This window comes from Burkholderia sp. CCA53, assembly GCF_001685525.1.
GTDB lineage: Bacteria > Pseudomonadota > Gammaproteobacteria > Burkholderiales > Burkholderiaceae > Burkholderia > Burkholderia multivorans.
In genome coordinates this window covers 2,297,229-2,353,736 of the sequence record NZ_BDDJ01000002.1, presented here as the reverse complement: position 1 = coordinate 2,353,736, position 56,508 = coordinate 2,297,229, and the positions used below count along the sequence as shown (strand labels likewise).

The window sequence follows — 56,508 nt, the reverse complement described above, 5'->3', positions numbered from 1 at the left end:
CGCGAGCGGCAATACGCTGAGCCGCGCGGGCGCGATCCAGTCGGCAACGACGCAAATCGGCGACGGCGTGGCAGCAGGTGCCGGCCAGAACCAGATCGCCGTCGGCGTCGGCATGATCCACCGCTTCTGATGTCGCGCGGCGCGTCAGCGCCGCTGCGGCCAAGCGGTACGCAGTACGGAAAAACCGGCCTTCGGGCCTAATGCCGTTCAGTTAAGCAACTGAACGGCATTTTTGTTTTGGGGAAGGAGTGGTTGTAAACGCTGCTCTGAGATGTTAACTTTTGGCGCGATGCTGACCGACCACCTGACCTTCATGCTCGATGCCGAACCTACCGACCTGAGCCGGTTGGCGGAGCATCTTCCCCATGCATGGATCGAACAGGCCATCGAAGCGACAGGCACGGCGAGCATTCGTCGCCGTCGCTTGCCGGCTGAACAGGTGGTCTGGCTGGTGATCGCGCTGGCGATCTATCGTCATTGGTCAGTCAGCGAAGTGGTGGACAGTCTGGAACTGGTGCTGCCCAACGAGACCACGTTCGTCAGCAAGAGCGCCGTCACCCAGGCCCGGCAGCGCTTAGGCCACGCCCCGATAGCTTGGCTGTTCGAGCAAACCGCGCAAGCATGGTGCAAGCAGGATGGTGCGCGCCATGCCTTCAAAGGGCTTAGCTTGTGGGCCATGGATGGCACCACGCTACGCACGCCGGACAGTGCCGCGAATCGGGAGCATTTCGGGTCCCAAAGCTACGCGAGCGGCAAGGTGGCCAGCTACCCGCAGGTGCGGGCCGTCACGCTGACCTCGATCCCGACGCATCTGGTAGCAAACATTGCGTTTGGCCGCTACGACACCAACGAGATGATCTACGCCAAGAATCTGCTGGCGCAGATTCCCGACCATTCGCTCACGGTCTTCGACAAAGGCTTCCTGGCAGCCGAGATCCTGTGCGGCCTGAGCTCGGGCGAACGCAATCGCCACTTCCTGATTCCGGCAAAGTCCAATACGCGTTGGGAGGTACTGTCGGGCAAACCGGACGATGCATTGGTGCGCATGCGCGTCTCGCCTCAGGCTCGGCAGAAATGCCCCGATCTGCCGGAGTGGTGGACGGCGCGTGCAGTGCGCATTCAAGATGCACAGGGGCGGGAACGTGTACTACTGACGTCGTTGACCGATCGGCGCCGCTTCAAGTTGGCCGATCTGGTTGCTTGCTACGAGCGGCGCTGGCAGATCGAGACCAGCTATCGCGAACTGAAGCAGTCCATGCTCGGTAGCGAACTGACCCTACGTAGCCGAACCGTCGACGGCATCTACCAAGAGATCTGGGGTGCGCTGATCGCTTACAACCTGATTCGCCGCGAAATGGCTTGCGCCGCCTTCGAGGCCAAGTGCGAACCGACCGAACTGAGCTTCGTTCGCTCGTTCCATCTCATCCAGCACGAGATGATGTGGGCTGCACGCACGCCTGCCTTCGCCAAGCTGCCCGCCGTGCTCAAGCGACTTCGCGAACACCTCAAGCTGCTCATCAATGTAAAACGGCCTGATCGCAAATGCGATCGGGCCGTCAAGTCCCGTCCTGCTCGTTATGCCGTCCGGTTCCTCAGAAAGAACCTTAACTGAACGGCATTAGGCCTTCGGGCCGGTTTTTCCATTGGTATCGGCACATCGCGCGCGACGCGCGCTCACCGCTCCATCGGCGACTTCAGCGGATCGTGCTCGCCGGTCAGTGCGAACACGACGAGCTGCGCCGGCTCGCTCTCGCTCGCATTGCGCGACACCTGGTGGCGCGCGCCCGGCGGCTCGTACCAGCCTTCGCCGGCGCGATAGCGCCGCAGCGGGCCGTCGTTGACTTGCGACAACACTTCGCCTTTCGACACGACCGCGAAGACCGAGCCGAGATGCCGATGCGGTTCGGATGCCTGACCGGGCGCATAGTCGACGATTGCGACGACCGCGAGCTTGCCCGGCGCTTCGGGCACGGTCTGTCGCATGATCGCGTGCGCGGCGTCGCCGGTCTCGTGTGCGTGCGTCGGCACGACCGACACGGCGCCGAGCGCGAGCACCGCGCCGACGAGCGCGCGGCGCAAGGAGGTGCGGGTCGTCATCGTGCGCACCTCACTCGGGCATCTTGCGGAACGCGATCGCAAAGCGATTCCACGCGTTGATCGTCGCGATCAGCAGCGACAGGTCGAACAGCTCCTCGTCGCTGAAGTGCGGCTTCACCGATTCCCACACCGCATCGGGCACGTGGTCCTCGGCGATCAGCGTCAGCGCCTCGGTCCATTCGAGCGCGGCGCGCTCGCGTGCGGTGAAGAACGGCGTTTCGCGCCAGGCGACGACGGTCGCGAGGCGGCGATCGGTTTCGCCGCCTTTGCGCGCGTCGGTCGTATGCATGTCGACGCAGAACGCGCAGCCGTTGATCTGCGACGCGCGCAGGCGGACGAGCTCCGCGAGCGGCTTTTCGATCGAGCTTTTCGCGAGGAAGTCCTCGGCGTTGCGCATCACCTTGATCGCATTCGGGCTGGCGGCATAGAAGTTCAGACGCGGTTGCATCGCAGGTCCTCTTTCGGTTGGAGCGCACGGTGGCGCGACGGACCTACTTTACGAGCCCTACTGGCCTGCTTGAATGGCCAATTTCCGGAAATATCAGGTGACCACCGGCGTGCGCCGGCTGGCGACGCCTTCGTCGAGCATCGCGGCGAGCCGCGTGAGCGTCGCGTCGATGCGTACCGCGTCGATGCCGCCATACCCGAACAGGAGCCCCGCGCGCACCGGCACGTCGACGTGAAACATCGAGATGCCGTACAGCCCGATGTCCTGCGTGCGCGCCGCGCCGATCAGCGCCGCTTCGTCGACGCCCGGCTTCAGCAGCGCGGCGAGGTGGATGCCGGCGCTCGGCACGATCGCGTCGAACCACGGCGCGAGCGCGCCGCGCAGATGCGCCACCACCATCTTGCGGCGCGCGTCGTAGTGCTTCTGCACGCGGCGCAGGTGCCGCGCAAAATCGCCGTCGAGCATGAAGCGCGCGAGCGCCGCCTGCGTCAGCGTGCACGTATGCCAGTCGACGATCTGCTTCGCCTTGCAGAGCGCGCCGCGCAGCGCGCGCGGCGGAATCGCATAGCCGATCCGCAGGTCCGGGAAGATCGTCTTCGAGAACGTGCCGACGTAGGCGACGAGCCCCGTGCGATCGAGGCTCTTCAGCGATTCGACGGGCCGCCCCTCGAAGCGGAATTCGCCGTCGTAGTCGTCCTCGATGATCACCGCGCGCCGACGCTGCGCCCATTCGAGCAGCGCGATGCGCCGCTCCAGCGACATCGGCATCCCGAGCGGGAACTGGTGCGAGGGTGTGACGTAGACGAGCCGCGCCTCGTCGGGCAGCCGCTCGGTCACGAGCCCGTGCGCGTCGACGGGCACGCCGATCACCGTTGCACCGACCGACGCGAACGCGGCGCGGGCCGGCGGGTAGCCGGGATCTTCGACCGCGACGATGTCGCCGGGCCGCACGACGACGCGGGCAAGCAGATCGAGCGCCTGCTGCGCGCCCTGCGTGACGATCACGTCGTCCCAGTTGCAGACCACCGCGCGCCGGAAGCCGACGTAGCGCGCGATCGCGCCGCGCAGCTGCGCATCGCCGGCCGGATCGTGATATTGGCCGCGCACGCGCGCCTGCTGGCGCAGCGCGTGATGCAGACAGCGTCGCCACGTGTCGAACGGGAACAGCGTCTTGTCGGTCACGCCGCCGCGGAAGTCGTCGCGCGGCGTGTCGGCCGGCATCGGCAGCGCGTCGGGCAGATCGTTCCACCATGCGCGCGCATCGACCGCGTCGGCGCGCGGCGTGTCGCGCACGAGCGACGGCCCCGGCGCGCCCGCCGCATGCGGGACGCGCGCGAGCCCGTCGGCGACGAACGTGCCGTCGCCTGCGCGCGTGTGCAGATAGCCTTCGGCGACGAGCCGTTCGAACGCATCGAGCGTCGTCTTGCGCGACACGCCGAGCTGCTTCGCGAGATCGCGCGTCGACGGCAGCCGTGCGCCGCCTTCGAGCCGCCCGTCGACGATCGCGGTGCGCAGCTGGCGGTAGATCTGGCCGGTCAGGTCGTGTCGGCCTTCGATGCGGATGGCGATGTCCATCGCAGTGGTTACCTCGATTTGGTCGTTTTGTGATCGATCGGCATACCGCGAGTATGCATCGGACAGGACGCCGATCGCGACCGTCGCCGCGCGCGGCACGGAGGCAAAGATGAAACCCTGCGGACGGCAGGGTCGAACGGCCGTTTACTAGACGACCGGTCTAATCAGCGGCTATGATCCGAGCTCCTGAACCGGACGAGCCGAACCGTGCGACATGCGGCGCGCCGGATGACGGGACGCGAGCGGCACGCAGACGTGCGCACGCGGGAAGGGCGGAGCGGCAAAGCGACGCGCTGCCGGCGGCGCACGCCGTGGCGCGACAGGCGCACAATCGGGCTGATGCGGCAACGCAGTCGCCACCGATGCGCGCCGACACCGCGTGTCGCGCGTGGCTTGTAGACGACTGGTCTAATACAGCGACCGGTTTTGTGTATCGCTGCCGCACGTTGCCGCACGAGCGCGGACTAACGGGCACGCACCGCGCGCATGCGGCACCGCGCGTCGTGCGCCGGCATGCCCGATGCGCGACACGGCTGCCGCCCGCGCGGCCTGTTCCCGTCAATTTCATAGGAGTGTCCGATCATGAAGATTCTGGTTGTCCTGACCTCGCACGACACGCTTGGCGACACCGGCAAGAAAACCGGCTTCTGGCTCGAGGAACTGGCCGCGCCGTACTACGCGTTCAAGGATGCGGGGATCGAGCTGACGCTCGCGTCGCCGAAGGGCGGCCAGCCGCCGCTCGACCCGAAGAGCAGCGATCCGTCCGCGCAGACCGATGCGACGCGCCGTTTCGATGCCGATCCGGCCGCCAAGGCCGAACTCGCGGCGACGCGCAAGCTGGCCGACGTGTCGATCGACGACTACGACGCGGTGTTCTACCCCGGCGGCCATGGCCCGCTGTGGGATCTCGCCGAGGATCTGCATTCGATCGGCCTGATCGAACGCACGCTCGCGGCCGGCAAGCCGGCGGCGCTCGTCTGTCATGCGCCGGGCGTGCTGCGCCACGTGAAGGACCCGAAAACCGGTGAGTCGGTCGTGCGCGGCAAGCGCGTGACCGGCTTCACGAACAGCGAGGAGGCGGCCGTCGAGCTGACCGAAGTCGTGCCGTTCCTCGTCGAGGACATGCTGAAGACCAACGGTGCGCAGTTCGAGCGCGGCGCCGATTGGGCGCCGCATGTCGTCGCCGACGGGCTGCTGATCACCGGGCAGAACCCGGCGTCGTCGGCGCCCGCGGCCGAAGCGCTGCTCGCCGCGCTGAGCCGGCGCTGAACGCGCCGCTGGCCAGGCGCCGTCGCGTCGCGCAAGCGGCGCGGCGGCATCCGTTTCGCGCCGTCGTGCAGCCGCACGACGGCTCAACCCGCCGTTTCGCAGGACCAAGCAAAAGGAGTCGTGGATGTCTGCCTTGTTCGAACCGTTCAAACTGAAGGATGTCACGTTGCGCAACCGGATCGCGGTGCCGCCGATGTGTCAGTACGTCGCCGAGGACGGCGTCGTCAACGACTGGCATCACGTGCACCTGGCCGGCATCGCCCGCGGCGGCGCGGGCCTCGTGATCGCCGAGGCGACGGCCGTGTCGCCGGAAGGCCGCATCACGCCGGGCTGCGCCGGACTCTGGACCGATGCGCAGGCCGAAGCGTTCGCGCCGTCGGTCGCGGCGATCAAGGCCGCGGGCGCGGTGCCCGGCATCCAGATCGCGCATGCGGGCCGCAAGGCGAGCGCGAACCGTCCGTGGGAAGGCGACGACCATATCCCCGAAGGCGATCCGCGCGGCTGGCAGACCATCGCGCCGTCGTCCGTGCCGTTCGGCGCGCATCTGCCGAAGGTGCCGCGCGAGATGACGCGCGACGACATCGCGCGCGTGCAGGCCGATTTCGTCGCGGCGGCCAGGCGTGCGCGCGACATCGGCTTCGAATGGCTCGAACTGCATTTCGCGCACGGCTATCTCGGCCAGAGCTTCTTCTCCGTGCACTCGAACCGGCGCACCGACGAATACGGCGGCTCGGCCGAGAATCGCGGCCGCTTCCTCGTCGAGACGCTGGCCGCGGTCCGCAAGGTCTGGCCCGAGCATCTGCCGCTGACCGCGCGTTTCGGCGTGATCGAATACGACGGCCGCGACGAGGAGACGCTCGCCGAATCGATCGCGCTCACGCAGCGACTGAAGCAGGAAGGGCTCGACATGCTGAGCGTGTCGGTCGGCTTCTCGACGCCCGATGCGCAGATTCCGTGGGGCCCGGCGTTCCTCGCGCCGGTCGCCGAGCGCGTGCGCCGCGAAGCGGGGCTGCCGGTGTCGTCCGCGTGGGGCATCGACACGCCGCAACTGGCAAACCGCGTCGTCGCCGACGAGCAGCTCGATCTCGTGATGGTCGGCCGCGCGCATCTGGCCGACCCGCACTGGCCGTACTATGCGGCCAGGCAACTCGGCGTCGAGCGTCCGTCGTGGACGCTGCCCGCGCCGTATGCACACTGGCTCGAGCGCTATCGCGTCGCCGAGAAGGCAGCGTAAGCCCGCGTCGCGCCGCGCGCATGCGCGGCATCGATGGATAGAATGGCGGTTCGCGCAGTGAGGTTGCTGCGCGAACCGCCATTTTTTCTTTCGACAGAGGTGCGATGGGCACTCACGTTTCGTCGTCCCGCGATGCGGCCGCGCGGCCGCGCGCGCAACAGATCGCGCGCGCCGTGCTGTATGCGGCGCTTCTCGCGCTTGCGCTGTGGGTGATCCGCGCATTCATTCCGGCGATCGCCTGGGCCTGCGTGATCGCGATCGCGATGTGGCCGCTGCTGCAGCGAATCGAGGCGAATGCGCTGCTGCGCAACCGGCCGACGCTGGTCGCGACGATCGTCACGGCGGCCGTGTCGCTGCTGGTCGTGCTGCCGGTCGCGATCGCGCTCACGCAGGCGATCGTGCAGGCGCACGACCTGCGCGAATGGTTCCAGTCGATCCGCGACAACGGCATTCCGCTGCCGGACGTCGTGAACCGGCTGCCGTACGGCGCCGCGCAGATCACGCAATGGTGGCAAACCAACCTCGGCCATCCGCTGCATGCGGCCACCGCGATGCACGGCGCGAGCGGCGAGAAGGTGCTCGCGTTCGGGCGGCAGTTCGGCACGCGCGTCGCGCATGCGGTATTCGAATTCGGCTTCATGCTCGTCACGCTGTTCGTGATCGTGCGCGCCGGACACCGGCTGGCCGGCGAACTGCTGCAGGGCGCGCAGCGCGCGTTCGGCCACGACGGCGCGCATCTGATCGAGCGGATGGTCGCCGCGGTGCAGGGCACGGTCACGGGCCTCGTCGTCGTGGGGCTCGGCGAAGGCGCGCTGCTCGGCGTTGCCTATGCACTCGCCGGCGTCCCGCATGCGGCGCTGCTCGGCGTCGTCACCGCCGTCGCCGCGATGCTGCCGTTCTGCGCGCCCCTCGTGTTCTGCGGCGCCGCGCTGTGGCTGTTCGTGCAGGGCGCGACCGCGTGGGCGGTCGTGATCGCCGTGCTCGGCTTCGTCGTCGTGTTCGTTGCCGAACACTTCGTGCGGCCGGTGCTGATCGGCAACTCGGCACGGCTGCCGTTCCTGCTCGTGCTGTTCGGCATTCTCGGCGGCGCCGAAACGTTCGGCCTCATCGGCCTGTTCGTCGGCCCCGCGCTGATGACGGTGCTGACCGTGCTGTGGGCCGAATGGCGCGCGTAAGCGTTGCATCCGGCACGCCGCGCACACCGAATTCGACATTTCTTTGCGATCCGAACCCCAAAGGTCGAGTAGCATGGGGCTTTCGGTCGCGCCGGCAGGCGCAGCAGAACTCTTCCCAGCATGCGATTGATCCGGATGTCCCGTCCCGCTGCAACGCTTTCTTTGGCCGCCGGCTGCCTGATGCTGCACGGCTGCGCGTGGTTCGATGCATGGCTGCCGTTCTCGTATTCGCGTATGCCGGTGCCGAAGGCCGCGTCGCGGCACGGCGCGACGCGCGACACGGTCGTCCACGCCGGCGGCAATCCGCGCAGCGTGTGGATGGTGCGCAACGGCAGCGGCGTTTGCTACAACTATCTGCTCGAACACGGCGACGAGCGCCGGCCGTACTTCGTCGTGTTCGACCGCGCCGGCGCGGTCACGCACCACGGCTTCGACACCTGCATGAACGCCGACCGCAGCGGCCGGCTGCAGGCGCGCAACGGCGGCGCGTAGCGCGGCAGCCGCCGGCGCGCTAGGCGATCGTGTCGACGACGCCGCCGTCGACGCGCAGCGCCGCGCCCGTCGTCGCCGATGCCTGCGGCGAACACACGTAGACGACCATGTTCGCGACTTCCTCGGGCGTCGCGGGCCGCTGAATGATCGAACTCGCGCGATGCTCGCGGACGAAGTCGACCGCGACGTCGTCGACGCTGCGACCGGTCTGATCGGCCGTCTCCTGCAGCATCGTGCGCACGCCTTCCGACAGCGTCGGCCCCGGCAGCACCGAATTGACGGTCACGCGCGTGCCGGCCGCGAGCTTCGCGAGGCCGCGCGCGATCGACAGCTGGGCCGTCTTCGAGAAGCCGTAATGAATCATGTCGACGGGAATGTTCAGTCCCGACTCCGACGACACGAACACGACGCGGCCCCAGTCGCGTTCGAGCATCCCTTTCAGATAGTGCCGCGCGAGCCGCACGCCCGACATCACGTTCATCTCGAAGTAGTGCGTCCATTCGGCATCGTCGATGTCGAAGAACGGCTTCAGCCCGTAGATGCCCGCGTTGTTGACGAGGATGTCGGCGTTCGGCGTGTGCTGCGCGATGCGCGCGGCGCCGGCGGCGCCGGACAGGTCGGCGGCGACGCCGTCGATATCCGCGCCGGGCGCGGCCGTGCGCAGGTGGGCGATCGCCGATTGGACCGACGCGTCGCTGCGCCCGTTGACGACGACGCGTGCGCCTGCGCGCGCGAGTCCTTCGGCGACGGCGAGTCCGATGCCGGCGGTCGAAGCGGTGACGACCGCGGTCTTGCCTTTCAGATCGATGTGCATGAGCGTACCGGAAGAAGAGGGAACGGAGCCGCCGGCGCATGCCGCAGCGGCCGGAGTTCCAAGCTTAGGCGAAACCGCGCGCGCCGGCAGCGAAGCGATGCGCGCCGCTTGCGCGGTGCGACGCAGTCTTGTACGGTGTGCATTCGTCATTCGCTCCGGGAGCCCGTCGCGTGCGCCGTACCGTCCGCTCGTCCACGATGCCGTCGCCGTTCTGGCGCGACGCCGCGCTGCCGTTCATCGAAGCGCGCACCGTCGACGACGGGCGCGAACTCTGCTACGTGAAGCACACGCACGACACGTTCTCGATCGGCGCGATCGTCGGCGGCACGAGCACGTACGTGAACGGCACGACGAACCAGCACGTCGGGCGCGGCGTGCTCGTCATCATCGATCCGGAACAGGTGCATGCGTGCAATCCGTACGGGCCCGACAACTGGGCGTACCGGATGGTGTACGTCGACGTGCCGTGGCTCGCGCGGCTCCAGCATTCGCTCGGCCGCGACGCGAACACGGATTTCCACGGTTTTTCGTCGAAATGGACGCAGCGGCGCGATCTGTTCGCGCAGTTCGGTCGTTTCTACCGCACGCTCGTCGCGCCCGGCGTCGACGCGCTCGCGAAGGAGAGCGCGGCGGTGACATTCTTCACGCGGCTGCACGGCGCGCTCGACCGCGCGGTGCCCGACGCGCGGCGCGGGGACGACAACGCGAAGCTCGCGCGGGCGGCCGACTACATCGCCGCGCACTGCCGGCAGCCGCTGACGCTCGACGCGATCTGCGCAGCGGCCGATCTGTCGCCGTCGTATCTGATCCGCGCGTTCGGCGCGCGCTACGGCATGACGCCGCATGCGTTCCTGATCGACCGTCGCGTGCAATACGGGCGTGCGGAACTGCGCCGCGGTCGTCCGATCGCCGACGTCGCACTCGACGCCGGTTTCGCCGATCAGGCGCATTTCCAGCGAGCATTCCGTCGGATCGCGGCCGCGACGCCCGGCCAGTATCGCGGCGCGGCCCGCTGAAGCGCCGCGCGCGCCGCGTGGCGAGGCGTCGCGATTACACGTCGAGCAGATACAACGCGCTTCCCGCCAGCAGCAACGCCATCAGCCGATTGAATACGCGCATCCGGCGCGCGCTCGCGAGCCGCTGCCGCAGCGATGCGCCCGCATACGCCCAGCAGCCGATCGACGCGAAACAGATCACGAGATACAGCGCGGCGAATTGCCAGACCTGCGCGCGATCGCCGTTGGCCGCATACGCGCCCATTGCCGCGACGCACGCGAGCCACGCTTTCGGATTGAGCCACTGCATCGCCGCGCCCGACGCCGCGGACGGCCCCGTGACTTTCGTATCGGCCGGCAGCCGGCCGTCGTCGAGTGCGAGGCGCCATGCCATGTAGAGCAGGAACGCGATACCGGACCAGCGTGTCGCGCTCGTCAGCGCGGGCCAGCGCTCGAGCGCCGCGTGCAGGCCGAGGCCGGTCAGCAGAAACAGCGCGACGAAACCGAGCGTCGCGCCGGCCGCATAGCGCAGCCCCGCGCGCAGCCCGTGACGCGCGCCCGCGCCGAGCGCGACGATGTTGACCGGACCGGGCGTGATCGACGAAGCCAGCGCGAACGCGGCCATCGAAACCAGCATGCTCATCGAATCTCTCCATGCGAATGTCGGAACTCGCATCGAGAGTAAGCATGCGGCGCGCGCGCGTATTGAAGAAAACTGCCGTCGGCGCGTCGCGCGAACTCAGTGCGCCGCGCGCGACGGGCGCGCGTGCGGCAGCGTCGCCGACGCCGGGTGGCCGGATGGGTCGTGCGCGCGCGCCGGTGTGTCGGCGGAAGGTTGCGCGCACACCGAGAAGCCGAACGTATTGACGCCGTCGGCGCACGTGACGAACACGCTGCCGCCGTGCATTTCGGCGACGGCCTTCACGATCGACAGCCCGAGCCCGTGATTTTCCATGCTGTTCGCACGCGCTTCCTCGAGCCGGTAGAAACGCTCGAACACATGCGCGCGCCGCGCGGGATCGATCGGCTCGCCGGGGTTCGCGACCGATACGTCGACGAGCGCGTCGCGCGGCGCGATCGTCACGTGCAGCGTCGCGCCCGGCGCCGAATGCTGGATCGCGTTGATCAGCAGGTTCGTCATCGCGCGCCGGAACAGCGACGGATCGACGGCCGCACGCGCGTCGCCGTGCAGTTCGGCGCGCAGTTGCGCTTCGTCGAGCGGGATTTCGAGGAAGTCGAGCATCCGCTGCACCTCGTGCGCGAGCGACACGTATTTCAGATCGGTCGCGCGTTCGCCGCGGTCGCTGCGCGACAGGAACAGCATGTCGTTGATGATCACGCGCAAGCGCTCGAATTCCTCGAGATTCGACTGCAGCGTCTGGCGCAGCCGGTCGGCGGAACGGTCCCGGCTCGTCAGCGCGACCTGCGTCTGGCCGATCAGAATGCTGACCGGCGTGCGCAGCTCGTGAGCGACGTCCGCGTTGAATGCTTCGAGCCGCTCGTAGGTCTGCTGGATGCGCTCGAGCGCGCCGTTGAACGAGGCGGCCAGTTCGCGCAGCTCGGCCGGCAGCGCGTCGGTCTGCAGTCGCTGCCGGCGGTTCGCGACGCTGACGGCCGCCGCGTCCTGCGACAGCCGGTCGAGAGGCGCGAGCCCGAAGCGCGCGACCGCGCGGCTCAGCATCAGCGTGAGGACGGTCGCGGTCGCGATCAGCGCGGCGAGCGTCCAGCCGAAGCGGCGCAGCATCCGCTGCGTGCGCTCGCACGAGCTCGCGACGATCAGCTTCAGCGTCGGTCGCGCGCCGCTACCGGCCACCGTGACGGTTTTCGTCATGACGTCGTAGCTGCTGTCGTTGAGCGCGTAGCGCTGGAACGCGCCGAGCGGTGCGCCGACCGGCACGCCGTCGACGGGGCGGCCGAAGCGGAAGTCCGGATTCGGCGTGTCGACCTGATAGCGCGTCGAGCCGTCGGGCGGCTCGAGGTCGGCCAGCTTCTCCTTCATCAGCCGGCCGCGTTCGGGCGTGAGCGCATGCGACACGATCATTTCGGCGACCTTCGCGCGCGTGTCGAGCGTCGCGCGCAGCTCGGCGAACAGCTGGCGCTCCATCATCACGAACAACCCGCAGCCGACGAGCGTAAACACGAGCAGCGACACGATGCCGAACATCGTCGACAGCCGCAGCGCGATCGAGCGTTTCATGTGCGCTTCTCCGCGTCGCCGCCGTCGTCGCGCGCTTCGAGGACGTAGCCCATGCCGCGAATCGTATGCAGCAGCTTGTCCGGGAACGGACCGTCGAGCTTCGCACGCAGCCGCTTGATCGCGGTTTCGACGACGTTCGCGTTGCTGTCGAAATTGACGTCCCAGACGAGCTCGGCGATCGTCGTCTTCGACAGCACCTCGCCGCTGCGCCGCGCGAGCACGCCGAGCAGCTGGAATTCCTGCGCGGTCAGATCGAGCCGCGTGCCGTCGCGCGTCGCGCGGCGGCCGATCAGGTCGACACGCAGATCGCCGATCGAGATCAGCGTCGATTCCTGCACGCGCGCGCGACGCGTCAATGCGCGCAGCCGCTCGATCAGTTCGAGGAACGAGAACGGCTTGGTCAGATAGTCGTCGGCGCCGCCGCGCAGCCCGCGTACGCGGTCGTCGACGCGGTCGCGCGCGGTCAGCATGATGACGGGCGTCTGCTTCTGCGCGCGCAAGGCGCGCAGCACGCCGAAGCCGTCGAGCTTCGGCAGCATCACGTCGAGCACGACCACGTCGTAGTCGAACTCGACCGCCTTCCAGGCACCGTCCTCGCCGTCGAGCGCGGTATCGACGACCCAGCCTTCCTCGGTCAGTCCGCTCTTCAGATATTCGACGACTTTCGGTTCGTCTTCGATGATCAGTACTTTCATGTTCGGATCCGTTATCGCGTGACCGCTGACGGGCGCGTGCCGGCGGCGTCCGCGGCCGCCATGTCGGAGGAGGTAGCGGCCGCGCCGTTCCAGCCGCCGCCGAGCGCCTTCGCGAGAAAGACCACGAGCGCCGCGCGCTGCCCCTGGATCTGCACGGCTTGCCGCTCGCTCGTCAGCAACTGCTGTTCGGCCGTCAGCACGTCGATGAAGGGCGCGAGCCCGCCCGCGTAGCGGTCCTGCGCGAGCGACACGAGCCGGCGCGCGTCGTCGACGGCGGCGGACGCCTGCTGCGCCGCGTCGGCCAGCACCGACAGTCCGGTCACCGCATTTTGCACCTCCTCGAACGCGGTGAGCACCGTCTGCCGATAGTTGGCCTGCGCGGCGACGTAGCCGGCCTGCGCGAAATCGACGCCGGCCCTCAGCTTGCCGCCCGCGAACAGCGATTCGCTCGCCGACGCGCCGATCGACCACAGCAGCGCCGGCACCGTGAACAGACCGGAGAAGCGCGTCGCGTCCCAGCCGATGTCGGGCGACAGCGCGATGCGCGGAAAGTACGCGGCGCGCGCGATGCCGATCTGCGCGTTGGCGGCGGCCATCGCGCGCTCGGCCGACGCGACGTCCGGGCGCCGCTCCAGCAGATCGCTCGGGATGCCGGTCGGCAGCGCGGGCGCATTGATCGGCACCACGCGCGGCGGCAGCGAGAACGCAGGCGCCGGTGTGCCGACGAGCGTCGCGATCGCGGTTTCGACCTGCGCGCGCTGCCGTACCAGCAACTGCGCCTGCGTGCGCGTCGCGTCGAGCTGCGCGCGCTGCTGCAGCAGGTCGAGGCCCGACACCGCACCGAGATCGTGGCGCGCGCTCACATAGTCGAGCGCCTTCTGCTGCAGCGCGATCGAGCGCTGCACGACGTCGATCTCCGCGTCGAGCTCGCGCAGCGCGAAATAGCTCGACGCGAGATCGGCGCTCAGCACGACGCGCGCGTTCGCGAAATCGTCGCGCGCCTGGTCGGTATTCGCCTCGGCGGCCTCGACCGTGCGCCGCACGCGGCCGAACAGGTCGAGCTCGTAGCTGACGCTCGCGCCGATCTGGATGTCGTTCTGCACCGTCGATACGTTCTGCGTCGCGTAGTTCGTCTGCGGCCTATCGGCCGAGATGCGAAAGCGCTGGCCGCTCGCGTTCAGCGAGACGGCCGGATATTGCGCGGACGCGACCGACGCGAGCGTGGCCTTCGCCTGGTCGTAGCGCGCGGCGACGGCCTTCAGGTTCTGGTTGTTGCGCTGCGCCTCGGCTTCGAGCGCGTCGAGCTGCGGATCGCCGAATGCGGTCCACCACGTCGCGTCGAGCGGCGCGCGCGCCGGCGCGGCCGGATGCCAGTACGCGTCGGCCGGATCGACGTGCCACGCGGCCGGCGTGTCGACCGCGGGCCGCCGGTAGTCGGGGCCGACCGTGCAGCCGGCGAGGGCGGCTGCCGCCGCGATCGCGCAGGCGGCGACGGCACGGCGCGGGCCGGTCGCGATCACGATCCGGCTCCTGCGGCGGCCGACGCCGGTTGCGCGGTCGGCGTCGACACGACGACCGTATCGCCGTTCGCGAGCGCGTCGCCCGGGTTCGCGACGAGGCGGTCGTCCGGCGTGAGCGCGCCGTCGACTTCGAGCGTCTGGCCGATCGTGCGCACGACCGTCACGGGCTTCAGATGCACGCGGCCGTTCGCGTCGACGCTCGCGACCGTCGGTCCTTCCGCGCGGAACAGCAGCGTGCTGGCCGGAATCTGCAGGCGGCCGACCGGCGTCATCGGCAGCGTGGCCTGCACGTAGGCGCCCGGCAGCAGCCGCTCGTCCAAGTTCGGCAGCGTGATCTCGACCTGCAGCGAGCGCGTCGCGACGTCGATCGCCTGCGCGGTGCGCGTGATCGTGCCGTCGAACGTGCGCCCAGGCAGCTCGGCCTGCGACACGCTCACGTGCTGGCCGACCTTCACCTGCTGCGCGTACGCCTGCGGCACCTGCACGTACAGGCGCAGCCGGTCGGCCTGCACGACCGTAAACAGCGCGCGCCCGGCGTTGCCGGAGCTGACGAGATCGCCGACGTCGACGTTGCGCTGCGTGACGACGCCGTCGATCGGCGCGACGATGCGCTGGAAGCCCTTCAGCTCGGTGAGCCGGCGCACGTTCGCGTCGGCCGCCGCGAGATTCGCGGTGCCTTGATTGAACGCGCCCTGACGGTCGTCGAGTTCCTGCTGCGACACCGCATCGCGTTCGCGCAACTGCTGCGCGCGCTCGAACGACGTCTTTGCGAGCGCGAGCGCCGCCTGTGCCTGCCGCCGTTGCGCGCCGGCCTGCGCGAGTTCCTGATCGAGCTCCGGCGTATCGAGTTCGGCGAGCAGCTGCCCTTGCTTCACGTGCGTGCCGATGTCGGCGTGCCAGCGCAGCACGTAGCCGCTCGCGCGCGCGTAGATCGGCGCCTCGACGTAGCCGCGCAGCGTGCCGGGCAGCGTCAGGCGGCCGCCGCTTGCCGCATCGACAGGATGGACGACGGTCACGTATTGCCGCGTGTTCTGCTCGGCGACGGCGTCGAGCCGGCCGCGGTTCAGCACGTTGACGACGATCGTGCGCGCGGCGCCCGCGGCGAGCAGCACGCCGATCACGATCAGCACGATCCGCGCGCGTCGCGACACGGCCGTGCGGGACGGCAGGTGCATCCCGTGGTCGTCCACCTGGATGCCGACGCTGCTGTGATGTTTCTCTTCCATGAATTCAACCGGTCAGGATGCGAGAGGTTAGGGTGCCGTGCGGCGTTCGCGCCGGCGCGCGAGCCGCGCATGCACGCCGCCGAACACGAGCGGCACGAACAGCAGCGTCGATACGGTCGCGAACAGCAGTCCGCCGATCACCGCGCGGCCGAGCGGCGCGTTCTGTTCCGCGCCTTCGCCGAGCCCGAGCGCCATCGGCACCATTCCGATGATCATGGCGAGCGCGGTCATGAGCACGGGGCGGATCCGCGTGGCGCCGGCCTCGAGCGCGGCCGCCAGCGGCGGTGCGCCGGCCGCGAGCCGCTGCCGCGCGAACGACACGACCAGAATGCTGTTGGCCGTGGCGACGCCGACCGTCATGATCGCGCCCGTCAGCGCAGGCACGCTCAGGTGCGTGCCGGTGATGAACAGCATCCACGCGATGCCCGCGAGCGCGGCCGGCATCGCGCTGACGATGATGAGCGGGTCGAGCCACGACTGGAAATTGACGACGATCAGCAGATAGACGAGCACGATCGCCATCGCGACGCCGGCGCCGAGCCCGAGATACGAGCTGCGCATCGTCTCGATCTGGCCGCGCATCGTCAGGTCGGTGCCGCGCGGCAGCGTGGCGCGCGTGTCCGACACGATGCGCGCGATGTCGCTCGCGACCGAACCGAGATCGCGGCCTTCGACGCTCACGTACAGATCGATCGCCGGACGGATGTTGTAGTGCGTGACGATGGCCGGCCGAGCTTCCGCGCGCATCCGCACGAGGTTGCCGAGCAGTTGCGCAGGCGTGCCCGTACGGCCGTTCGCGGCGACCGGCGTGCCGAGCAGGTCGTCGACCGACGCGATGTCGTATTGCGGGGTCTGGATCGACAGCGGGTACTGCACGCCCGTTCTCGGATTGATCCAGAACGACGGCGTGGTCTGCGAACTGCCGGACAGCGAGATCAGCATGTTCTGCGCGACGTTCTGCGCGGACAGGTTCAGCTGCTGCATGCGCGTACGATCCATGTCGGCCAGCAGGGTCGGCTCGTCATTGCGCTGCAGCACGTGCACGTCGACGGCGCCGGGAATGCGCCTGACCTCTTTCATCAGGCGGCTCGCGATGGTCATGTTACTCGCGAGATCGTTGCCGAGCACCTGCACGTCGATCGCGGCCGGCTGACCGAAGTTCAGGATCTGCGTGATGATGTCCGACGGCTGGAAGAAGAATTCGACGCCCGGAAAGCGCGCCGGCAGCGCCGCGCGCAGCGCGCGCACGTACTCCTGCGTCGAGCGGTGGCCGGGCTTCAGCGCGATCAGGATCTCGCCGTCGAGCGAGCCGATCGTGCCGGCGTTGCTGTACGACAGATTGATGCCGCTCACCGGCAGCCCGAGGTTGTCGACGATCGCGCCGAGCTCGTCGGGCGGCACGATGTCGCGCACGGCACGCTCGACGCGATCCGCGAGGCGCGCGGTCTCCTCGATCCGGTAGCCGGTCGGGGCGCGTATATGCAGGCGGATGTTGCCGGAATCCGCATTCGGGAAGAAATCGCGGCCGAGCACGAACACGAGGCCCGTCGACAGCAGGCAGAAGCCGAGAAAGCAGGTCGCGTAGAAGCGCCGGCGCACCAGCAGCATGCTGAGCAGCACGATGTACCACGCGCGCAGGCGCTCGAACGCCGCGTTGAACGCGCGATGCAGCCGCGCGAAGCGGCCCGTCGCGCGCTCGGTGCCGACGCTCGCCTGCTGCGGCCGGAACAGCAGCATCGCGAGCGTCGGCACGAGCGTGCGCGACAGCACGTAAGACGCGAGCATCGCGAACACGACGGCCTCGGCGAGCGGCACGAACAGGTAGCGCGCGACGCCCGTCAGGAAGAACATCGGCACGAACACGATGCAGATGCAGAGCGTCGACACGAACGCGGGCACCGCGATCTCGCCCGCGCCTTCGAGGATCGCGTCGTGCAGATCGGTGCCGAGATGCAGATGGCGCTCGATGTTCTCGATCGTCACCGTCGCATCGTCGACGAGAATCCCGACCGCGAGCGCAAGCCCGCCGAGCGTCATGATGTTGATCGTCTCGCCGAGCGCGGACAGCACGATCAGCGACGTGAAGATCGACAGCGGAATCGAGATCGCGATGATCAGCGTGCTGCGCCAGTTGCCGAGAAACAGCAGGATCATCATCGCGGTCAGCACGGCCGCGATCAGCGCCTCGTGGATCACGCCCTGCACGGCGGCGTTCACGAACACCGACTGGTCGAACAGCGGCGTGATCGTCAGCCCTTCGGGCAGCGTCGGCTCGACGCGCGGCAGCAGCGCCTTCAGGTCGGAAACGACTTTCAGCGTCGAGGCGTCGCCGCTCTTCTGGATCGATACCAGCACGCCGCGCTGGCCGTTCTGCCGGACGACGTTGGTCTGCGGCGAGAACCCGTCGCGCACCGACGCGACTTCGCCGAGATAGGTCGTCGCGCCGTTCACGGTCTGGATCGGCAGGTGCGTGATGTCGGCGATCGTGTCGGCCGACGCGTTCGTGTCGATCCGGTATTCGGTCGGGCCCATCTTCGCGGTGCCGGTCGGCAGCGTCAGGTTCTGGGCGTTCACGGCGTTGACGACGTCGGCCGGCGTCAGGCCCTTCGCGCGCAGCGCCTGCGGATCGATGTCGATCGCGACGACGCGCGTGCGGCCGCCGTACGGAAACGGAATCTGCGCGCCCGGAATCGTGATCAGCTGCGGGCGCAGGAAATTCAGCGCGATGTCGCCGAGCGACTGCTCGCTGAGCGTCTTGCTCGACAGCCCGAGCTGGATCACCGGAATGCTCGACGCGGAATACGTGATCACGAGCGGCGGCGTCGCGCCCTGCGGCATTTGCCGGACGATCGCCTGCGCCGACGCGACCGTCTGCGCGATCGCGGTCTGCACGTTGGCGCCGGGCTGCAGGAACACCTTGACGACCGCGATGCCCGGCAGCGACGTCGACTCGATGTGCTGGATGTTGTTGACGGTCGTCGTCAGCGAGCGTTCGTGCACGGACGTGATGCGGTCGCTCATCTCCTTCGCGGAGAAGCCGTTGTACGACCAGATCACGCTGACCACCGGAATGTTGATCGACGGCAGCACGTCGACGGGCGTGCGCATCAGCGCAAGCGGCGTGGCCAGCACGATCATGATGGCCATCACGATGAACGTGTACGGGCGCCTGAGCGCGAGATTGACGATCCACATGGAGGGGAGGCGGGCAGGCGGCGGTCAGGCGGCGATGACGGGAACCCGAATGATAGGGGCGCACGCGCGACGGTTTGCTGGCGCGAAACTGGCGCAGCCGTCAGTTTCGCGCGCGGTGCACCGGCCGGCGTCGATCGCTTGCACGGTCAGATCTGTTCGAGCCCGACACGCGCGAGCGCGGCCGGATCGACGACGTCGATCTGGTTGTACGCGAGCCGCAGCACGCCGCGTCGTTCGAGCTGCTGCAGCGCCTGGTTGATCCGCTGCCGCGACACGCCGACGAGCATCCCGAGCTCCTCTTGCGAGATCGCGAGCGAGCGGCCGGTGTCGGGATACAGATCGGGGTTGAACAGCTGCGCGAGCGCTTGCGCGACGCGCGCGTCGACGTCGAGCAGCCGGCTGTTCTGGATCGACGCGATGAACTCGCCCATCCGGTTGTTCAGCTGATGAATCACGAAGCGCGTAAACGGCAGGCTGCTGTCGAGCAGCGCGTGGAACGTGTCGGCCGGCACGAACAGCACGGTCGAGCGCTGGATCGCGACGACTTCGTACTTGCGCGGCTCGCGCTTGATCACGCTGCCTTCGCCGAACCAGCCGCCGGACGGCACGCCGGAAAACGTGCAGCCGCGCCCCGACGCGTTGAAGATCGCAAGCTTCAGCAGCCCGCGGTGTACGCCGATCCAGTATTCGGACGGCGCGAGCCGCTGCGCGATCACGCTGCCCGCGTCGTGACGCTCGGCGCGCGACTGCGCGAGCACGCGCGCCTGATCGGCCGGCGCCAGCGCACGAAACCATGCGCAGGCGCCGAACAGCGCCGACAGCGGCGGCAGCGGGCCCGTTTCCGCGGGGAGGTCCGCGGTGCGGAGGCAGGCGTCGGATGCGTCGTGCATGAATGCGGGTTTGCGAGGATAGGGATAACGCGAGGCGCCTGGTCGGCACTCTGTCGTTTCGATGACAGACGGCTCACAATAGCGCCCGTTAGGCTGTCGGCAATTGAACCACATCAAAACGATCCGGGGGGCAGGCCGTTGGCAGGCCGTTCGGATCGACACGGGAGACAGGATCATGACGCAGATGTTCGAGGCCGGGCTCGGCCGCCGCGAGGCGAACTACGTACCGCTGACGCCGATCGATTTTCTGGTGCGCTCGGCCGAAGTCTATGGCGATCGCGTCGCGATCGTGCACGGCGACGTGCGGCGCACCTGGGCCGAAACCTATGCCCGCGCGCGGCGCCTCGCGAGCGCGCTTGCGGCGGCGGGCGTCGGGCGCGGCGAGACGGTCGCCGCGCTGCTGCCGAACATTCCCGCGATGGTCGAAGCGCACTTCGGCGTGCCGATGGCGGGCGCGGTGCTCAATACGATCAACACGCGGCTCGACGCCGCGTCGGTGCTGTTCATGCTGCGTCACGGCGAAGCGAAGGTGCTGATCGTCGATACCGAATATGCGGACATCGCGCAGCGCGCCGCGCTCGAACTGCCGGGGCTGAAGATCGTCAGCGTCGCCGACGCGATGCCGGCCGACCCCGCGCGCTTCGCGGGCGCGGTCGACTACGAAGCGTTCGTCGCCGCCGGCGATCCCGACTACGCATGGACGCCGCCCGCCGACGAGTGGGAAGCGATCGCGCTGAATTACACGTCGGGCACGACGGGCGATCCGAAGGGCGTCGTCTATCACCACCGCGGCGCGTATCTCGCGGCGATCAGCAACATCCTCGAATGGGACATGCCGAAGCACGCGGTGTATCTGTGGACGCTGCCGATGTTCCACTGCAACGGCTGGTGCTTTCCGTGGGCGGTCGCCGCGCGCGCGGGCGTGAACGTCTGCCTGCGCAAGTTCGACGCGAAGACGGTGTTCGACCTGATTCGCCGCGAGCGAGTCACGCATTACTGCGGCGCGCCGATCGTGCAGAGCGCGATCGCCAACGCGCCGGCCGAGCTGCGCGAGGGCATCGACCATACCGTGCACGCGATGGTAGCCGGCGCGGCGCCCGCGCCGGCCGTGATCGCGAAGATGAAGGAGATCGGCTTCGATCTGCTGCACGTGTACGGGCTCACCGAGGTGTACGGCCCGGCCACCGTGTGCGCGAAGCAGGCGCACTGGGACGCGCTGTCCGACGACGAGCGTGCGCGGCTGAATGCGCGGCAGGGCGTGCGCTATCACCTCGAAGCGGGCGCGACGGTGCTCGATCCCGACACGATGGCGCCGGTGCCGGCCGACGGCGAGACGCTCGGCGAAATCATGTTCCGCGGCAACATCTGCATGAAGGGCTACCTGAAAAACGAGAAGGCGACCGACGAAGCGTTCCACGGCGGCTGGTTCCATACCGGCGATCTCGGCGTGCTGACGCCGGACGGCTATATCCGCATCAAGGATCGCCGCAAGGACATCATTATCTCGGGCGGCGAGAACATTTCCAGCATCGAGGTCGAGGATGCGCTGTACCGGCATCCGGCCGTCGCGGTCGCGGCGGTGGTCGCGATGCCGGACCCGAAGTGGGGCGAGGTGCCGTGCGCATTCGTCGAGCTGCGCGACGGCGCGAGCGCGACCGAGGAGGAGATCGTCGCGCACTGCCGTCAGCTGCTCGCCGGCTTCAAGGTGCCGAAGGCCGTGCGGTTCGGCGAACTGCCGAAGACCTCGACCGGGAAGATCCAGAAGTTTCAGCTGCGCCATGCGGTCGGTTCGGCCGGCGCGATCGATCTGGCCGGCGACAAGAAATAGGCGCGCGGCCGCGCGGCGCTGCTCACGCGTCCTGCGCGAGGCGGAACACGCTGACCGCATCGGACAGCTGCGCGGCCTGGTCGCGCAGCGCGACGGCCGCGCGCTCCGCATCGGAGATCAGCGTCGCATTCTGCTGCGTCGCTTCGCCGATCTGCGCGACCGCGACGTTGACCTGCTCGATGCCGGTCGATTGCTCGCGCGACGCGGCGCTGATCTCGCCGATCAGCGTGCGGACCTGATCGACGCGCGCGACGATGTCGCGCATCGTGCCGCGTGCGGCTTCCGCGATCCGATAGCCGTGTTCGACGGTCGTCGACGATTCGGCGCTCAGCGCGTCGATTTCCTTGACGGCCGCCGCGCTGCGCTGCGCGAGCGCACGCACCTCGGCCGCGACGACCGCAAAGCCCTTGCCGTGCTCGCCCGCGCGTGCCGCTTCGACGGCGGCGTTCAGCGCGAGGATGTTGGTCTGGAACGCGATGCCTTCGATCGCGCTCGTGATTTCGGCGATCCGGCGCGTCGTGCGGCCGATCTCGTCCATCGTCGCGACGACGCGCTGCACGGCCTCGTCGCCGCTCGTCGCGGCGACGGCGGCGTCCGCGACGAGCGTGTTCGCCTGCGCCGCGTGCTCGGCGTTCTGCTGCACGGCCGCCGTGATTTGCTCCATGCTGGCGGCCGTCTGCTCGACGCTGCTTGCCTGCGTCGCGATTCGCGCGGCGATGTCGCCGCTGCCGGCCGCGATGCCGACCGTGCCGCGCGCGATGTCGGCCGAGCCGCTGCGCACTTGCGCGACGATCTGCGCGAGCCCGTCGCCGATCCCGTCGACCGCCTGCACGAGCCGGCCGATCTCGTCGTGGCCGATGGCGCCGCGCGCGGCGCCGTCGCGGATCCGCACGCTGAGATCGCCGGCCGCGTAGCGCTCCGACGCGCGTGCCGCCGCATCGAGCGGCCGGCTCACGACGCGGCGCACGACGAACGCGAACAGCACGGCGAACGCGACGACGAGCACCGCGCCGATCAGCAGGAAGCGGTTGCGCGTCGCGCGCATGTCGGCGAGCAGTTCGTCGTCGAGCGCGACGCCGCCGACGAGCCACTGCCACTGCGGAATCGTCGTAAACGACACGAATTTGTCGGTCGGCCCCACGTCGTGCGCGGCCGGATCGGTCGACGTGTACGCGAGACGGCCTTCGCCGGCCGCGAGCATCTGCGTGTACGGCGCGCGGGCGTCGTCGGCGCGCTTGCCGGCCGCGTCGGGGTGAACGACGAACGTGCCGCGCGATGCGCCGTGCGAGGCGTCGAGCACGAAGTAGTAGCCGTTGTTGCCGATCTTCAGCGCGCGGATGCCGTCGCGGACGAGCTGCAGCTCGGCGCCGACGTCGATGCCGACGAACAGCGCGCCGATCACGCGGCCCGTCGCGTCGGTCACCGGCTTGTACTGCGTGATGTACGGGCGGCCGAACAGGTTCGCGAGGCCCGTGTAGGTGCGCCCGGCGACGAGCGGCGCATACGCGGGGCCAGCGCGGTCGAGCCGCGTGCCGATCGCGCGCGTGCCGTCCTGCTTCTTCAGCGACGTCGTCACGCGGACGAAGTCGTCGCCGTCGCGCGCGAAGATCGTCGCGATCGCGCCGCTTTTCTTCAGGAACGCATCCGGAATCGTGTAGTCGAGGTCGAGCACCTGGCCGCCTGCGGACAAGGTCGGCGCGGCCACGCCGTCGATGTCGACGGTGCGCGTCGGATCGAGTGCGAAATCGGGCGGAAGGAAGCTCTCGAATAGCGACATCGCGCGCGTCGCTTCGGCCGACAGCGCATTGTCGAACAGCCCGACCATCGCGCGGATCGACTGCTCCTTGTCGGCGATGCGCGCGTGCGCTTCTTCGGCGAGCTGCCGGCCCGCGAAGTGGGCGAGCGCCCATGCGAAAACGGTGAACAGCAGCGCGACCAGCACGCACGCCAGCGTGGCAAGGCGAGTGCCGACGCTCACCCGGCCCAATTGAATTGTTCTCATACGGCATCCTGAGTGGGGAGGGAGAGGGGCGGAACGCACGCGTCACCGCTCGTCGCCGTTTCAACGGCAAGTTCGGCGGATTCTTTAGCGGGGGCCGCGCGCGTGCGCGGATGCAAGGAGGATCGGCGGGCGCAGCGACGGCCGGCTGCACTCAGTGCAGCACGAGCCACGCGATCGCGAGATACCGCCCGACCTTCGCGATCGTCACGATCGCGAGGAAGCTCGGCAGCGGCTCGCGCAGTACGCCGGCGATCATCGTCAGCGGGTCGCCGATCACCGGCGCCCAGCTGAGCAGCAGCGACCAGCGGCCGTAGCGCGCATACCAGCGCTCGGCGCGCGCGAGCGCCGATGCCTTGACGGGAAACCAGCGGCGCTCGCGGAACCGTTCGATGCCGCGGCCGAGCGTCCAGTTGATCGTCGAGCCCGCGACGTTGCCGACGCTCGCGACAAGCACCAGCGCCCACACGGGTTCGCGCCCGGCGAGGAGCAGGCCGGCGAGGACGGCTTCGGATTGCAGCGGGAACAGCGTCGCGGCGAGCATCGATACGGCGAACAGGCCGCCGTAGGTGAGCAGTTCGGGCATCGCGCGATTGTACCGGGCGCGCTGCCGGCGGCGCGGACCGTGTCTTCGAACGGCGACGCGCGATCGCGCGCTCAGTTCCATCCAGCCATGATCGCGCCCATGCCGACGAGCAGCCCGCCCGTCACGCGGTTCATCGCACGCATCCGCGCGGGCCGCTGCAAGGTGCGGCTGAGCCGGTGCGAGAACAGCGCCATCGACGCGACGCCGCCCGCGAACAGCAGCGCGAACGTCGTCGCGAGCAGCAGGTACTGGGCGTTGAGGCTCCAGCCGGCGTCGGGGTGGATGAATTGCGGAAAGAACGACGGGAAGAACAGCAGCGTCTTCGGATTGAGTCCGGACGTCGCGACGCCGCGCCAGAACAGCGCGCGGTCGGCGTCGGCCGCGGTGGGCTCGGTGGCGGCGGACGCGTTTGCCGGCGTGCGGCTCAGCCATTGCTTCGCGCCGAGCCAGACGAGATAGGCGGCGCCGGCCCAGCGCAGCACGGCGAGCGCGCGCTCGTCGAGATGGACGAGCGAGTTCAGGCACAGCGCGGTGAGCGCCAGTTGCAGCAGCACGGCGAGCGTGCCGCCCCAGACGCACGGCAGCGCGCGACGCCAGCCCGCGCGCAGCGCCTGGTTCATCGTGAGCAGGTTGACGGGGCCGGGGGCGTAGACGAGAACGACGGAAGCAGCGACGAACGACAGGTAAAGCTGGAACGACATGACAGGAAGCGCAGGAACGGGACGGGCGCCGCGCGACCGATCGGATGGATGGGCGCGCGGCGGGCATTCGCACGCCTGCGTGACCGGCGCCGCAACTCGTGATCGCGGCCGCGCGTTCCGGGCGAAAGGGTCGTCGCGGGGAACGTGCCGGGCAACAGGCATGGAGAAAATGTATCAGTCGCGCCGGTTAAAAGGCTTCCTGTTTTCCAGCAAAACGACACCGAAACCGGAAGGTCGTTCAGATAGAATCGGGATTTTCAGTAGAAGATTCTTTTGATCATGGCTACACGCGAACGCTCGCCGAAAACGCTCGACAGTCAGGACCGCAAGATCTTGAGCGCGCTGCAGAAGAACGCGCGGCTGTCGAACGCGGAACTCGCGGAACAGATCGGCATGTCGACGACCGCATGCTGGAATCGCACGCGGCAACTCGAACTCGACGGCTATATCGACGGTTATGTCGCGCTCGTGAACCAGCGGATGCTCGGCTACGCGGACATCGTGATTCTGGAGGTCACGCTCGACCGGCACGAGGACGACGCGCTCGCGCGCTTCGGCGCCGAGCTCGCGGCGCTGCCGGAGGTGCTCGAGGCGTATCTGGTGTCGGGCGAATACGACTACTGGATCAAGGTCGCGGTGGACGGCACCGCCGGCTACGAGCGGTTCCTGCGCGAAAAGCTCTACCGGATATCGAGCATCCGGCACAGCCGCTCGATGTTCGCGCTGCGCTGCATGAAGGACGTGCCGTCGATCCAGGTCTGAGCGTAGCCGCGCGCGACGGCGCGGCGAGCGCGAAAAGGCCGGCAAGCGGGCCGCCGGCCGGGCCGTGGCCGCTCAGCGCGGCAGGCGCGCGTGCGCTTGGGCGATGACTTCGCAGTTTTCGAGGTGCAGGGCCCAAGCTTCGGCAAGCAGCGCGCCCAGACGCGACAGCCAGCCAGTCGATTCGGTGGAACGGTCGGAGACGTTAGTCGTTTGCATCACGAAGCCTCATTGAGGTGGTGAGTTAGGGGATACCCTAATGATAGAGAAAACTCACCGCCTTGTGAAATGCGATTTCGTTATATGAGAATTTCTAACGATTTGTGTTGCTGCTTCGCAACATGAACGGACGTCGCCCGGATGGCGCCGTGCCATGCGGGCGCAGGGGTCTGCCGCGGCGGCCGCGCTGCCTGCGCGCGGCGGTGTACGTCGATCGAAAGAGATAGGAGAAGCGCGGCGCCGCGGCCTTACGCGCCGATCCAGCCGAAGCGCCACGACAGCCGTCGCGTCGCGGCCAGCAGCGTCTGCGCGAGCGCGCTGTCCGGCCCGCGCGGGAAGCCGTGCGACGACCCGATGATCGCGATCACGAGCCGGATGCTGCCCGTGTGATCGAATACCGGCGCGGCGACCGTCGCGATGCCGGGCACCGGCGCATCGAACGCGAAGTCGACGCCGGCCGCGCGAATCGCCGCAAGCCGCTCGCGGAATGCCGCGTCGGGCGGCGTCGCGCGGCCGGCCAGCCGTACCGGCTCGTTCGCGAGCAGGCCGTCGAGCACGTCGTCGGACATGCCGGCCGCGAAGCTGCGGCCGATCGCCGTATGGACCAGCGACATCACGGTGCCGACCTGCAGGCTCACATGCTGCGGCCGCGCCGATTCCTCGAGCCGGATCACGGTCGGGCCGAGCGGCCCGAGCGTCGCGGACGCGACGCTCAGGTCGGTCGCCGCCGCGAGCGCGACGATTTCGGCTTCCGCGTCGCGCGTCGGCGATACGCGCTGCATCGCGATCAGGCCGAGCGCCTGCGCGAGCGGGCCGCCGTCGAAGCAGCCGGCCTCGTCGCGGCTCAGCAGGCCGATCTTCTGCAGGCTGACCAGATGCGGGAATGCCTTCGCGGCCGGCATCGCGGCGGCGGCCGCGAGATCGCGCAGCGGCAGCGCGCGGCCTGCCGACACGAGCGCGAGCAGCAGTTCGCCCGTGCTGTCGAGCGCGTTGATCCCGCGCTGCGCCTTCGCATCGTCGGCGAGCGCGGGCGGCACGCGCGCGACGCTCGCCGCCGCGGCCGGCGGCGCGATGTCCGGTGCGGCGCCCAGCGACGCGGTGGCCCGCCGCGCCGCGTCGCGCAGCGCGGCCGCGATCGGGCCGTCCCAGCCGACGTCGATCGATTCCGACGAACCGATGACGGTCAGCGCGAGCTGCAGGCGTCCGTCCGCGTCGAACACGGGCACGCACATCGCGCTGACGCCCGGGCTCGGCAAATCGACACTGCGCTCGATGCCGCGCGCACGGATCGCGTCGAGTTCGGCCTGCCGCGCGCCGGCGTCCGGCGCCGGCTGCGGCGTGCGCTCGAAACCGGCGAGCGCATCGCCGGCGCCGGCCTGGCTGGCGGCCATTGCCGCGAGTTGCGCGGGATCGCCGAACGCGCGGAATACGCGGCCCGTCGCCGTCGTGTCGAGCGACATTACCGACCCGACATGCAGGTTCACATGCAGCGGATAGCCGCCGTGCTCGATCCGCACGATCGTCGGGCCGAGCGCGCCCGGCACCGACAGCGCGACGCTGAGCCCGACCGTTTCCGCGAGCCGTGCCGCGTGCGGCAGCGTCGCGCGATACGCGGGCTGACGCTCGATCGACATGAGCCCGAGCCGCAGCGAGAGCGGCCCCGGCTCGTAGTTGCCGGTGATCGCGTCGCGCTTCACGAGCGCGAGCCGCGTCAGACTGACCAGATACGTATGCGCCTGCGCAGTGGACAGATCGGCCGCGGCCGCGAGCTCCGACAGGCCGAGCGGCTTGCGCCGGCGCGCGAGCGCATCGAGCAGCCGGCCGCCGACCTCGACGCTCTGGATGCCGCGCTGCGCCTTCGGCGCGTCGTCGGCGCTGACTTCGTGGTTCTGCACGCGTTGATCTTCCGTAAACGAAACCCCGCATGGTATCCGACGCCATTTGCAGCGTCGGTCCACAGGTTTACCCGTATTAGACAATAGCAAGCGACTTTGTCATTGACAAATAATCGTTGCAAGACGATGATCGGCCCATTCCCCTCAACACATGGCTCGCAGCCACGGAACGCAACATGGCCAAAGCATTTGCCTCCCAAGCCGATCTCGAAGAGAAGAAGATCACCTGGACGCAGCTGTCCGAGAACGCGTACGCGTACACCGCCGAAGGCGACCCGAACTCGGGTGTGATCATCGGCGACGACAGCGTGCTGATCGTCGATACGACCGCGACGCCCGCGATGGCGCAGGATCTGATCGCGAAGATCCGCAGCGTGACCGACAAGCCGATCAAGCACGTCGTGCTGTCGCACTATCACGCGGTGCGCGTGCTCGGCGCGTCGGCGTACTTCGCGGAAGGCGCGCAGCACGTGATCGCGAGCCGCGGCACGTACGAGATGATCGTCGAGCGCGGCGAGGCCGACATGAAGTCGGAGATCGAGCGCTTTCCGCGCCTGTTCGCGGGCGTCGAAACGGTGCCGGGGCTGACCTGGCCGACGCTCGTGTTCGAGCGCGAGATCACGCTGTTCCTCGGCAAGCTCGAGGTGAAGATCATGCACGTCGGCTCGGGCCATACGAAGGGCGACACGATCGTCTGGCTGCCGTCGCAGAAGGTGCTGTTCTCGGGCGACCTCGTCGAATACGACGCCGCGTGCTACTGCGGCGACGCGCAGCTCGAGCAGTGGCCGGCCACGCTCGAGGCGCTGCGCGCGCTCGGCGCCGAGAAGCTCGTGCCGGGCCGCGGCCCCGCGCTGCTGAATCCGGCCGAAGTGAACCGCGGCCTCGACTACACGAAGGACTTCGTGACCACGCTGCTCGCGCAGGGCCGCAAGGCGGTCGAGCGCAAGCTCGATCTGAAGGCCGCGATGGCGCTCACGCGCGAAGCGATGGATCCGAAGTTCGGCCACGTGTTCATCTACGAGCACTGCCTGCCGTTCGACGTGTCGCGCGCATTCGACGAAGCGAGCGGCATCACGCATCCGCGCATCTGGACCGCGGAGCGCGACAAGGAAATGTGGGCCGCGCTGCAGGACTGAGCCGCCTCCGGCGGCGCGCCGCGCCGCCGCCTTGCCGCGATGCCGTCCGGCCGCCGCGCAGCGCGGCGGTCCGCACGGCCTGACCCGCTCTCATAGAAAGCAGGGCGCACGAACGCCCTCGGGAGAGCGCTGCCGCGAAACGCGCAGTCCGTTCGAAGAGTTTGGAGAGAGACAATGTCCCGATCGCTTCCCGCCGAAGCGACGCTCGCGCACGCGAGCGCGCCGGCTTCCGCGTCCGCCGACGCGCAGCTGTTCCGCAAGATCGCATCGCGGATCGTGCCGTTCCTGTTCCTCTGCTACGTCGTATCGTTCCTCGACCGCATCAACATCGGCTTCGCGCAGCTGCAGATGAAGCACGACCTCGGCTTTAGCGATGCGATGTACGGCCTCGGCGCGGCCGTGTTCTACATCGGCTACGTCTGCTGCGAGGTGCCGAGCAACATGCTGCTCGCGCGCTTCGGCGCGCGCCGCACGTTCACGCGGATCATGCTGCTGTGGGGCCTCGCGTCGACTGGCATGATGTTCGTGTCGCAGCCGTCGCATTTCTACGTGCTGCGCTTCCTGCTCGGGGTGTTCGAAGCCGGGTTCTTTCCCGGCATCGTGCTGTACCTGACCTATTGGTTTCCCGCGAACCGCCGCGCGGCCGCGATCTCGGTGTTCTTCGCGGGCGTCGCGGTCGCCGGCGTGCTCGGCGGCCTCGTGTCCGGCTGGATCATGCGCGACATGAGCGGCGTGCTCGGGCTGCACGGCTGGCAGTGGATGTTCGCGATCGAGGGCGCACCGGCGATCCTGCTCGCGTTCGTCGCGTTCGCCTGTCTCGTCGATCGGCCGCAGGACGCGGCCTGGCTCAGTGCCGAGGAAAAGGCGCGCGTCGCCGCGCTGTGCGCGGACGGCAACACGCACGGCGCCGCATCGCACGGGCACAGCGCGCGCAGCGTCGCGGCCGCGCTCGCGAATCCGCGCGTGTATCTGTTCGCGTTCATCTATTTCTCGCTGACCTGCGCATCGCTGACGCTGAACTTCTGGATGCCGCTGATGATTCGCGACTTCGGCGTGACCGACGTCGTCGCGGTGAGCCTGTACACCGTCGTGCCGAATGCGGTCGGCGCGGTCGGGCTGGTGCTGATTGCGCGCCGCTCCGATCGTACCGGCGAGCGGCGCCGGCACTTCGCGGTCTGCACGATCGGCGGCGGCCTCGCGCTAGCCGCGCTGACGCTGCATCTGCACAGCTTCGTTGCGATGCTCGCGTGCCTGTCGGTCGCGGCGACGCTGATCTTCGCCGCGCTGCCGATCTTCTGGGCGGTGCCCACGCGCTATCTGTCCGGCAACGCGGCCGCGGCCGGCATCGCGCTGATCAGCAGCATCGGGATCACGAGCGGCATCGTCAGCCCGTGGGCGATCGGGCTGATCCGCACGCGCACGGGCAGCATGGATCTTGCCGTCTACCTGCTCGCCGCGCTGCTCGCGCTGAGCGGCGCCGCGCTGATGCTCGGCGTCAAGGACGAGCCGGCGCCGCGCGCGTGAGCTCCGCCGGCCGCGGCTCGACGGGCCGCCGCGGCCGGCGCTTCGCGTTCGCGCCCGTCTGTCCGTTCATCCGTTCATCCGTTCGTCGAGGAGACACACGATGTCATCGCCCCTTCAAGCGGACGCCGCGCGCACCGTCGCGCCCGGCGCTGCCGCCGACGATGCGCTGTACCGCCGCATCGGCACGCGTATCGTGCCGTTCCTGTTCGTCTGCTACATCGTGTCGATCCTCGATCGCAGCAACATCGGTTTCGCGCAGTTGCAGATGCGTGAGGATCTCGGGCTGACCGATGCGATGTACAGCCTCGGCGCAGTGCTGTTCTTCGTCGGCTACGTGCTGTTCGAAGTGCCGAGCAACGCGCTGCTGCGCCGCTTCGGGGCGCGGCGCACGTTCGCGCGGATCATGTTTCTGTGGGGCAGCGTATCGGTCGCGATGATCGCGGTCGACAGCGCGAAGCACTTCTATGTGTTGCGTTTCCTGCTCGGCGTGTTCGAGGCCGGCTTCTTTCCCGGCGTCGTGTTCTATCTGACGTACTGGTATCCGGCGCGGCGACGCGCGTCGGTGCTGTCCGTGTTCTATGCGGGCGTCGCCGTGGCCGGCATGATTGGCGGGCTGTTGTCGGGCTGGATCATGCGCGGGATGTCGGGTGTGCTCGGCTTGCACGGCTGGCAATGGATGTTCGCGATCGAGGGCGCGCCCGCGGTCGTGCTCGGCGTGATCGCGTGGTTCTGGCTGTGCGACCGGCCCGAGCACGCGCGCTGGCTGTCCGACGACGACCGGCAGCGGCTCGCCGCCGATCTCGCCGCCGACCGCGCGGCCGCGCCGGCCGGCGGCGCGCGTTCGCTGCGACAGGTGCTCGCGGAGCCGCGCACGTATCTGTTCGCGTTCATCTACTTCTCGCTGACGACCGCACTGCTGATGCTGCTGTTCTGGATGCCGCTGATGATTCGCGAATTCGGCATCCGCGACGTCGTGCAGATCAGCCTGCTGTCGATCGTGCCGAACGCGATCGGCGCGGCCGGCCTGATCGCGATCGCGCGACGCTCGGACCGGCGGCGCGAGCGGCGCCGGCATTTCGCCGCCTGCGCGCTCGGCGGCGCGGTCGCGCTCGCGCTGCTGACGCTGCACCTGCCGAACCTCGTCGCGATGATGGCGCTGCTGTCGATTGCCGCGATGCTGATCTTCGCCGCGCATCCGGTGTTCTGGGCCGTGCCGTCCGCGTACTTCTCGGGCGCCGGCGCGGCGGGCGCGATCGCGCTGATCAGCAGCATCGGCGTGTCGAGCGGGATGATCACGCCGTGGATCGTCGGTGTGATCCGCACGAAGACGGGCAGCATGGATCCGGCGATGCTGATGATCGCCGCGTTGCTCGCCGCCTGCGCCGTGGCGATGCTGATCGGTGTGCGCGCCGCGCCGCAGGGCAGCGCGGACGCGCGCGGCTCGGCGGCCGTTTGACGCCGATGCGCGGCGGCGGGCGGCGTCAGCGCGCGGCGGCGTAGCGCGGCGCCGGTGTGTCGGACGACAGGTGCGGCGCCATCGCACGGCGCGCCGCGTCGTAAGCGTCCCATTGCTCGCCTGCGTGCAGCGACGGAATCGTCACGAGCTCGCACCGCTCGAAGCCGACCAGCGCCGCATCGACCATATCGGACGCGGACATCACGATCGACTTCGGCAGATGTTCGATCGGCAGGCCGCCCGTCTGCCAGAACTCGGTCGCGGTCGCACCGGGCAGTACGGCCTGCACCTGCACGCCCTTGTCCGCGAGTTCGTGATGCAGCGACTGCGTGAACGCGAGCACGAACGCCTTGCTGCCGCCGTACACGCCGTTCAGCGTTTCCGGCGACAGCGCGACGATCGACGCGATATTGATCACCGCGCCATGCCCGCGCGCGACGAAGCCCGGCACTGCCGCGTACGTGAGGCGCGTGAGCGCGGTGACGTTCAGGTCGATCATCCGCGTCATCGCGTCGACGTCGCTCTCGAGCAGCGGCGTATGCGTGCCGATGCCCGCATTGTTGACGAGCAGTGTGATGCTCGCATCCTGCTTCAGCTTCGCTTCGACGACGGTGAGCGCGGCGCGGTCGTTCAGGTCGGCCTCGATCACTTCTACGCCGCGTCGCGTGTCGCTCGTGATCCGCTGCGCGAGCGCGTCGAGCCGCGTGCGGTTGCGCGCGACGAGGATCAGATCGTAGCCGCGGCGCGCGAGCCGGTCAGCATAGATCGCGCCGATGCCGGACGATGCGCCGGTGACGACGGCGGTACCGCGATGAACTTGACTCATGGTGTCGCTCCGTTCGAGTGAGGGTGGGGTGGAGGCATTCTGGCGCCGAACGCGTGCGACACAAATGACGTAGATGGGTATGATTCAGGACATCGCGCCGACGGACGGTCCGCCGCGCACGCGACGCGCGGCGCACGGCGCGGGAGCAACGGGCATGCACCGGATCGGCTTTCTGATCAGCGACGGGTTTCAGATCATGGCGCTCGCCGCGCAGTCGGTGTTCGAGTACGCGAATCTCGGCATCGGCGAGCCGTTCTATGCGGTCGATCTCTACTCGGTCGATGGCGGCGACGTGCGCTCGTCGCTCGGGCTCGCGATCGCGACGCGGCCGTTGAGCCATCGGCTGCGCATCGATACGTGGGTCGTCGCCGGCGTCAACGATCCGCTCGCGTCGCCGCCGCCGGACGGCATCGTCGCGTTTCTGCGCCGCCCGAACGCGCGCGCGAGGCGGATTGCCGGCATCTGTACGGGCGCGTTCGTGCTCGCGGAGGCCGGGCTGCTCGCGCAGCGCCGCGCGACGACGCACTGGGCGTACGGGCGCGCATTGCGCGAGCGCTTCCCGGACGTGCGCGTCGAGGACGACCGCATCTTCATCGTCGACGGCCCGGTGTGGACGTCGGCCGGCATGACGGCCGGGCTCGATCTCGCGCTCGCGATGGTCGAAAAGGATCTCGGCGCGGAAGCCGCGCGCTCGACCGCGCACAAGCTCGTGATGCAGCAGCGGCGTGCGGGCGGCCAGTCGCAACACTCCGAACTGCTGACGCTCGCGCCGAAATCGGACCGCATCCAGAATGCGCTGAACTATGCGCGGCAGAACCTGAAGCGCGCGTTGACCGTCGAGGAACTGGCCGACGCCGTCCATCTGAGCCCGCGTCAGTTCAGCCGCGTGTTCACGCTCGAAACCGGCCAGTCGCCGGCCAAGGCGATCGAGCGGCTGCGGCTCGAGGCCGCGCGGCTGATGATCGAGCGCAGCCGGCATTCGCTCGACGTGATCGCGAAGGAGAACGGGTTTCGCGACCGTCGGCATCTGCGCGACGCATTCGTGCGCAGCTTCGGCCTGCCGCCGCAGGCCGTGCGTCGCGACGCGCGCGCCGGCCTGGCGGCGGACGGAGAGGGTGCCGCATAGCGTGCGCCGCGGATCATCGCGCGACTATCGCATGACTATTTCGTGACGAACGGCGCTGCGGCGTCGGGCGCGCTGCGCGCATGCCGGCGCTGGCGCAGCAGCGCGACGCGGCAATTCTCGCGCGCCGTTTCGCGGCCGTCGTCGTCGAGCAGCACCAGATCGCCGCGCATCACGTTGAGCGTGATCACGTCGCTGCCCGGCGCGCCGAGCGTTTCGGGCGTATGCACGGACCCGGCCGGCTCGAGCACCGTCGAGCCCGCCTGCGCGACCCAGTCGTATTCGCGGTAGCGCCATGCGCCGCGCAGCGTATAGACGAACACCTGGCCGTCATGACGGTGGCGCGGCAGCGTGCGGCCGGCCGGCATCTTCAGCAGTGCCGTCAACGTGTCCTGCGCCGCATCGATATGCAGATACTTGATCGCGAGGCCGGGCAGCGTGTCGCTCATCGGCAGCCACGGCAGCGCGTCGTCGGGCAGGCACGAGATCGGCGGAAGGTCGGTCGGGAGCGGGGCGCGAGGCTGCGTCATGGTGCGGGACGGCATGGGAACGAAGAGCCGGCATTATCGCAGAGCGCGATGCGCGGGCCGAGGATCGCCGCGTGCCTGCCGGCGGCGTGCGGATATATACAGATAAACTGTACAGTTTCACTGCCGGTGTGCTAGCGTACGCCAATGAACCCGCGCGCCCTCCCTCCCGACACGCCCGATCCGGCCGCGCTCGCCGGCGAACTCCGCATCTCGGTCGGCAAGCTGATGCGGCGCATGCGGGAACAGACCCACGCGAACGACCTGACTTCGTCGCAGAAATCGGTGCTGCTGCGGCTCGACCGCGACGGCCCCGCGACGGTGTCGGCGCTCGCGCGCGCGGAGAGCGTGCGGCCGCAGTCGATGCGCGTGACGGTCGCCGCGCTCGAAGCGATCGGCGCGGTCAGCGGCGCACCCGATCCGGCCGACGGCCGGCAGACGCTGATTGCGCTGACGCCGGCGTTCCGCCGGACGCTGCAGGCGAACCGCGCAGCCAAGGACGACTGGCTGTTGCGCGCGCTGCAGGCGCAGCTGTCCGGGCAGGAACGCGCCGAGCTCGCATCGGCCGTGAGGCTGCTGCAGCGGCTCGCCGAGTTCGGCGAGCCCGGGCGCCGATGAGCGGCGCCGGCGCGTGCCGCGGGAGGCAACGATGAACGAACGGATCGGGCACCAGGAAACATCGACGACGGGACGCCGCAGGCCGCGTCGCCGCCTGCGGCGGGAGCGGTCATGAGCGTGCCGTCGACGGGCGTGTTCCGGTCGCTGCGCAGTTTCAACTACCGCGTATGGGCGGCCGGCGCGCTGGTGTCGAACGTCGGCACGTGGATTCAGCGCACGGCACAGGACTGGCTCGTGCTCACGCAGCTGACGCATCACGATGCGTCCGCGGTCGGGATCGTGATGTCGCTGCAGTTCGGACCGCAACTGCTGATGCTGCCGTGGACGGGCTACGCGGCCGACCGCTTCAACCAGCGCCGGCTGCTGATGACGACGCAGGCGCTGATGGGCGCGCTCGCGCTGGCGCTCGGCGTGCTGACCGTGACGGGCGTCGTGCGGCTGTGGCACGTCTATCTGTTCGCGTTCCTGTTCGGCTGCACGTCGGCCTTCGATGCGCCGGTGCGGCAGACCTTCGTCGCCGAACTGGTCGGCGACCGCGAGCTCGCGAACGCGGTCGCGCTGAATTCGACGTCGTTCAACGCGGCGAGGATGATCGGGCCGGCCGCGGCGGGCTTCATCATCGCGTGGGTCGGCACCGGCTGGGCGTTCCTGACGAACGGGATCAGCTTCGTCGCGGTGCTTGCGTCGCTATCGCTGCTGCGTACCGGCGAACTGCGCGAGAGCGCGCGCGCCGTGCATTCGCGCGGCAGCCTGCTCGAAGGCTTTCGCTACGTATGGGCGCGCGCGGACCTGAAGGCGACGCTCGTGATGCTGTTCCTGATCGGGACGTTCGGCCTCAATTTCCCGCTGTTCATCTCGACGATGGCGGCCGGCGTGTTTCACGTCGATGCGCGCGGGTACGGGATTCTGTCGTCGATGATGGCGGTCGGCACGATTTCCGGCGCGCTGCTGGCCGCGCGCCGCGACCGGCCGCGGTTCCGGCACTTGTGGGCGGGCGCCGCGCTGTTCGGCGTCGGCTGCACGCTCGCGGCGCTCGCGCCCGGCTACTGGCTGTTCGCGGCGGCGCTCGTGTTGACCGGGATCGCGGCGATGACCTTCACGAACTCGACGAACGCGCTGATGCAACTGTCGACCGAGCCCGCGATGCGCGGGCGCGTGATGGCGCTGCGGCTGGCCGTCGCGTTCGGCGGCACGCCGATCGGCGCGCCGGTCGCCGGCTGGGTCGCGAATCACCTCGGCCCGCGCTGGGCGCTCGGCGTCGGCGCGGCGTCGGGCTTCGCGGCGGCAGGCGTCGCACTCTATTTCCTCATGCAACTGCGCGCGCAGCGGCGCAGCGGCGCCGCGCGCGGCGACCGCGCGTGACCGTTCGCGGGCCGCGCACGTCGAGCCGGCCGGCGCGCGCCGCTACGACGCGCTGCCGCGCGGCTCCCCGCGCGGCGCCGCGTGCGCGGCTTCGAGGCACGACTGGAACAGCAGCGCGGCGCGCGACGGCCGCGGCGAGCGCCGCAGCAGGCTGACGAAGCGGCACAGGTAATTGAAGCGATGCGGCGCGACCGGCTGCATCAGCCCCTTTTTCTCGAAGCTTTCCGCGTAATGGTCGGGCAGGAAGCCGAGATAGCGCCCCGACAGAATCAGCGTCGCGATCGATTCCTGGTCGGACGCGGTCGCGCTGCGCGTGAGCTTCGCGCGATGGCTGAGCTCCATGTTCGGCGAATGGAAGCCGAGCCCGGCGAACGCGTGGTTGCGGATCGTCGTCCAGGTCAGCTTGCCGTGCGGCGCATCGAACAGCGGATGCTGACGGCCGCAGTACAGCAGCATCCGTTCGTCGAACAGTTCCGAATAGACGAGGCTGCCCGAGCTGCGGTGGGCGGGGATGATCCCGACCTGATAACTGCCGTCGATGATCCCGCGTTCGACCTCGTTGATCGACGCGACGTGCAGGTTCAGCGCGACGTCGGGCGCCTCGTCCGCGAACTGGCGGATCGCGTCGCCGAGCCGCGCGTTCGGATTCGTCGCGGTCTTGTCGAACACCGCGACGTGCAGTTCGCCGCCCATCCGGTCGTGAATGCCGTCGATCCGGCTGCGAAACGCCTCCATCGACGCGAGCAGCCGCAGCGTCTCCTCGTAGACGGTCTGGCCTTCGGGCGTCAGCGTGAAGCCGGCGCGGCCCCGCCGGCACAGCACGAGCCCGAGCCGCGTCTCGAGATCCTTCACGTGCCGGCTGATCGTCGAGATGCCGATATTCAGTTCCAGTTCGGCCGCCGCCATTCCGCCGCACTGGACGACGCCCTTGAAGACCCGCAGCAGCCGCAGATCCATGTCGCTGAGCTGCCCGAGCAGCGCGCGGCTCTTCGGTTTCTTTGCTTGCATAGTTGCGCAAGTGAACATTGATATTGCGATATTCAAAAGACTAATTGGCGTCCCGACAATGCGCAACATCATCACGAGGAGGAGGGGCGCGCCGCGCCGACCGACATGACCGACACCATCACCGCTCCGCAACAGGAACAGACGCCCGTGCGCACCGACGCCGCCTGGCTCGACGCGCACTGGATGCCGTTTACGGCGAACCGCCAGTTCAAGTCCGACCCGCGCATGATCGTCTCCGGCAAGGGCGCGTACTACACCGACGCCGAAGGCCGCAAGATCTTCGACGGGCTGTCCGGCCTCTGGTGTACGGGCCTCGGTCATGGCCGCGGCGAAATCGTCGAAGCGGTGAGCCGCCAGGTCGCGCAGCTCGACTACGCGCCGGCATTCCAGTTCGGCCATCCGAAGTCGTTCGAGCTCGCGAACCGGATCAAGGAACTGACGCCGGCCGGTCTCGACTACGTGTTCTTCACGGGCTCGGGCTCGGAAGCGGCCGACACGTCCCTGAAGATGGCGCGCGCGTACTGGCGCGCGAAAGGCAAGGGCACGAAGACGCGGCTGATCGGCCGCGAGAAGGGCTATCACGGCGTGAACTTCGGCGGCATCTCGGTCGGCGGCATCGGGCCGAACCGCAAGCTGTTCGGCCAAGGACTCGACGCCGATTTCCTGCCGCATACGCAGCTGGCCGAAAACAAGTTCTCGCGCGGCATGCCCGAGCGCGGCGCGGAACTCGCCGATCGCCTGCTCGATCTGATCGCGCTGCACGACGCGTCGAACATCGCCGCCGTGATCGTCGAGCCGTTCGCGGGCTCGGCCGGCGTGATCATCCCGCCGCAAGGCTACCTGCAGCGGCTGCGCGAGATCTGCACCGCGCACGACATCCTGCTGATCTTCGACGAAGTCATCACGGGCTTCGGCCGCGCCGGCGCGATGACGGGCGCGGAAGCGTTCGGCGTGACGCCCGACATCATGAACTTCGCGAAACAGGTGACGAACGGCGTGCAGCCGCTCGGCGGCGTGGTCGCGACCAAGGAAATCTACGACACGTTCATGGCCGCGGGCGGCCCCGAGTACATGCTCGAATTCCCGCACGGCTACACGTACTCGGCGCACCCGGTCGCCTGCGCGGCCGGTGTCGCGGCGCTCGACCTGCTCGTGAAGGAAGATGCCGTGGCGCGCGTGCGCGAGCTCGCGCCGCATTTCGAGGCGGCCGTGCACGGGCTGAAGGGCCAGCGTCATATCGCCGACATCCGCAACTACGGGCTCGCGGCCGGCCTGACGATCGCCGCGCTGCCGGGCGAACCGGCGCGCCGTCCGTACGAGATCGCGATGCGCTGCTGGGCGAAGGGCTTCTATGTGCGCTACGGCGGCGACACAATCCAGCTCGCGCCGCCGTTCATCGCCGAAAAGCGCGAGATCGACAACCTGATCAACGCGGTGTCCGACGCGCTGAACGAAGTGGACTGAGGCGCGCGCCGCACGATCCCGACCGTTGAATTGAATTCACGAAAGAGTCTGAACGATGAAACACGATAGCAACGTCACTTCCACGCTGGGCCACCTGATCGACGGCAAGCGCGTCGACGGCGGCAGCCGCGTCCAGCCGGTGTTCGACCCGGCGACCGGCGAATCGGACAAGAGCGTCGCGCTCGCCGACAAGGCGACCGTCGAAGCGGCGATCGCGTCCGCGCAGGCCGCGTTCCCCGCATGGCGCAATACGCCGCCGCTGAAGCGCGCGCGCGTGATGAGCCGCTTCAAGACGCTGCTCGAGGAGCATGCGGACGAGCTGTGCGCGCTGATCACGGCCGAACACGGCAAGGTGCTCGCCGACGCCATGGGCGAGCTGCAGCGCGGGATCGAGAACGTCGAGTACGCGACCTACGTGCCCGAACTGCTGAAGGGCGAGCACAGCAAGAACGTCGGCCCCGCGATCGATTCGTGGAGCGAGTTCCAGGCGCTCGGCGTCGTCGCGGGCATCACGCCGTTCAACTTCCCGGTCATGGTGCCGCTGTGGATGTGGCCGATGGCCGTCGCCTGCGGCAACACCTTCGTGCTGAAGCCGTCCGAGCGCACGCCGTCGTCGACGCTGCGCATGGCCGAGCTCGCGCTCGAAGCCGGCCTGCCGCCCGGCGTGCTGAACGTCGTGAACGGCGACAAGGAAGCGGTCGACACGATCCTGACCGATCCGCGCGTGAAGGCGGTCAGCTTCGTCGGCTCGACGCCGATCGCCGAATACATCTACTCGACCGGCTGCGCGCACGGCAAGCGCGTGCAGGCGCTCGGCGGCGCGAAGAACTTCGCGGTCGTGATGCCCGACGCGGACATCGACAATGCGGTGAGCGCGCTGATGGGCGCCGCGTACGGGTCGTGCGGCGAGCGCTGCATGGCGATTCCGCTCGTCGTCGCGATCGGCGAGGACACGGGCGATCGCGTCGTCGCGGGGCTGAAGGCCGAAATCGCGAAGATGAAGGTCGGTCCGGGCAACGGCGCAGGCGTCGACATGGGCCCGCTCGTCACGAAGCAGCACTTCGAGAAGGTGACGGGCTTCGTCGAGGCCGGCATCGAGGCCGGCGCGACACTCGTCGTCGACGGCCGCGCGGTGAAGGTCGACGGCCACGAGAACGGCTACTACCTCGGCCCGTGCCTGTTCGACCACGTGAAGCCCGGCATGCCGATCTATCAGCACGAGATCTTCGGGCCCGTGCTCGGCGTGATCCGCCTGAAGTCGCTCGACGAGGCGATGGCGCTGATCGACGCGCACGAGTACGGCAACGGCACCTGCCTGTTCACGCGCGACGGCGAGGCGGCACGCTACTTCAGCGACAACATCCAGATCGGGATGGTCGGCATCAACGTGCCGCTGCCGGTGCCGGTCGCGTATCACTCGTTCGGCGGCTGGAAACGCTCGCTGTTCGGCGATCTGCACGCATACGGCCCGGACGCCGTGCGCTTCTATACGAAGCGCAAGACGATCACGCAGCGCTGGCCGTCGGCCGGCGTGCGCGAAGGCACGGTGTTCAGCTTCCCGTCGAACCGCTGAAGCCGACGTCGCGCGCATGGCGTCGCGCGGCGCATGCCCGCACGGATCGGCCGATCCGCGCGGGCTTTTTTACGGGCGGCGCTTACGGCGTCACCAGGTGCCACATGTTCTTGAAGTTGTCGCCGTTGCGGTCGCCCTGTTTCATGTCCTTCGAGAAGAAGTACAGCGGCTTGCCCTTGTACGCCCATTGCGGGCTGCCGTCGTCGCGCTTGACGATCGTGTAAGGGCCGACCGGCACGTCGGTCGCGCTGGCCTTGTACGGCGGCCAGAAGGTTTCGCACTGGCCGGTGCAGGCGCTGGTGCCGGCGTTGGGCGTGTCCTTGTCGAACGTGTAGACCGTCATGCCGTTCGCGGCGACGAGCGCGCCGTTTTCGACTTTGGTGATCGAGCCTTGGGCCGACGCCGAGGCCGAGGCGATCGCGAGCAGGGCGGAGCTGACGAGCAGCGCGGCTTTCATGATTCCCTCCTTGTAGTCCGGTAGACGGCCGCGCGTCGCGCGCACGGGCGGCGTGCGCACGGAACGCGCGAATGGTGCCGGAACGCGGCGCCGCGCCCGCCGGTGCGAGCGACACGGGGTCGAGTGGCGGCAAGCGGCGCGCTACTTTCACGATAGGCGGTTTTTTGCGGCGCTGCGAGCACAACCGATTCGCGTCGCGCGGTGCGCCGTGTCAACGCGTTCCGGCCCGGTGCCGTTGTGGAGTGATCCGATTCCGCCGGAGTTCCCGATGCGCAAGTGGCTGATGCTGACGATGCTGGGCTGCGCGTGTGCTGCCGCGAGCGCGCAGACGCTCGTTCATTTCCCGTCGACCGACGGACCGCCCGCGACGATCCTCGACGGCTACCTGTTTCCGGCACCGGGCGCCGGCCGTCATCCGGCGCTCGTGTTCCTGCACGGCTGCGCGGGCATGTTCGCGCGCTCGGGCCGCGTGACGGCGCGCGAACGCGACTGGGCCGCGCGCTTCAACGCAGCGGGCATCACGGTGCTCGAAGTCGACAGCTTCACGCCGCGTCATCACGGCCAGATGTGCTCGCCCGCCAGCTTCGACGCCGCGATCTATCGCGCGCGGCCGTTCGACGCCTATGGTGCGTTGCGGTATCTGCAGTCGCTCGAGACGGTGATGCCCGACCGCATCGGCGTCGTCGGCTGGTCGCAGGGCGGCGGCACGGTATTGAGCGCGATTCGCGCATCGAGCACGGCCCGGCCCGCATCGCTGCCGGACGGCGATTTTCGCGCGGCCGTCGCGTTCTATCCGGCACGCTGCAGCACGAAGGCGCAGGGCGCCGAGTGGCAAAGTACGGTGCCCTTGCTCGTGCTGATCGGCGAACAGGACGTATGGTCGCCGTTTGCCGCGTGCAAGGCGTTGTTCGATTCGGTCGCGCCGGGCACCGATGCGACGTTTCATGCGTATCCGGGCGCGTACCACGATTTCGACTGGCCCGACATGCCGGTGCATACGGTGCCGGCGTTCACGACGCGTGCGGGTGTCGTGCCGATCGAAGGTACCGATCCGGCCGCGCGTGCCGATGCCCAGCAGCGCGTGCTCGACTACGTCGGCGCGCATCTGCTCGGAAACTGACAAGCATGCAAGGCACGGCCCGTGCATCGACGTCGTTCGTTGCATCGTCGCGTCGACCAGACAAGCCGCCTGCACTCGGCCTTCACGTTCGACGCGTTTATCGGGCGGCGTCTTCGCCCAACGCCTCGATGAACCGCGAAAACAGTTCGGGCTGCGACGAGATGCCGAGCTTCGCGTAAAGGTGGCGGCGATGCACCTTCACGGTCTCCGGTGAAATCGCGAGCCGTTCCGCGATCGCCTTCGACGAATTCCCGCGCAGCACCATCCGCGCGATCGCCATCTCGCGATCGGTCAGCACGCCGGCGCCGAAGCGCGCGAGCGCATGCTCGACGCGCGCGCCGAGATCGTCGTCGCGCGTCGCGCGCGCGGTGTCGCCGATCAGGCGCCAGTGCTGCCGCATCGTCGCGAGCACCCACGGCATCGCGGCCGTGAGCTTGCCGAGCGGCTCGACGTCGAAGCGCGCGGCCGCGCCGAGCGACAGTGACAGCAGCGTGTCGGCGTTCGGGCGCACGAGGATCTGGATTTCGTCGTCGCCGACTGCATCGCGAAAGTAGCTGAGGAAATACTCGCTCTGCCGGAACAGGTCCGGCGCGACTTCCTCGAGCCGGTAGCAGCCGTCGGCGAGCCCGTCGTGCGCGGCCTGCAGGAACGGATCGAGCAGATATAACCCGTTCAGGTAGAGCGGCACCGGCGACGCGCTGTCGCTGCCGCCCGCATCGTATTCGTCGAGCACGAGCGGCACGCCGTCGCGGCCGATCGCGGTCGCGAGCGCGTTGTCGAACGGCACCATCTCGTTGAGCAGCAGTACGAGAAAACGCCAGAAGCGCGGCTGGCCGAGATGGTCGATCGTACGGCCGAGCGCCTGATGCATCGCGATTTCGGAAAACAGACGGTCCATGCCAACTACCGAAGGGCGTAACACGAAGGGGGAATAGCGGTCCTGAATTTGGCTTCCTAGACTGCCACGCAATTCACCGGCCCGAGTATGGGCGTTCAAAAAAGCGCAGCATAGGAGAACGAGATGGCGATGATGTCGGAATCCACGGGCACGCTGCAAGCGACGCCCGACACGCACGACGCGCCGCGCGCGCTGACGCAGACCTTGAGCGTGCGCGACGCGGTGATGATCACCGTGTCGGGCGTGACGCCCGCAAGCTCGATCTTCGTGATCGCGCCGTTCGCGATCCAGCAGGCCGGCAGCGGTGCGGTGCTGTCGTTCGTGCTCGGCGGCGTGCTCGCGTTCGCCTTCGCGCTCTGCTATGCGGAGCTGTGCGCCGCGCATCGCAGCGCGGGCGGCGAATACGTGATGGCCAAGCGCGTGTTCGGCACGCTGCCCGGCTATCTGACCTTCATCGCGGTGCTGTCCGTCAGCGTGTTCATTCCGGCCGTGCTCGCGAGCGGCGCCGCGCCGTACCTGAACAGCGCGCTCGGCACGCATTTCGGCAACCAGTCGGTCGCGCTGACGATCGTGCTGCTCAGCTACGTGCTCGGCATGCTGAACATCAAGACCAATGCGTGGATCACCGGTGCGTTCCTGCTCGTCGAGATTGCGGTGCTGATGCTGATCGCGGCGCTCGGCTTCGGTTCGCCGCATCGCGGCGCCGACGTGCTGATCGCGCCGGTCGTCGCGAGCGGCAACGCGCTCGTGCCGGCGACGCTTGCCGCCATCGTGCCGGCGATCGGCACGGCGATCTTCTGCTACAACGGCTTCGGCTCGGCGGCCTATCTCGCGGAAGACCTGCGCGGCGGCAACCGCAACGTTGCGAAGGCCGTGCTCTATTCGCTGCTCGTGATTCTCGTCGTCGAACTGGTGCCGCTCGCGGCCATCGTGATCGGCGCGCCGTCGCTCACCGACATGGCGAAGAGTGCCGATCCGATCGGCTATGTCGTGCGCTCGCTCAGCAATCCGGTCGTGTCGCGTGTCGTGAGCGGCGGCATCTTCCTGTCGGTGTTCAACGCGATCATCGCGATCGTGATCGCGATGGGGCGCTTGCTGTACAGCAGCGGCCGGCACGCGCTCTGGTCGCGCACGTGCAACCGCGCATTCTCGACGATCCATCCGCGCTTCGAATCGCCGTGGCTCGCGACGCTCGCGCTCGCGGTGCCGTCCGCGGGCCTCGTGTTCGTGTCGAGCCTCGACGAGCTGACGGCGTTCACCGTCGACCTGCTGCTGCTGATCTATCTGGTCGTCGGGCTCGCGGCGCTCGCGAGCCGGCTCGTGCGCCGCGACGTGGAGCATCATTACCGGATGCCGCTCTGGCCCGTGACGCCGCTCGTCGCGGTGGCAGGTGCCGCCTACACGCTCTACACGACACTGTCGAGCGCGACGAAGCCGACCGATCTGCTGATCATCGCGGGGCTGCTGGTCGCCGCGCTCGCGATGTACGCGGCATGGGCGCGTCACAGCGACACGTTCCGCGCGCTTTGAGCATCGCGCCCGCCGGCTTGAACAGCGACTCTAGCGAGCTTTGAAACAACCGCCACACGGGAGGATTCGCATCATGCGCACGAGGGATCTCGGCATTCGCATCGGACTCGGCACGCCGGGCCGCTTCAACGCAATCACGGACGTACCGGGCGTGCGCGTCGGCCACTGCACGCTGAACGTCGACGACGGCGACGCGTCGGTGCGAACCGGCGTGACGGTGATCGAGCCGCGCGCGGGTGCGGCGCACGCTTCGCCGTGTTTCGCCGGCGTGCACGTGCTGAACGGCAACGGCGACGCGACCGGCCTCGAATGGATACGCGAAGCCGGCCTGCTGACGACGCCGATCGCGTATACGAACACGCATAGCGTCGGCGCGGTGCGCGACGCGCTCGTCGCGAACGAACGCGACGCGGCACGCGGGCGCGTGTACTGGTGCATGCCGGTCGTGATGGAGACCTACGACGGGCTGCTGAACGACATCTGGGGGCAGCACGTCGATGCGTCGCACGTGCGCGCCGCACTCGCGGCCGCACGGTCGGGGCCGGTCGACGAAGGCGGCGTCGGCGGCGGGACCGGCATGATCTGTCACGAGTTCAAGGGCGGCATCGGCACCGCATCGCGCGTGCTCGCCGCGAACGTGGGCGGCTGGACGGTCGGCGCGCTCGTGCAGGCGAACTACGGCGTGCGCGAGATGCTGCGCGTGGCCGGCTATCCGGTCGGCGACGTGCTGCGCCACGTGCATTCGCCGTTTCGCGCGCCGCAGGCGCAGGGCGAGGCCGGGATGGGTTCGATCGTCGTGACGCTCGCGACCGATGCGCCGCTGTTGCCGCATCAGTGCACGCGGCTTGCGCAGCGCGCGAGCGTCGGGCTCGCACGCGTCGGCGGTGGCACCGAGGATTCGAGCGGCGACATTTTCCTCGCGTTCGCGACCGGCAACGACGGGCTGCCGGTTGCCAACTACGGCAGTAAGGGCGTGGCGACGACGAACGTGAAGATGGTCAACAACGACCATATTTCCGCGCTGTTCGCCGCCGCCGCCGAAGCGGTCGAGGAGGCGATCGTCAATGCGCTGGTTGCGGCGCGCGATGTCGAATCGCGTGGCGCGCGCGTCGAAGCGATCGGGCACGGGCGGCTGCTCGACGCGTTGCGCGAAGTCGGTTGGCGGCCGGGGCGCGGCGTGTAGCGCGAAGGGGCGACGCGCGCGTTCGTGAGATCGATCGGCGCGCGATGCAGACCGGTCATGTGTGACACGGACATCTCAGGCGGCGGCGCGAACTCGCCGGCCGTGCGCCGCTCAGCTGCCGAAGTAGACGTTGCAGAAGCTGACCGGGCCGACGCACGCATTCGGATCTTCCGGATTCGATTGCGAACGGTCGAGGCGGCCCGCGGCCTTCATCGATTCGGCACGGGTCGCCTGTTGCGGCACGTCGGCCGGCGCCGGTTGCGCGTGAGCGACGGCAGCGGCAAGGGACAGGGCAACGACGGCGAGATGCAGCGGCTTCATGGTGACTTCTCCTGGGTAATCGCCAGTCCTGCTGGCAGTGCCCCGACTATAGGCGCGCGCTGCCTGAAGATTAATCACCGGCGCTGGAGAGCATATTTCCATCGTGTACAACGATGCCGTTGCGCGCGCATCGATCGTCAGCGGCGCGCGCGGTTGTACGGCGCATCCTTGTCGAGCAGCGCGCTGCGGATGAAGTGCAGGCAGCCGACGATGCGCTGCATGCTGCGACGCTCGTCGGGCACCGCATGCCAGGCGTTCAGCGCATGCTGCGCGGCGCGGATCGCGAGATTCGCCGATTTCAGCGTGCGCGCATGGCGGTGCGGCGCCGGATCGTCGAAAAAGCGCGGCAGGTCGTGCAGCACCGGGTCGATCGACGCGGTCCATTGCAGCATCTGCGGCGGCTTCGAGGCACCGAACGCGTGCAACTCGTCGCGCAGGTCGATCACCGCATGACCGACTTCGAGCGTCGCGAGCATCCAGCGCAGCGCGTCGCGATGCTGGCGCGTGCGCCGCACGAGCAGCGTGCGCAGCTGCGCCATCAGATCGTGCGTGCTCGACTGAAAGCGTTGTGCCAGGCCGTCGCGAGCGCCTTCGCACGCGAGCGTCACCTGGCGCCGCAGATCGTGTGCGATGCGTGCGGTGAGCCAAGGCATGTGCGTCGGGAACACGACCGCGAACACGATCGCGCACATCAGCATCGCCGCGACGACGGCGAGCCCGTTGTTGACGAGCAGCTCGGGGGTATAGGCGATCGTGTTGTCGGGGCCGGCGAGCAGGCAGAAGAACACCGCGAAGCCGATCCCGTAGCCGGACAGGCCGGGCCGCGTCGCGAGGAACGCGCCGACGCCGAGCACCGGCGCGAGCGCCGCGCATAACAGCGGAAAGCCGTCGATGTTCGGATACACGTAGCAGAGAAACAGATAGCCGGCCGCGGTCGCGCACGCGGCGCCGGCAGCCATTTGCGCGACGAACTTCGATGCGCGCGGCGACGTCGAGCTGAGCGCGCAGGCGATCGCCGTCGCGATTACCGCGAGCGCGCCGCTCGGCCATTCCGACGCGATCCAGAAGCAGCTCATTGCGCCGACCGCGACGACCGTGCGCAGAAACGTGAAGCCGATGAAGAACGCATTGGTCTTCACCGCGTAGCGCGTGACCGAACGCTCGAGCGCGTGGTCGTCCCGATCGAGCGACGCGAACGTATCGGCATAGCCGAGATACTCGCCGATGAAGCGGAACATCAGTTCGATCGCGGTATCGAAGTCGAGCAGCCCGCCGGCCGCACGATCTTCGATTGCGCGCCGCGACGCGCGTGCCGCCTTCGGCAGCGCACCGTGAAAGCGGCGCAGTTCGAGCAGCGCGCCCGTCGTCGACGCGACACCGCGCCGGCGCTCGTCGCGCAGCGCTGCAAGCCGTTGCGCGAGCCCGTCGATATGCGGCGCGAGCGCATCGAGCACGGCGTCGGCGCGGTTCGCGCGCACGCGCTTCAGCAGCTGATGCAGCGCGTGCAGCCGCGTGCACGCATTCATGAATTCGCTGTTCAGCCGCGCGAGCCGGCGGCTGCGCGCACGCATGTGCGGATCCTCGAAAGACGCGAATGCGCGGTTCGCCTCGAAGCCGACGATCTCGTCGACGAAATCGGCGAAGCGGCGCTCGAGATCGCCGCGCGCGACGTCGCCGACGAGCGCATCGACCGCGAACGCCGGGAAATTCGCATGACGCGCGCTCAGCGAACGCATCAACGCCTTCGCGGCGCTGAGCGGCAAGATCAGCGCACTGACCGCGCCCGAGCAGGCGATGCCGAGCGCGACTTCGCCGGCGCGCGTCAATGCGGATTCGAACAGCGTCTGCGGCGTCATCACGGCCGGCAGGCCGATCAGCGCGGCCGTATAACCGGCGAGCACGAAGCCGTACCAGCGGAAATGGCGATAGCGGACCGCGAGTGCGATGCAGCCGCCGATCCACAGCGTGATACCGGCCATATAGAGCTCGGGCTGCTGCGCGAACAGGCCGCCGAGCGCGAGTGCGGCGACGAGGCCGGCGGCCGTGCCGAGCACGCGATAAAAGCTTTTCGCGAACACCATGCCGGACATCGGCTGCATCAGCACGAAGACGGTCGTCATCGCCGTGCGCGGCTGCGACATTTCAAGGCGCATCGCAATGCCCATCGCGAGCAGCGCGGCCAGCACGGTTTTCGCGAGATGCAGCCAGATCATCCCGTCGGTGGCAGCCCAGTCGCGTGCGGCCTTGCCGAGCGGATCGAGCCGGGCGCTCCATCGTGGCGGTTCGACGGAAGATCGCTCGATCGCAGAATGTGGCTTCATGAAAGGAGGGGGCGCGCCGCGCGCCGGGCCGTTGCCGCAGCGCCTGCGAACGTGCCCGTTCGACTGATGAGGCGCCGATTGTAGGAGCGCGGCCGGCCGGCATTAACGCAGCTGCGGGGAAACGATAGTTGCAGCGCAAGTAACAATCTGCCGCACAGGCTGGAGGAAAATGGCGGCTCCGCTCTACGTGTGAACAGGAATGGATACGCTTCAAAACATGCGGGTGTTTACGCGCGTGGTCGAGACGGGCAGTTTCACCGCGGCCGCGCAATCGCTGAATTCGACGACCGGCGCGATGTCGCGCGCGGTGTCGGAGCTCGAGGCGCGGCTGCGCACCCGTCTGATGAATCGCTCGACGCGTCGTCTCGCGCTCACGTCGGCCGGCGAGAACTATCTGCGGCGCTGCCGGCAAATCCTCGCGGACGTCGATCGCGCGGAAGAAGAGGCCAGCTGCGCGCACGAGCGGCCGGCGGGCGTGCTGCGGATGCACAGCTTTGCAAGCGTCGGGCATCACTATGTCTTGCCGGCGCTCACGCGCTATCACGCGCAGTATCCGGAGGTGTCGATCGAGCTGTCGCTGTCGCAGCGGATGCCGGACCTGTTCGACGGTACGAGCGACATGGCGGTCGTCACGGCGTCGTCGCTGCCCGATTCGGAGCTCGTGTCGCACCTGCTCGGCTCGACGTTCAGCATTCTCTGCGCGTCGCCCGACTACGTGCGGCGGCACGGCGCGCCGGCACGCCCGCAGGAACTCGCCGCGCATGCCTGCCTGACGCTGCGCACGCCCGCGTTCCCGACGCACGAGTGGGTGCTCGAAGGGCCGGACGGCGTCGAGCAGATTCACGTAAGCGGGCCGGTGCAGACGAATACGGCCGAATCGCTCGCGCTCGCGATTCGCGACGGGATCGGGATCGGCATGCTGCCGCTCTATGCCGCGATCGATGCGCTGAGCGACGGCACGCTCGTGCGCGTGCTGCCCGAGCACATCCTGCAGAAGATGAACGTGTATGCGCTCTATCCGTCGCGCCGCTACATCGACGCGAAGGTGCGCACGTGGGTCGAACTGCTGCGCGCACAGGTGCCCGCGATGATCGAGCGCGACGTCGATACGCTGAACGCGATCGGTCGCGCATCGCAGCCCGCATGACGGCGATTGCGGCGCGCAGCGGCACGCGGCGCGCAATGGAACGGCAACGTTGAAGCGCCGCGCGCGGCAGGTTTCGTCGCGGCGCGACCGACGCCGCGTACGCGATCGAAGGTTCGCCTGCGGCGCCGCTCATCGTGCGCTCAGTGCGCTCAGCGCGTCGGCTTCGCGGCCGGACCCGATTCGGTCGTCGCGACGCCGGCCGGACCGTACGCGGTCTGCGCGACCTTGCGTTCGGCGATGCGCTTCGCTTCGAGCCGTTGCTGTGCGGCGAGCAGGTCGTCGGGATAGTTGCCCGCGTCGCCGAGCGCCGGGTTGTAGCCGACCGACTCGAGGTCGTACAGCTCCTGCAGCACCTGCGCGCGCGTGACGGGCGACTTCGCGGCTTGCGCGAACGACAGCGCCGGTGCGGCGAGCAGAACGGCGGCAGTAGCGGTGACGACGAGCGATTTCACGATGTTCTCCTGTAGGAAAAAGAGCGTTCGGCGCGGCCTCGGCCGGTCGGCTCGAACGATGATTCGACGTCAGTCTACGAAGCGCGGCCGCGCGCAAACAGCCCGATTCCGTGCAAGCTCCCTTCCAGCGCGCGCAACATTGGCGTCGGCGGCGCACGCGCGCCGGTACGCGTGCGCCGCCGACGCGCGTGTTCGCGTCAGAACCGCGTGCGCATCCCGATCGTGCCGACGATCTGATTCGGCGTGCTCGACGCGCCGCCGGACCCGTTGATGAATGCCTGGTAGCCGCGGCCGGACGCGTGCTGGTACATCGCTTCCGCATAGACGTCGGTGCGGCGCGACAGCTTGTAGACGGCCTGCAGGTCGACCTGATGCCATTTCGGATCGGTGCCGTGCCGGCTGTCCGGGTTCGACACGCTGGCGTCGGTGTAGACATAGGCGGCGCCGAGGCTGAAGGCCGGCGTGAGCGCATAGCGCAGGTTCACGTCGAAGTTGTTGAACGCGATCTGGCCGGTCGAGCCGAACGCGCCGGTGTTGTCGTACTGCGCGCGCGTATAGACGAAGCCGACCGTCGCGGGCCCGAACGTGTAGCCGATGCCGCCGCCGTACGAGCGCATGCGGTCGGCGCCGATCGACCAGCCGCCCTGATTCACGCCTTTCGCTTCGGCCGCATCGGTCGCGCCGGGGCTCGCGCTCGTCGTGCCCTTGGTGCCGTTCATCTGCAGGTAGGCGCCGGCAAGTTTCAGCGGGCCGTTCGTATAGCTGACGGCCGCGCTGTACGCGCGATTCGCGCCGAAGTTCGTCGCATTCGAAAACGCGTACATCGCGCCGAACTTGAAGCCCGCTACCGTCGGGCTCGTGTACTTGACGGCGTTGTTGATGCGCAGCGAATGGTTCAGGTTGTCGTTGTCGAACGGATGCGCGAAGCCGGCATCGCCGAAATCGCCGGCCGTTGCCGACAGCGGCGCGACGAAGTCGACCATCGTGTCGTACTGGCGGCCGAGCGTCAGCGTGCCGTACGCGTCGTGCATGAGCCCGACGTACGCGTGACGGCCGAACAGCTTGCCGTCCTGACCGAGCGCGCCGTTGTTCGCGTTGAAGCCGTTTTCAAGCACGAACAGTGCTTTCAGGCCGCCGCCGAGGTCCTCGGTGCCGCGAAAGCCGATGCGGCTGCCGTTGATCGTGCCGCTGGTCATGCGCCACAGCGACGCGCCGTTCGCGTTGTTCGTATACGCGATGCCGGCGTCGATCAGCCCGTACAACGTGACGGCGCTTTGCGCGTGGACGACCGGGGCGAACAATGCGGCGGCCGATGCGCCGGCAATAAGCGTTTTCTTCATCTCAAGACTCCTGCGTGTGGGATCGAAACGGGCGCAAGTATAGGAACGCGCACCGTGCGTGCGGCGCGCGTGCGGGCGAGCGGTCCTTTGCGGATCGAACAAGAGTCGTTCACAAAACCGACACGTCGAGCGGCGCGCGAGCGATGCGGGCCGTTGTCGCGCAACGGCGCGCCGCGCACAGGGTTCCGCTGTCGCATCGCCGCAACACGCGTGCGTCGGCCGACGACGGTTGATCGGCGCGATCGACGCGCGGAGAATGGGTGTCGTCCCCACCGATTGGAGGCAACGATGCCCACGCCAGCGCCCCTTCCGCCGATCAGTCCCGCCGTCTACTACCGCGATCCGCGTGCCGCGCTCGAATGGCTGGAGCGCGCGTTCGGCTTCGGGCGCGGGATCGTCGTCTATACGCCCGACGGCCAGGTCACGCATGCCGAACTGACGCACGCGGGCGGCGTCGTGATGATCGGCGGCTACTGGGCCGAGTTCGTCGCGAGCCCGCCGGACGTCGGCGGCCGCAACACGCAGAGCGTGCACGTGCAGCTCGCGACCGGCATCGACGCGCACTGCGAGCGCGCGCGGCAGGCCGGCGCGGACATCCTGCAGGAGCCGGCCGACCAGTTCTACGGCGACCGCACGTATCGCGCGCGCGATCCCGAGATGCACGTATGGACCTTCGGCGAGCACGTGCGCGACGTGACGCCGGAAGAAGCCGCCGCGCAAACGGGACTCAAATTCGAAGGGTGGTCGTGACGGGCGGCATCGCGCGTCCGGTTCACCCGTGTTCGTTCGATCGGGTTCACCGCATCCGGCTGCCGCGGCGCGCGTCGATGCGCGCGCGGCCGCTCCGCATCCACGAGGAGAGTTCCGCATGAATCTGTTCAATGCACGCCTGCGCGGCCGCGACGGGCTGTTTACGATCGGCATCGACGCCGGCACGATCGCGCGAATCGACGCGCAGCCTGCGCCGATTGCACCGACCGGCGCCGACGATCTCGACGCGGGCGGTCGCCTCGCGATCCCGCCGCTCGTCGAACCGCACATCCATCTCGATGCGGTGCTGACGGCCGGCGAGCCCGCATGGAACATGAGCGGCACGCTGTTCGAAGGCATCGAGCGCTGGGCCGAGCGCAAGGTGACGATCACGCATGACGACACGAAGGCGCGAGCGCACGCGGCGATCGCGATGCTGCGCGATCACGGAATTCAGCACGTGCGCACGCACGTCGACGTGACCGATCCGTCGCTCGCCGCGCTGAAGGCGATGCGCGAAGTGAAGGACGAGGCGCGCGGCTGGATCGACCTGCAGATCGTCGCGTTTCCGCAGGAGGGGATCGAATCGTTCGAGGGCGGCCGCGCGCTGATGGAGCAGGCGGTCGAGATCGGCGCGGACGTCGTCGGCGGGATTCCCCATTTCGAGAACACGCGCGAGCAGGGCGTCAGTTCGATCCGCTTTCTGATGGATCTCGCGGAGCGCACGGGCTGCCTCGTCGACGTGCATTGCGACGAAACCGACGATCCGCATTCGCGCTTTCTCGAAGTGCTCGCCGAAGAAACGCGCGTGCGCGGGATGGGCGCGCGCGTGACGGCCAGCCACACCACCGCGATGGGCTCGTACGACAACGCGTATTGCTCGAAGCTGTTTCGGCTGCTCGCGCGCGCGGGGCTCAACTTCGTCTCGTGCCCGACCGAGAGCATTCATCTGCAAGGGCGCTTCGATACGTTTCCGAAGCGGCGCGGCGTCACGCGCGTCGCGGAGCTCGACCGGGCGGGGCTGAACGTCTGTTTCGGCCAGGACTCGATCCAGGATCCGTGGTATCCGCTCGGCAACGGCAACATCCTGCGTGTGCTCGATGCGGGCCTGCATATCTGCCACATGATGGGCTATCGCGATCTGCAGCGGTGCCTCGATTTCGTCACCGATCACAGTGCGACCGCGCTGCAGCTCGGCGAGGGATACGGGATCGCCGTCGGCCGGCCGGCGAATCTCGTCGTGCTCGACGCCGACAGCGATTACGAGGCCGTGCGCCGGCAAGCGAAGGCGACGCTGTCGATCCGGCACGGCAACGTGATCATGCGGCGCGAGCCGGAGCGGATCGCGTATCCGGGCTGAGCGCCGGCATGGCGGCAGCGGTATTCGTCGAGCGCATGAATCGATTCTAAAAATACGTTTGTCTCATGGTGGGCGCGCGCCTACGATTCGGTGCTGACGGCGGCGCGCGCGGTGCGCGCCGTGTCGATTTACTCCGGTCACCGAACTCATGCGCGCCGATCTGCCGTCCGCTCCGTCCTCATCGTCCTCCGCTCCCACCGTGAGCCCGTTCACGCGGATCGCGGCCGTCACGATCGTCACCGGCATCGGCGCTGGGCTCGGCGGCATGCTGCTCGCGCTGCTGCTGCACGCGATCCAGCATCTCGCGTACGGCTATGGCGCCGCGCATCTGGTCGGCACCGAAAGCTTTCTCACCGGCGTGACCGACGCCGATCCGCTGCGTCGCGTCGCGGCGATGATCGTCTGCGGCATCGTCGCGGGCGGCGGCTGGTGGACGCTTTACCGCTACGGGCAGCCGCTCGTCGGCATTCGTCGCGCGGTGCAGGCCGGCGACCCGCGGATGCCGGTCGTCAGCACGACGATGCATGCGCTGCTGCAGATCGTCACCGTCGCGCTCGGCTCGCCGCTCGGCCGCGAAGTCGCGCCGCGCGAGATCGGCGCACTGATCGCGGGCCGGCTCGCGCATCGCGCGGGGCTGACGCGCGACGATTGCCGCTTGATGGTCGCGTGCGGCGCGGGCGCCGGCCTTGCGGCCGTGTACAACGTGCCGCTCGGCGGCGCGGTGTTCGTGCTCGAGGTGCTGCTCGGCACGTTCGCCGTGCGCGCGGTGGCCGTCGCGCTCGTCACGTCGACGCTCGCCGCCGTCGTCGCATGGATCGGGCTCGGCAACGAACACCAGTACACGATCGCGCCGTTCGTGCCGAGTGCGCCGCTCGTCGCGTGGTCGATCGTCTGCGGGCCGCTGTTCGGCTTCGCTGCCTACGGCTTCGTGCGGCTCACGACGCGGGCGCGCGCCGATGCGCCCAAGGACGTACGGCTGCCGATCCTCTCGATCGTCAATTTCGCGGTGATCGGCGTGCTCGCGATGCGCTTTCCGTCATTGCTCGGCAACGGCAAGGGGCCCGCATCGCTCGGCTTCGACGGCACGCTGACGATCGGCATCGCCGCGACGCTGCTCGTGCTGAAGGTCGCGATCGAAGCGGCCAGCCTGCGGGCCGGTGCCGAAGGCGGCCTGCTGACGCCGGGTCTCGCCAACGGCGCGCTGCTCGGCGTCGTGCTCGGCGGGCTGTGGAGCGCCGTCTGGCCCGGCGCGTCGCTGGGCGGCTGCGCGCTCGTCGGCGCGACCGCATTCCTGGCCGCGTCGATGCAGATGCCGATCACGGCCGTCGTGCTGCTGCTCGAGTTCACGCGCGCGAATCACGACAGCCTCGTGCCGATGCTGCTCGCGGTGGCCGGTTCGCTCGTCGCATACCGGTTTGCGCAGCAGCGCGCCGAACGGCGCGCGACGACACGCGCCACGCTCGTCACGCGCGCGACCGCCGCGCGCTGATGCGCTGACGCGCTGATGCACGATCGCGCGATACGATCGCGCGATACGATCGCGGCGGCACGCTCGGCCGCTTGGCGCCTGCCTCGTTTCCCGTCCATGCCGGTTCGCACGTCGAAGCGCATCGCGCGGTTCTGTGCAAGAATCCGCGCGACCCGCGCTTTCCCATAACCACATGCGCGCGGACGTCCCTATCAGGAAACGAGGAGTACAAGTTGATTCAACGCATTGCCCGCTTCTTCACGCAGGTGGTTCACCGCGTGCTGCCCGACCCGTTGATTTTCGCGATCCTGCTGACGATCGTCACGTTCGCGCTTGCGTTCGGCCTCACGCCGAATTCGCCGGTGCAACTGACGACGATGTGGGGCTCGGGCTTCTGGAACCTGCTCGCCTTCTCGATGCAGATGGTGATGATTCTCGTCACGGGCCACGCGCTCGCGAGTTCGCCGCCCGTGAAGCGGCTGCTCGTCGCGCTCGCGAGCGCCGCGCGCACGCCCGCGCAGGGTGTGATGCTCGTTGCCTTCGTCGGCGCGCTCGCGTGCGCGATCAACTGGGGCTTCGGGCTCGTGCTCGGCGCGATGCTCGCGCGGGAAGTCGCGCGCCGCGTCGCCGGCAGCGACTATCGGCTGCTGGTCGCGTCGGCCTACATGGGCTTTCTGAGCTGGCACGGCGGCCTGTCGGGCTCGGTGCCGCTCGTCGCCGCGACGAAAGGCAATCCGATGGAAAAGACGATCGGCCTGATCCCCGTGTCGCAGACGATCTTCACCGGCTACAACGCGTTCATCACGATCGGGCTGATCGTGATGCTGCCGTTTCTCGCGCGGATGATGATGCCGAAACCGGGCGACGTCGTCAGCGTCGATCCGGCACTGCTCGCCGAGCCGCCGAGCGTCGAGCGCACGCTCGGGCCCGACGCGACGCTCGCGGAGCGCCTCGAGGAGAGCCGCGCGCTGTCGGTCTTCGTCGCTGCGCTGTGTGCGGCGTTTCTCGTGCTGCGGTTCGTGCAGAAGGGCTTCGCGCTCGACATCGATACGGTGAACCTCGCGTTCCTCGCCGCCGGTATCCTGCTGCACCGCACGCCGATGGCTTACGCGCGCGCGGTGGCCGGCGCCGCGCGCGGCGCGTCGGGGATCATGATCCAGTTCCCGTTCTACGCGGGCATCCAGGCGCTGATGGACCATTCGGGCCTCGCGGGCGTGATCACGAAGTGGTTCGTCGACATCGCGAACGTGCACACGTTTCCGCTGCTCGCGTTCCTGAGTTCGGCGGTGATCAACTTCGCGGTGCCGTCGGGCGGCGGTCACTGGGTCGTGCAGGGGCCGTTCGTGATGCCGGCCGCGCAGGCGCTTGGCGCCGATCTCGGCAAGGCCGCGATGGCGATCGCGTACGGCGAGGCGTGGACCAACATGGCGCAGCCGTTCTGGGCCTTGCCCGCGCTCGCGATCGCGGGGCTCGGCGTGCGCGACATCATGGGCTACTGCGTGACGACGCTGCTGTTTTCGGGGGTCGTGTTCGTCGCGGGGATGTATCTGTTCTGAGCGCGTTCGGAACGGCCGGTGCGCGCGGGCGAGCGTCGGTTCCCACGCGCGCCGGCCCGCGCCGCACCCGTCATGCGACCGAACGCGCGCGCTGCCGTTCGTGTCCGTGACGCAGCGCCAGGCTCGCGAGCGCCGCGACGACGAGTGCGGCCGCCAGCAGCGTCAGGCCGTTCTTCGCA

Annotated in this window: 51 protein-coding genes (2 of these 51 running past the window's edge); 25 read left to right on the top strand and 26 right to left on the bottom strand. The window is 68.7% G+C overall.

All coding sequences use genetic code 11. The annotated features are described in order from the left end of the window. Both BCR55_RS26615 and BCR55_RS26610 read left to right on the top strand, forming a co-directional pair. On the top strand, positions 1–130 hold the 3' portion of the coding sequence (locus tag BCR55_RS26615; protein WP_035487722.1) for a porin. Its footprint begins 1,070 nt before the window's first position; only the last 130 of its 1,200 coding nucleotides appear in the window; its start codon lies off the left edge, out of view; it ends in the stop codon at positions 128–130. Positions 131–289: 159 nt separating this feature from the next. After that, positions 290–1,612, top strand: a complete 1,323-nt coding sequence (locus BCR55_RS26610) for an IS4 family transposase (RefSeq protein ID WP_065494898.1) — start codon at positions 290–292, stop codon at positions 1,610–1,612. A gap of 62 nt (positions 1,613–1,674) precedes the next feature. Here the strand turns inward: BCR55_RS26610 and BCR55_RS26605 are convergent, their stop codons facing one another. The 3 genes from BCR55_RS26605 to BCR55_RS26595 form a co-directional block, all read right to left on the bottom strand. Further along, the gene (locus tag BCR55_RS26605) at positions 1,675–2,097 is read right to left on the bottom strand and encodes a cupin domain-containing protein (RefSeq protein ID WP_035948682.1); all 423 of its coding nucleotides are present in this window, start codon (positions 2,095–2,097) and stop codon (positions 1,675–1,677) included. A gap of 10 nt (positions 2,098–2,107) precedes the next feature. After that, positions 2,108–2,545, bottom strand: a complete 438-nt coding sequence (locus BCR55_RS26600; RefSeq protein WP_006403645.1) for a carboxymuconolactone decarboxylase family protein — start codon at positions 2,543–2,545, stop codon at positions 2,108–2,110. 93 nt (positions 2,546–2,638) lie between these two features. Further along, a complete protein-coding gene (locus tag BCR55_RS26595) occupies positions 2,639–4,120 on the bottom strand; it encodes a PLP-dependent aminotransferase family protein (RefSeq protein WP_065496787.1) in 1,482 nt (493 codons plus the stop codon). A 582-nt stretch (positions 4,121–4,702) separates the two neighbouring features. Between BCR55_RS26595 and BCR55_RS26590 the strand changes: the two genes are divergently transcribed. The 4 genes from BCR55_RS26590 (at position 4,703) to BCR55_RS26575 (ending at position 8,290) form a co-directional block, all read left to right on the top strand. After that, positions 4,703–5,389, top strand: coding sequence for a type 1 glutamine amidotransferase domain-containing protein (locus BCR55_RS26590; RefSeq protein ID WP_006403640.1), 687 nt, complete (start codon positions 4,703–4,705; stop codon positions 5,387–5,389). Positions 5,390–5,513: 124 nt separating this feature from the next. Next, entirely contained in the window at positions 5,514–6,623 is a 1,110-nt protein-coding gene (locus BCR55_RS26585; protein WP_006411632.1) for an NADH:flavin oxidoreductase/NADH oxidase, read from the top strand. A gap of 104 nt (positions 6,624–6,727) precedes the next feature. Further along, positions 6,728–7,798, top strand: coding sequence for an AI-2E family transporter (locus tag BCR55_RS26580; protein WP_053298589.1), 1,071 nt, complete (start codon positions 6,728–6,730; stop codon positions 7,796–7,798). A 135-nt stretch (positions 7,799–7,933) separates the two neighbouring features. Beyond that, complete coding sequence (locus BCR55_RS26575) at positions 7,934–8,290, top strand: osmotically-inducible lipoprotein OsmE (protein WP_006403636.1); 357 nt, start codon at positions 7,934–7,936, stop codon at positions 8,288–8,290. Positions 8,291–8,309: 19 nt separating this feature from the next. On the opposite strand, the gene BCR55_RS26570 is transcribed toward BCR55_RS26575, so the two are convergent. After that, positions 8,310–9,104 (bottom strand): SDR family NAD(P)-dependent oxidoreductase, encoded by a 795-nt coding sequence (locus tag BCR55_RS26570; protein ID WP_065496605.1) that lies wholly within the window; start codon positions 9,102–9,104, stop codon positions 8,310–8,312. A gap of 197 nt (positions 9,105–9,301) precedes the next feature. Between BCR55_RS26570 and BCR55_RS26565 the strand changes: the two genes are divergently transcribed. Next, positions 9,302–10,120 carry an AraC family transcriptional regulator gene (locus BCR55_RS26565; RefSeq protein ID WP_065496784.1) on the top strand — a complete coding sequence of 273 codons (819 nt, stop codon included), beginning with the start codon at positions 9,302–9,304 and terminating at the stop codon, positions 10,118–10,120. Positions 10,121–10,154: 34 nt separating this feature from the next. Here the strand turns inward: BCR55_RS26565 and BCR55_RS26560 are convergent, their stop codons facing one another. The 7 genes from BCR55_RS26560 to BCR55_RS26530 form a co-directional block, all read right to left on the bottom strand. Beyond that, the gene (locus BCR55_RS26560; protein WP_006403632.1) at positions 10,155–10,742 is read right to left on the bottom strand and encodes a LysE family translocator; all 588 of its coding nucleotides are present in this window, start codon (positions 10,740–10,742) and stop codon (positions 10,155–10,157) included. 96 nt (positions 10,743–10,838) lie between these two features. Beyond that, positions 10,839–12,296, bottom strand: coding sequence for a heavy metal sensor histidine kinase (locus tag BCR55_RS26555; protein ID WP_006403631.1), 1,458 nt, complete (start codon positions 12,294–12,296; stop codon positions 10,839–10,841). Next, positions 12,293–12,991, bottom strand: a complete 699-nt coding sequence (locus tag BCR55_RS26550; protein WP_065496603.1) for a heavy metal response regulator transcription factor — start codon at positions 12,989–12,991, stop codon at positions 12,293–12,295. Before BCR55_RS26550 ends, BCR55_RS26555 begins: the two co-directional genes overlap by 4 nt. Positions 12,992–13,002: 11 nt before the next feature. Continuing rightward, positions 13,003–14,511 carry an efflux transporter outer membrane subunit gene (locus BCR55_RS26545; RefSeq protein ID WP_065496600.1) on the bottom strand — a complete coding sequence of 503 codons (1,509 nt, stop codon included), beginning with the start codon at positions 14,509–14,511 and terminating at the stop codon, positions 13,003–13,005. Further along, complete coding sequence (locus tag BCR55_RS26540) at positions 14,508–15,737, bottom strand: efflux RND transporter periplasmic adaptor subunit (protein WP_006403628.1); 1,230 nt, start codon at positions 15,735–15,737, stop codon at positions 14,508–14,510. The genes BCR55_RS26545 and BCR55_RS26540 overlap by 4 nt, the downstream gene beginning before the upstream one ends. 27 nt (positions 15,738–15,764) lie before the next feature. Beyond that, positions 15,765–18,932 (bottom strand): efflux RND transporter permease subunit, encoded by a 3,168-nt coding sequence (locus BCR55_RS26535; RefSeq protein ID WP_065496598.1) that lies wholly within the window; start codon positions 18,930–18,932, stop codon positions 15,765–15,767. Positions 18,933–19,078: 146 nt separating this feature from the next. Further along, positions 19,079–19,822 (bottom strand): Crp/Fnr family transcriptional regulator, encoded by a 744-nt coding sequence (locus BCR55_RS26530; protein WP_053298585.1) that lies wholly within the window; start codon positions 19,820–19,822, stop codon positions 19,079–19,081. A 175-nt stretch (positions 19,823–19,997) separates the two neighbouring features. On the opposite strand from BCR55_RS26530, the gene BCR55_RS26525 reads away from it, so the two are divergent. Then, positions 19,998–21,650, top strand: coding sequence for an acyl-CoA synthetase (locus BCR55_RS26525; RefSeq protein ID WP_053298584.1), 1,653 nt, complete (start codon positions 19,998–20,000; stop codon positions 21,648–21,650). Between the two features lie 22 nt (positions 21,651–21,672). On the opposite strand, the gene BCR55_RS26520 is transcribed toward BCR55_RS26525, so the two are convergent. From BCR55_RS26520 to BCR55_RS26510, 3 genes are all read right to left on the bottom strand, one after another. Beyond that, on the bottom strand, positions 21,673–23,652 hold the full coding sequence (locus BCR55_RS26520; protein ID WP_065496596.1) for a methyl-accepting chemotaxis protein: 1,980 nt from the start codon (positions 23,650–23,652) through the stop codon (positions 21,673–21,675). A gap of 151 nt (positions 23,653–23,803) precedes the next feature. After that, positions 23,804–24,235, bottom strand: a complete 432-nt coding sequence (locus BCR55_RS26515; RefSeq protein ID WP_006409178.1) for a YqaA family protein — start codon at positions 24,233–24,235, stop codon at positions 23,804–23,806. A 71-nt stretch (positions 24,236–24,306) separates the two neighbouring features. Continuing rightward, on the bottom strand, positions 24,307–24,936 hold the full coding sequence (locus BCR55_RS26510) for a LysE family translocator (protein ID WP_006403623.1): 630 nt from the start codon (positions 24,934–24,936) through the stop codon (positions 24,307–24,309). Positions 24,937–25,215: 279 nt separating this feature from the next. Between BCR55_RS26510 and BCR55_RS26505 the strand changes: the two genes are divergently transcribed. Continuing rightward, positions 25,216–25,698, top strand: a complete 483-nt coding sequence (locus BCR55_RS26505) for an Lrp/AsnC family transcriptional regulator (RefSeq protein ID WP_012217040.1) — start codon at positions 25,216–25,218, stop codon at positions 25,696–25,698. Positions 25,699–25,770: 72 nt separating this feature from the next. Here the strand turns inward: BCR55_RS26505 and BCR55_RS33205 are convergent, their stop codons facing one another. Beyond that, entirely contained in the window at positions 25,771–25,914 is a 144-nt protein-coding gene (locus tag BCR55_RS33205; protein ID WP_162097061.1) for a hypothetical protein, read from the bottom strand. A gap of 248 nt (positions 25,915–26,162) precedes the next feature. After that, a complete protein-coding gene (locus BCR55_RS26500; protein WP_006403619.1) occupies positions 26,163–27,809 on the bottom strand; it encodes an IclR family transcriptional regulator in 1,647 nt (548 codons plus the stop codon). Between the two features lie 176 nt (positions 27,810–27,985). Between BCR55_RS26500 and BCR55_RS26495 the strand changes: the two genes are divergently transcribed. The 3 genes from BCR55_RS26495 to BCR55_RS26485 all read left to right on the top strand — a co-directional run bounded on the left by BCR55_RS26495 (position 27,986) and on the right by BCR55_RS26485 (position 31,925). Beyond that, a complete protein-coding gene (locus BCR55_RS26495) occupies positions 27,986–28,945 on the top strand; it encodes an MBL fold metallo-hydrolase (protein ID WP_006403618.1) in 960 nt (319 codons plus the stop codon). Positions 28,946–29,119: 174 nt separating this feature from the next. Beyond that, positions 29,120–30,469, top strand: a complete 1,350-nt coding sequence (locus tag BCR55_RS26490; protein ID WP_065496595.1) for an MFS transporter — start codon at positions 29,120–29,122, stop codon at positions 30,467–30,469. Positions 30,470–30,569: 100 nt separating this feature from the next. After that, the gene (locus tag BCR55_RS26485) at positions 30,570–31,925 is read left to right on the top strand and encodes an MFS transporter (RefSeq protein ID WP_006403616.1); all 1,356 of its coding nucleotides are present in this window, start codon (positions 30,570–30,572) and stop codon (positions 31,923–31,925) included. Positions 31,926–31,950: 25 nt separating this feature from the next. Here BCR55_RS26485 and BCR55_RS26480 read toward each other — a convergent pair whose 3' ends face one another. Continuing rightward, positions 31,951–32,751 carry an SDR family oxidoreductase gene (locus BCR55_RS26480; protein WP_065496594.1) on the bottom strand — a complete coding sequence of 267 codons (801 nt, stop codon included), beginning with the start codon at positions 32,749–32,751 and terminating at the stop codon, positions 31,951–31,953. Positions 32,752–32,905: 154 nt separating this feature from the next. Between BCR55_RS26480 and BCR55_RS26475 the strand changes: the two genes are divergently transcribed. Beyond that, positions 32,906–33,877, top strand: a complete 972-nt coding sequence (locus BCR55_RS26475; RefSeq protein WP_065496782.1) for a GlxA family transcriptional regulator — start codon at positions 32,906–32,908, stop codon at positions 33,875–33,877. Between the two features lie 35 nt (positions 33,878–33,912). On the opposite strand, the gene BCR55_RS26470 is transcribed toward BCR55_RS26475, so the two are convergent. After that, positions 33,913–34,404, bottom strand: a complete 492-nt coding sequence (locus BCR55_RS26470) for a 2,4'-dihydroxyacetophenone dioxygenase family protein (RefSeq protein WP_065496592.1) — start codon at positions 34,402–34,404, stop codon at positions 33,913–33,915. Between the two features lie 144 nt (positions 34,405–34,548). Here BCR55_RS26470 and BCR55_RS26465 point away from each other — a divergent pair, with 144 nt between their 5' ends. Both BCR55_RS26465 and BCR55_RS26460 read left to right on the top strand, forming a co-directional pair. Continuing rightward, a complete protein-coding gene (locus BCR55_RS26465; RefSeq protein WP_065496590.1) occupies positions 34,549–35,019 on the top strand; it encodes a MarR family winged helix-turn-helix transcriptional regulator in 471 nt (156 codons plus the stop codon). A gap of 111 nt (positions 35,020–35,130) precedes the next feature. Continuing rightward, positions 35,131–36,381 (top strand): MFS transporter, encoded by a 1,251-nt coding sequence (locus tag BCR55_RS26460; protein ID WP_065496588.1) that lies wholly within the window; start codon positions 35,131–35,133, stop codon positions 36,379–36,381. Between the two features lie 42 nt (positions 36,382–36,423). On the opposite strand, the gene BCR55_RS26455 is transcribed toward BCR55_RS26460, so the two are convergent. Next, positions 36,424–37,389: a LysR family transcriptional regulator gene (locus tag BCR55_RS26455; protein ID WP_035487718.1), complete on the bottom strand. Its 966-nt coding sequence runs from the start codon at positions 37,387–37,389 to the stop codon at positions 36,424–36,426. Positions 37,390–37,494: 105 nt separating this feature from the next. On the opposite strand from BCR55_RS26455, the gene BCR55_RS26450 reads away from it, so the two are divergent. Then, positions 37,495–38,853, top strand: coding sequence for an aspartate aminotransferase family protein (locus BCR55_RS26450; protein ID WP_035487715.1), 1,359 nt, complete (start codon positions 37,495–37,497; stop codon positions 38,851–38,853). A 55-nt stretch (positions 38,854–38,908) separates the two neighbouring features. Further along, the gene (locus BCR55_RS26445; RefSeq protein ID WP_006403608.1) at positions 38,909–40,426 is read left to right on the top strand and encodes a CoA-acylating methylmalonate-semialdehyde dehydrogenase; all 1,518 of its coding nucleotides are present in this window, start codon (positions 38,909–38,911) and stop codon (positions 40,424–40,426) included. 82 nt (positions 40,427–40,508) lie between these two features. On the opposite strand, the gene BCR55_RS26440 is transcribed toward BCR55_RS26445, so the two are convergent. Next, positions 40,509–40,883 (bottom strand): hypothetical protein, encoded by a 375-nt coding sequence (locus BCR55_RS26440; protein WP_006397138.1) that lies wholly within the window; start codon positions 40,881–40,883, stop codon positions 40,509–40,511. A gap of 268 nt (positions 40,884–41,151) precedes the next feature. Between BCR55_RS26440 and BCR55_RS26435 the strand changes: the two genes are divergently transcribed. Then, positions 41,152–42,003: a dienelactone hydrolase family protein gene (locus BCR55_RS26435; protein WP_059939604.1), complete on the top strand. Its 852-nt coding sequence runs from the start codon at positions 41,152–41,154 to the stop codon at positions 42,001–42,003. Between the two features lie 97 nt (positions 42,004–42,100). On the opposite strand, the gene BCR55_RS26430 is transcribed toward BCR55_RS26435, so the two are convergent. Beyond that, the gene (locus tag BCR55_RS26430) at positions 42,101–42,901 is read right to left on the bottom strand and encodes a LuxR C-terminal-related transcriptional regulator (protein ID WP_006412258.1); all 801 of its coding nucleotides are present in this window, start codon (positions 42,899–42,901) and stop codon (positions 42,101–42,103) included. A 123-nt stretch (positions 42,902–43,024) separates the two neighbouring features. Between BCR55_RS26430 and BCR55_RS26425 the strand changes: the two genes are divergently transcribed. Both BCR55_RS26425 and BCR55_RS26420 read left to right on the top strand, forming a co-directional pair. After that, positions 43,025–44,431, top strand: a complete 1,407-nt coding sequence (locus BCR55_RS26425) for an APC family permease (RefSeq protein ID WP_035487711.1) — start codon at positions 43,025–43,027, stop codon at positions 44,429–44,431. Between the two features lie 73 nt (positions 44,432–44,504). Further along, positions 44,505–45,614: a P1 family peptidase gene (locus BCR55_RS26420; RefSeq protein WP_065496586.1), complete on the top strand. Its 1,110-nt coding sequence runs from the start codon at positions 44,505–44,507 to the stop codon at positions 45,612–45,614. A gap of 111 nt (positions 45,615–45,725) precedes the next feature. On the opposite strand, the gene BCR55_RS26415 is transcribed toward BCR55_RS26420, so the two are convergent. After that, the gene (locus BCR55_RS26415) at positions 45,726–45,935 is read right to left on the bottom strand and encodes a hypothetical protein (protein WP_006403602.1); all 210 of its coding nucleotides are present in this window, start codon (positions 45,933–45,935) and stop codon (positions 45,726–45,728) included. A 137-nt stretch (positions 45,936–46,072) separates the two neighbouring features. Further along, positions 46,073–48,256, bottom strand: a complete 2,184-nt coding sequence (locus BCR55_RS26410) for an FUSC family protein (RefSeq protein ID WP_065496584.1) — start codon at positions 48,254–48,256, stop codon at positions 46,073–46,075. Positions 48,257–48,455: 199 nt separating this feature from the next. Between BCR55_RS26410 and BCR55_RS26405 the strand changes: the two genes are divergently transcribed. Further along, a complete protein-coding gene (locus BCR55_RS26405; RefSeq protein WP_006403600.1) occupies positions 48,456–49,403 on the top strand; it encodes a LysR family transcriptional regulator in 948 nt (315 codons plus the stop codon). Between the two features lie 149 nt (positions 49,404–49,552). Here BCR55_RS26405 and BCR55_RS26400 read toward each other — a convergent pair whose 3' ends face one another. Both BCR55_RS26400 and BCR55_RS26395 read right to left on the bottom strand, forming a co-directional pair. Next, complete coding sequence (locus BCR55_RS26400; protein ID WP_006403599.1) at positions 49,553–49,855, bottom strand: DUF4148 domain-containing protein; 303 nt, start codon at positions 49,853–49,855, stop codon at positions 49,553–49,555. Positions 49,856–50,052: 197 nt separating this feature from the next. Beyond that, positions 50,053–51,195: a porin gene (locus tag BCR55_RS26395; RefSeq protein ID WP_065496582.1), complete on the bottom strand. Its 1,143-nt coding sequence runs from the start codon at positions 51,193–51,195 to the stop codon at positions 50,053–50,055. Positions 51,196–51,483: 288 nt separating this feature from the next. Here BCR55_RS26395 and BCR55_RS26390 point away from each other — a divergent pair, with 288 nt between their 5' ends. The 4 genes from BCR55_RS26390 to BCR55_RS26375 all read left to right on the top strand — a co-directional run bounded on the left by BCR55_RS26390 (position 51,484) and on the right by BCR55_RS26375 (position 56,329). After that, positions 51,484–51,945: a VOC family protein gene (locus BCR55_RS26390; protein ID WP_006403597.1), complete on the top strand. Its 462-nt coding sequence runs from the start codon at positions 51,484–51,486 to the stop codon at positions 51,943–51,945. 118 nt (positions 51,946–52,063) lie between these two features. After that, on the top strand, positions 52,064–53,305 hold the full coding sequence (gene codA / locus BCR55_RS26385) for a cytosine deaminase (RefSeq protein WP_065496580.1): 1,242 nt from the start codon (positions 52,064–52,066) through the stop codon (positions 53,303–53,305). Between the two features lie 148 nt (positions 53,306–53,453). Next, a complete protein-coding gene (locus tag BCR55_RS26380; protein WP_065496578.1) occupies positions 53,454–54,794 on the top strand; it encodes a chloride channel protein in 1,341 nt (446 codons plus the stop codon). A 212-nt stretch (positions 54,795–55,006) separates the two neighbouring features. Further along, on the top strand, positions 55,007–56,329 hold the full coding sequence (locus tag BCR55_RS26375; protein WP_006412259.1) for a TIGR00366 family protein: 1,323 nt from the start codon (positions 55,007–55,009) through the stop codon (positions 56,327–56,329). A 70-nt stretch (positions 56,330–56,399) separates the two neighbouring features. Here the strand turns inward: BCR55_RS26375 and BCR55_RS26370 are convergent, their stop codons facing one another. Next, on the bottom strand, positions 56,400–56,508 hold the final stretch of the coding sequence (locus BCR55_RS26370) for an MFS transporter (RefSeq protein WP_065496576.1). The gene runs 1,220 nt beyond the window's last position; only the last 109 of its 1,329 coding nucleotides appear in the window; its start codon lies off the right edge, out of view; it ends in the stop codon at positions 56,400–56,402.

Bases quoted from the DNA above. Each gene is read 5' to 3' on its own strand.
- BCR55_RS26420 (WP_065496586.1), top strand. From the start codon at position 44,505: ATGCGCACGAGGGATCTCGGCATTCGCATCGGACTCGGCACGCCGGGC.
- BCR55_RS26425 (WP_035487711.1), top strand. From the start codon at position 43,025: ATGGCGATGATGTCGGAATCCACGGGCACGCTGCAAGCGACGCCCGAC.
- BCR55_RS26560 (WP_006403632.1), bottom strand. From the start codon at position 10,742: ATGAGCATGCTGGTTTCGATGGCCGCGTTCGCGCTGGCTTCGTCGATC.
- BCR55_RS26395 (WP_065496582.1), bottom strand. From the start codon at position 51,195: ATGAAGAAAACGCTTATTGCCGGCGCATCGGCCGCCGCATTGTTCGCC.
- BCR55_RS26445 (WP_006403608.1), top strand. From the start codon at position 38,909: ATGAAACACGATAGCAACGTCACTTCCACGCTGGGCCACCTGATCGAC.
- codA (WP_065496580.1), top strand. From the start codon at position 52,064: ATGAATCTGTTCAATGCACGCCTGCGCGGCCGCGACGGGCTGTTTACG.
- BCR55_RS26575 (WP_006403636.1), top strand. From the start codon at position 7,934: ATGTCCCGTCCCGCTGCAACGCTTTCTTTGGCCGCCGGCTGCCTGATG.
- BCR55_RS26540 (WP_006403628.1), bottom strand. From the start codon at position 15,737: ATGGAAGAGAAACATCACAGCAGCGTCGGCATCCAGGTGGACGACCAC.
- BCR55_RS26490 (WP_065496595.1), top strand. From the start codon at position 29,120: ATGTCCCGATCGCTTCCCGCCGAAGCGACGCTCGCGCACGCGAGCGCG.
- BCR55_RS26530 (WP_053298585.1), bottom strand. From the start codon at position 19,822: ATGCACGACGCATCCGACGCCTGCCTCCGCACCGCGGACCTCCCCGCG.
- BCR55_RS26440 (WP_006397138.1), bottom strand. From the start codon at position 40,883: ATGAAAGCCGCGCTGCTCGTCAGCTCCGCCCTGCTCGCGATCGCCTCG.
- BCR55_RS26480 (WP_065496594.1), bottom strand. From the start codon at position 32,751: ATGAGTCAAGTTCATCGCGGTACCGCCGTCGTCACCGGCGCATCGTCC.
- BCR55_RS26510 (WP_006403623.1), bottom strand. From the start codon at position 24,936: ATGTCGTTCCAGCTTTACCTGTCGTTCGTCGCTGCTTCCGTCGTTCTC.
- BCR55_RS26460 (WP_065496588.1), top strand. From the start codon at position 35,131: ATGAGCGTGCCGTCGACGGGCGTGTTCCGGTCGCTGCGCAGTTTCAAC.
- BCR55_RS26580 (WP_053298589.1), top strand. From the start codon at position 6,728: ATGGGCACTCACGTTTCGTCGTCCCGCGATGCGGCCGCGCGGCCGCGC.
- BCR55_RS26555 (WP_006403631.1), bottom strand. From the start codon at position 12,296: ATGAAACGCTCGATCGCGCTGCGGCTGTCGACGATGTTCGGCATCGTG.
- BCR55_RS26590 (WP_006403640.1), top strand. From the start codon at position 4,703: ATGAAGATTCTGGTTGTCCTGACCTCGCACGACACGCTTGGCGACACC.
- BCR55_RS26505 (WP_012217040.1), top strand. From the start codon at position 25,216: ATGGCTACACGCGAACGCTCGCCGAAAACGCTCGACAGTCAGGACCGC.
- BCR55_RS26410 (WP_065496584.1), bottom strand. From the start codon at position 48,256: ATGAAGCCACATTCTGCGATCGAGCGATCTTCCGTCGAACCGCCACGA.
- BCR55_RS26485 (WP_006403616.1), top strand. From the start codon at position 30,570: ATGTCATCGCCCCTTCAAGCGGACGCCGCGCGCACCGTCGCGCCCGGC.
- BCR55_RS26390 (WP_006403597.1), top strand. From the start codon at position 51,484: ATGCCCACGCCAGCGCCCCTTCCGCCGATCAGTCCCGCCGTCTACTAC.
- BCR55_RS33205 (WP_162097061.1), bottom strand. From the start codon at position 25,914: ATGCAAACGACTAACGTCTCCGACCGTTCCACCGAATCGACTGGCTGG.
- BCR55_RS26605 (WP_035948682.1), bottom strand. From the start codon at position 2,097: ATGACGACCCGCACCTCCTTGCGCCGCGCGCTCGTCGGCGCGGTGCTC.
- BCR55_RS26610 (WP_065494898.1), top strand. From the start codon at position 290: ATGCTGACCGACCACCTGACCTTCATGCTCGATGCCGAACCTACCGAC.
- BCR55_RS26515 (WP_006409178.1), bottom strand. From the start codon at position 24,235: ATGCCCGAACTGCTCACCTACGGCGGCCTGTTCGCCGTATCGATGCTC.
- BCR55_RS26455 (WP_035487718.1), bottom strand. From the start codon at position 37,389: ATGCAAGCAAAGAAACCGAAGAGCCGCGCGCTGCTCGGGCAGCTCAGC.
- BCR55_RS26380 (WP_065496578.1), top strand. From the start codon at position 53,454: ATGCGCGCCGATCTGCCGTCCGCTCCGTCCTCATCGTCCTCCGCTCCC.
- BCR55_RS26600 (WP_006403645.1), bottom strand. From the start codon at position 2,545: ATGCAACCGCGTCTGAACTTCTATGCCGCCAGCCCGAATGCGATCAAG.
- BCR55_RS26550 (WP_065496603.1), bottom strand. From the start codon at position 12,991: ATGAAAGTACTGATCATCGAAGACGAACCGAAAGTCGTCGAATATCTG.
- BCR55_RS26450 (WP_035487715.1), top strand. From the start codon at position 37,495: ATGACCGACACCATCACCGCTCCGCAACAGGAACAGACGCCCGTGCGC.
- BCR55_RS26520 (WP_065496596.1), bottom strand. From the start codon at position 23,652: ATGAGAACAATTCAATTGGGCCGGGTGAGCGTCGGCACTCGCCTTGCC.
- BCR55_RS26430 (WP_006412258.1), bottom strand. From the start codon at position 42,901: ATGGACCGTCTGTTTTCCGAAATCGCGATGCATCAGGCGCTCGGCCGT.
- BCR55_RS26470 (WP_065496592.1), bottom strand. From the start codon at position 34,404: ATGACGCAGCCTCGCGCCCCGCTCCCGACCGACCTTCCGCCGATCTCG.
- BCR55_RS26525 (WP_053298584.1), top strand. From the start codon at position 19,998: ATGACGCAGATGTTCGAGGCCGGGCTCGGCCGCCGCGAGGCGAACTAC.
- BCR55_RS26475 (WP_065496782.1), top strand. From the start codon at position 32,906: ATGCACCGGATCGGCTTTCTGATCAGCGACGGGTTTCAGATCATGGCG.
- BCR55_RS26415 (WP_006403602.1), bottom strand. From the start codon at position 45,935: ATGAAGCCGCTGCATCTCGCCGTCGTTGCCCTGTCCCTTGCCGCTGCC.
- BCR55_RS26585 (WP_006411632.1), top strand. From the start codon at position 5,514: ATGTCTGCCTTGTTCGAACCGTTCAAACTGAAGGATGTCACGTTGCGC.
- BCR55_RS26465 (WP_065496590.1), top strand. From the start codon at position 34,549: ATGAACCCGCGCGCCCTCCCTCCCGACACGCCCGATCCGGCCGCGCTC.
- BCR55_RS26535 (WP_065496598.1), bottom strand. From the start codon at position 18,932: ATGTGGATCGTCAATCTCGCGCTCAGGCGCCCGTACACGTTCATCGTG.
- BCR55_RS26495 (WP_006403618.1), top strand. From the start codon at position 27,986: ATGGCCAAAGCATTTGCCTCCCAAGCCGATCTCGAAGAGAAGAAGATC.
- BCR55_RS26570 (WP_065496605.1), bottom strand. From the start codon at position 9,104: ATGCACATCGATCTGAAAGGCAAGACCGCGGTCGTCACCGCTTCGACC.
- BCR55_RS26435 (WP_059939604.1), top strand. From the start codon at position 41,152: ATGCGCAAGTGGCTGATGCTGACGATGCTGGGCTGCGCGTGTGCTGCC.
- BCR55_RS26405 (WP_006403600.1), top strand. From the start codon at position 48,456: ATGGATACGCTTCAAAACATGCGGGTGTTTACGCGCGTGGTCGAGACG.
- BCR55_RS26595 (WP_065496787.1), bottom strand. From the start codon at position 4,120: ATGGACATCGCCATCCGCATCGAAGGCCGACACGACCTGACCGGCCAG.
- BCR55_RS26565 (WP_065496784.1), top strand. From the start codon at position 9,302: ATGCCGTCGCCGTTCTGGCGCGACGCCGCGCTGCCGTTCATCGAAGCG.